Raw genomic sequence first — 57,671 nt, 5'->3', positions numbered from 1 at the left:
CCCGTGGCGACGGTGATGGATCCCCGCAACGGATGGGGCTGCCTGGCGCGGTTCAGCGTATCTCCGCACACTATGAGGCGACCCGGCCACAACGGAGCGACCCGTGAGGAAATGGATCTGGCTTGTCGCGGCACTGCTGCTGGCGCTCGTCGCCTACACCGCCGCGGGGCCATACCTGACCATCCGCGCCATCCAGCAGGCCGTGCAGGAGGACGATACCCGCGCCCTGGCGCGCCAAGTCGACTTTCCGGCGCTGCGCGGCAGCCTCAAGCTGCAGCTCGACGATGCCATGGTGCGGCGCGCAGGGCCCGAGGTCCAGGCCAGCGTGCTCGGCAGGATCGGCCTGCAGGTGGCCAGCGGCGTCACAGCCGGTCTGGTCGAGACCATGGTCACCCCGGTCGGGCTGGCCGCGCTGATGGAAGGGCGACGGGTCTGGCGCCGGGTCGACATCAGCGCTCCGCCACGGCCGAACGCCGGCGCGGATGGCCAAGGTAAACCTCTGCAGGATGCCGAGCACCGCTACGAATCGGCCTCCCGCTTCAGCGCCACCGTGCACGACGACGCGGGCCGCCCGGTCGTGTTCGTGCTCACCCGCAAGGGTCTGCGCTGGCGACTGTCCGATATCCGCCTGCCGCTGTAGAGCCGAGCTCGCTCGGCTGCGCGGGCTCCGGAGCCGGGAGCAGCGGAGCAAGCTCCGCTCTACGAACGGCGGGCCGGGCCGGCGGCGCGGACGCCCCGTAGAGCCGAGCTTGCTCGGCTGCGGGGGCTCCGGAACCGGGAGCAGCGGAGCAAGCTCCGCTCTACGGATTGGAGATGCCGTGCGGGACGTGGCCGGTCGCGACGTGCAGGCGCGCCGAGTCGATGTTGTGCTGGGAATCGTCGAAGAAGATGTCCGCGCCGAACGCTTCCAGGAACGGCCCCTTCGGGCGCCCGCCGAGGAACAGCGCCTCGTCCAGGCGCACCCCCCACTCGCGCAGCGTGCGGATCACCCGCTCGTGCGCCGGCGCCGAGCGCGCGGTGACCAGCGCGGTGCGGATCGGCGACGCTTCGCCCGGCGGATAGGCCGCCTGCAGGTCGTGCAACGCCGACAGGAACGCGCGGAACGGCCCCCCCGCCAGCGCCTCGCGCGCGCGCTCGCGCTCGTGGCGGTGGAAGGCGTCGATGCCGCCCTCGCGCGAGACCCGCTCGCCCTCGTCGCCGAAGATCACCGCGTCGCCGTCGAACGCGATCCGCAACTGGTCGTGGCGGTGCTGCGGCGCCTTGGCCGGCAGGATCGTCGCTGCAGCCACCCCGTTGGCCAGCGCGCTGCGGACCGACTCGGGATTCGCCGACAGGAACAGCTGCGCGCCGAAGGGCCGGATGTAGGGCCAGGTCGGCTCTCCGGAGGTGAACGTGGCGCGCGAGATCGCCAGGCCGTGGTGCTGGATCGAATTGAAGATCCGCAACCCGGTGTCGGCGGAATTGCGCGACAGCAGGATCACCTCCACCCGCGGCGCCTCGAGCGCTGCGCCGTCGTTGAGAGCCAGCAGCTTTCGCACTAGCGGAAAGGCGATGCCCGGCTCGAGCGCGTCGTCCTCGTGGCTGCGCTGGTGTTCGGCGTAGGCCTGGATACCGTCGCGCTCGAACACGGAATGACTGTCCTCGAGGTCGAACAGCGCCCGCGAAGAGATCGCGACGATCAGCGGCGGGGGCGTGGCGGCGGACATGGCGCGAGTATGCGCGATCGGCCCGCCCGGCGGCGAGTGGAGCGGACCCCGCCACGCGGCGCTGCGGTACGTGTCGTGACGATCGACACTGCGCGCGGCGGCTCACGGTTGCGACACTTGGCGCGAGCCCGCATACCCATGAACGGAGTCCTGCATGAGCCGCCTACTGCACGCACTGGTCCTCGCCAGCTGTTTCGCCGCGCTCGTCGCCGCGCCCGGCGCCCGCGCCGCCGGACCGGCGGCGCCACCGCAGGACGAAGGCCCCAACGCCGAGGCGAAACGGATCATCGGCGACCTGCAGCGCATCGTCACCCCCAACGGCGTGCAGGAGCTGCGTCGCGTCCGTCTCGGCGGCATCGACCAGTGGATCTCGGTGCGTGGCACCGACCGCGACAACCCCATCCTGCTGTACCTGCACGGCGGACCTGCTGCACCGGTGATGCCGGCAGCGTGGGCGTTCCAGCGGCCGTGGGAGGATTATTTCACCGTGGTGCAGTGGGACCAGCGCGCGGCCGGCAAGACCTACCTCGAGAACGATCCGGAGGCGGTGGCGCCGACGATCCGGATCCAGCGCTACGTCGACGACGCGATCGAGCTGATCGCCCACCTGCGCGAGACCTACGGCAAGGAGAAGGTCTTCGTGTTGGGCCACAGCTGGGGCACGATCGTCGGCATGCGCACGCTGGTCGAAAAGCCCGAGTGGCTGCATGCTTACATCGGCGTGGGCCAGATCATCCAGCCCGATCTCGGCGAGACGGTCGGCTATGAGCACGTGCTGGCGCGTGCCAGGGCGGAGGGCAACGAGGAAGCGGTGACCGAGCTGGAGGCGCTGGCGCCCTACCCCGGCGGCGACGTGCGCGGCGGTCGCATCGACCGCCAGCGCAAGTGGTTGCTCCATTACGGCGGACACAGCGCCTATCGCGACAACTCGGACTACTTTTTCGCCTCGCAGCGCCTGTCGCCCGACTACAGCGAAGCCGATCGCCGCGCCATCGGCCAGGGCAGCCGGCTGACCCTGGACCGGATCCTCGGCCAGTGGAACGTCATCGACTTCCGCGAAGTGCGCAAGGTCGAGGCGCCGGTGGTCATGTTCATGGGCCGCCACGACTACGCCACGCCGTCGCAGCCGGTGGCGGAGTGGCTGGAGCGGGTCGAGGCGCCGGCCCGGCATGCGGTGTGGTTCGAGCACTCGGCGCACCTCACGCCGCTCGAGGAGCCGGGTCGGACGCTGGTGGCGCTGGTCAACGAGGTGCTGCCGCTGGCCAAAGACGAGAACCGCGGTCGGGGCGCGCCTTCCGGCCGCGATCGGCGGGCCGGGAAAATCGGCGAAACTGCGCCCTGACCGGATCTCCGACTCCGGTGGGGGCGCTCAAACCACGAACTGCTCGCTGAGGATGCGCTCCTCGAGATTGTGCTCGGGATCGAACAGCAGCGTGACCACCCGATCGCGCGATTCCCGGATCGTCACGTCGACCACGTCGCGCACCTCGTGCGAGTCGGCGGTGGCGCTGACCGGCCGCTTGTAGGGATCGAGGACGCGGAAGCGCACCTCGGTCTGCGCCTTGAGCAGCGCGCCGCGCCAGCGCCGCGGCCGGAACGGCGCGATCGGCGTGAGCGCGACCACGCTGGCGCCCAGCGGCATGATCGGCCCGTGCGCGGAGAAGTTGTACGCGGTGCTGCCCGCGGGCGTGGACACCAGCACGCCGTCGCAGATCAGTTCCTCCAGGCGCAGCTTGCCGTTGAGCTCGATGCTCAGGTGCGCGGCCTGGCGGGTCTGCCGCAGCAGCGAGACCTCGTTGTAGGCCAGCGAACCCACGCTGGCCCCGGATTCGGTCTGCGCGACCATCTCCAGCGGTCGCAGCACCGAGGGCTCGGCCGCGCGCAGGCGCTCGAGCAGTCCCTGCCGCTGATACTGGTTCATGAGGAAGCCGACTCCGCCCAGCTTCATGCCGTAGACCGGCTTGCCGAGCGCGCCGTGGCGATGCAGGGTCTGCAGCATGAAGCCGTCGCCGCCCAGCGCGCAGAGCACGTCGGCTTCGTCAGGCTCGTGCTGGCCGTGCTCGGCCACCAGCGCCTGCAGCGCTTCCTGCGCGTCGGAACTGGCGCTGGCGAGAAAGGCGACCCGTGGCGTCTGCGCGGAGTTCATGGGCGCGAGGATAGCGCACCGGCGGTCGCGGCGAGCCCGAACCGGCACCTCGCCCGCCGGCGCGCACGGGCCCGCGGCCGGCTCAGCTGCCCGCGGCCAGCTGCGCCAGCCGGCTCACCGCCACCGAGGCGGTCGGATAGTCGATCGACTTCTGCGCGAACATCTCTTCCAGCATCGCCAGGGCGAAGCGCAGGGTCGGGTCGTCGCGCTCGATCCAGGCGCGCACCTTCGCATCGGGGTCGCGGCCCGCCATCGACAGCGCCTGGCCGGCGAGCAGGGTCTGCTGCGCGAGCAGGTCGTCGCGCAGCACCCCGCGCGCCACGGCGTGCCAGCGCCCCTGCACCTCCAGGGCGTCGATCTGCGCGAACAGCCACGGCAGGTGAAGCGCATCGCCGACGCGGAAGTGCACCCTGGCCACGTCCACCGGCTTCAGCCGGCGCGCCCGCGCCAGCTCGATGATGTCGAACACCGGGCCCAGGTACGGCAATTCGGCCAAGTCCTCGGCCAACTCCGGCGACATCCCGCGCTCCTGCCAGCCCTGCCGTGCGCTCTCGAACGCCGGGCGCTGGGAATCGGGAAGAATGGCGTCGGCGCCGCGGATCTCGTTGAAGGCCTCGGTGTAGCGTTCCACCGCGCGGGTGATGGCGGGAATCTCGCCCGGCCGGTTCAGCAGCCAGCGCACGAACGCCCGCTGCAGGTTCCAGATTTCCTGCAGCGCATCGATCTGCACCGCCTCGGGCAACTTGCCGTCCAGGCCGTCGATCTGCGCCCACAGCGCGCGGGCATTGAGCGTCTCGCGGCTGATGGTGTAGGCCTTGGCCACCTCGGCCGGGGTCCTGCCGGTGTCCTCCTGCATGCGCAGCAGGAAGGTCGCGCCCATGCGGTTGATGGTGGCGTTGGTCACCGCGGTGGCGATGATCTCGCGCTTCAGGCGGTGCTTCTCCATCGCCGCCGCGTACTTCTTCTGCAGTGGTGCCGGGAAGTAGCGCTGCAGCTCCTTGGACAGGTACGGGTCCTCGGGAATATCCGAATCGAGCATCTGCTGGTAGGCGACCAGCTTGGCGTAGGAGAGCAGCACCGCCAGCTCGGGCCGGGTCAGGCCCTGGCCGCGCGCCTTGCGCGCGGAGATCTCCGCATCCGACGGCAGGAACTCGATCTGCCGGTCCAGCAGGCCCTGCGCCTCGAGGGTGCGGATGAAGTGCTGCTTGGAGCCCAGCCTCGACACGCTCATCCGCTCCATCAGGCTCAGCGCCTGGTTCTGGCGGACGTTGTCGAACAGCACCAGCGACTCCACCTCGCCGGTCATGTCGGCCAACAGCTTGTTGCGCGCCGCCATGCTCAGCTTGCGGGCCTGCACCTGGGCGTTGAGCAGGATCTTGATGTTGACCTCGTGGTCCGAGGTGTCCACGCCGGCCGAGTTGTCGATGAAGTCGGTATTGAGCAGCACCCCGGCCTGGGCCGCCTCGATCCGGCCGCGCTGGGTCAGTCCCAGGTTGCCGCCCTCGCCCACCACCCGGCAGCGCAGTTCGCAGCCGTCGACGCGCAGCGTATTGTTGGCGCGGTCGCCGACCTCGGCGTGGCTCTCGCTGGACGCCTTGACGTAGGTACCGATGCCGCCGTTCCAGAGCAGGTCGACCGGCGCCTTCAGGATCGCCTTCATCAGCTCGGCCGGGCTCATCGAATCGACGTCCGCGTCGATGCCCAGCGCGTCGCGCGCCGCCTTCGACAGCGGGATCGACTTGGCGCTGCGCGGCCAGATCCCGCCGCCGGCGCTGATCAGCCCGCGATCGTAGTCCTCCCAGCTGGAGCGGGCCAGGCCGAACATGCGCTTGCGCTCGCGGTAGCTCGCCGCGGCGTCCGGCGCCGGATCGATGAAGATGTGGCGGTGATCGAACGCCGCCACCAGGCGGATGTGCCGCGACAGCAGCATGCCGTTGCCGAACACGTCGCCGGACATGTCGCCGATGCCGGCCACGGTGAAGTCCTCGCCCTGGCAGTCGTGCCCGAGGGCGCGGAAATGCCGCTTCACCGATTCCCAGGCGCCCTTGGCGGTGATGCCCATGCCCTTGTGGTCGTAGCCCACCGAGCCGCCGGAAGCGAAGGCGTCGCCCAGCCAGAAGCCGTGCTCGGCCGAGATCCCGTTGGCGATGTCGGAGAAGGTCGCCGTGCCCTTGTCGGCCGCCACCACCATGTAGGGATCCGCCTCGTCGTGGCGAACCACGTCCACCGGCGGCACGATCCCGCCGTCGACGATGTTGTCGGTGACGTCGAGCAGGCCGTGGATGAAGCGGCGGTAGCAGGCGATGCCCTCGGCCAGCACCGCGTCGCGGTCGCCGCCCGGCGGCGGCCGCTTGACGAAGAACCCGCCCTTGGCGCCGACCGGCACGATCACCGTGTTCTTCACCATCTGCGCCTTGACCAGGCCCAGCACCTCGGTGCGGAAGTCCTCGCGCCGGTCCGACCAGCGCAGGCCGCCGCGCGCCACCGGGCCGAAGCGCAGGTGCACGCCTTCCACGTGCGGGCCGTAGACGAAGATCTCGCGGTAGGGGCGCGGCCTGGGCAGGTCGGGCACCCGCGCGCTGTCGAGCTTGTAGGCCACGTAGTCCTTCCAGCCCGTCGCGGCGCGCTGGTAGAAGCTGGTACGCAGGGTGGCGTCGATCACGCCCATGAAGTTGCGCAGGATCCGGTCCTCGTCGAGGCTGGAAACCCGGTCGAGCAGGCTCTTGAGCGCCTCGCGGATGGCCTGGTAGCGGCGCTCGCGACCACCGCCGCGCGCCTGCACCATCGCCGCCAGCGTCGACGCGGCCGCGGCATCGTCGCCGGCCAGCGCCTGGAACTCTTCCGCCAGCCGCGAGGCATCCTCGTCCGCAGCCCGCGCGTCCCCGCCGTCGCCGATTGGGTTGAAGCGCGCCTCGAACAGCTCCACCAGCAGCCGCGCCAGCAGCGGGTAGCGGGCCAGCGTTTCCTCGACGTAGGCCTGCGAGAACGGCGCCTCGGTCTGCAGCAGGTACTTGCAGTAGGCGCGCAGCATCGAGACCTGGCGCCAGGTCAGGCCTGCGCCGAGAATCAGCCGGTTGAAGCCGTCGTTCTCGGCGCCGCCGCGCCACAGCTGGGCGAACGCCTCCTCGAAGTCGGCGCCGACGCGCTCGACGGCGATGTCGGCGCCGCCGCCCTCGACCTCGAAGTCCTGGATGTAGAGGGCCTGGCCGTCGACCTCGATCCGGTACGGATGCTCGGAGATCACCCGCAGGCCCATGTTCTCCATCATCGGCAGCACGTCGGACAGCGGGATATCGCGCTTCTGGCGGAACAGCTTCAGCCGCAGCGGACCCTCGCCGGCAGCGCTGTTCGGCGCGCAGTACAGGCACAGGCGCAGGTCCTCCGGACCTTCCAGCGCCGCCAGCTGGGCGACATCGGCGGCGGCAACAGCGGGCGTCGCCTGCTCGATGTAGTTGGCGGTCAGCGCGCGGCCGTAGCGGGTCGCCAGGCGCAGGCCGTCGGCCTCGCCGTGGCGCTCGACCAGCTCGTCGCGCAGGTCGTCCTGCCAGTTGCGCACGATTTCCGCCAGCGCGGCGCCCAGTTCGTCCTGGTCGATGTCGCCGGCCAGCCCCGAGCGCGGGCGCACGATCAGATGGAGCTGGGCCAGCGGAGATTCGCCCAGTTGCACGCTGGTGTCGACGCGATCGGCCTCCAGCGCCTCCTTGAGCATGCCCTCGATGCGCAGCCGTACCTCGGTATTGAAACGGTCGCGGGGAATGTAGGCCAGGATCGAATAGAAGCGTCCGTAGCGGTCGCGGCGCAGAAACAGGCGGCTGCGGCTGCGCTCCTGCAGCTGCAGGATGCCCGCGCCCAGCGCCTGCAGCTCCTCGGCGCTGGACTGGAACAGCTCGTCGCGCGGCAGCGTCTCCAGGATGTGCTTGAGCGCCTTGCCGCTGTGCCCGGTCTGGCGCAGGCCCGAGGCGCTCATCACGTGCTCGAAGCGGTCCCGTACCAGCGGGATCTCCCAGGGCCGACGGTTGTAGGCGCTCGAGGTGTAGAGGCCGATGAAGCGCTGCTCGGCCACCGGCCGGCCGTCGGCGTCGAAGCCGAGCACGCCGATGTAGTCCATGTAGCCGGGCCGGTGCACGGTGGCGCGCGAGTTGGTCTTGGTGAGGATCAGCGGATCGATCACGCCGCCCTGGCGCGCCGCCTGCGCGCCGAGGCTGCTCAGCGCCCGCGGCCTGCCGGAATCGCCGTGGCGCAGCAGGCCGAGGCCGGTACCGTCGATCGCGCACAGGACATCCTCGCCGCGCTGCTTCCTGACCTTGTACTCGCGATAGCCGAGGAAGGTGAAATGGTCGCTGGCCGCCCAGTGCAGGAACTCCTGCGCCTCGCGGCGCTCTCCGTCCGACACGGGCAGTTCGCGTTGGGCCAGGTCGGCGGCGGTCTGCAGCATCTTCTCGCGCATCGTCGACCAGTCGTCGACGATCGTGCGTACGTCGCGCAGCACCTGGACGATCCTGCGCTCGACGTCGGCCAGCCCCTCCGGCGCCTGGCGATCGATCTCCAGGTGCATCAGCGACTCGGCCTCGCCCTCGCCCACCGCCAGGGCATGGCCCTTGCGGTCGCGGCGGAAGGCGATGATCGGGTGGCCTAGCACGTGCACGCCGATGCCGAGCTCGGTCAGCGCCATGGTCACCGAATCCACCAGGAACGGCATGTCGTCGTTGACGATCTGCAGCACCGTGTGCGGCGAGTCCCAGCCGTGCTCGGCGGAATTGGGATTGAACAGCCTGACGCTGGCGGCGCCGGGCTTGCGGCGACGCGCGAAATCGAGGAAGCCGTGGGCCAGGGCGGCCCATGCCTCGGCGCTGTGCAGCGGTAGCTCGTCGGCGGTCATGCGCCGGTAGAACGCGGCGGCGAAGGCGTCGGCATCCGCCCGGCGTTCGTTACCCACGCGCTTGCGGATGGCGTCGAACACCGGCTCGAGCAGCGAGCTGCGACGCGCCGGCCGCGACTCGCCGGGCTTCCTGCCCGGGCCTTTCGCGGCCTTGACGGATGCGCCGGATTTGCGGGAACTGGAGGCGTTCTTACCGGATTTGCTCATGGCGGGTTTCGGATGGAATGAGGCCCGCGCTTGCGCACGGGCCGATGCGGGAGGATTGCCTGGACGGCTGCGGCGGCGGAGGCCTGGAACGGGCTGCGCGGGGCGCGGATCAGCGCAGCCCGGTTTCGTGGCGGGCGATCACCAGGCGCTGGATCTCGCTGGTGCCCTCGTAGATCTCGGTGATCTTGGCGTCGCGGAAATAGCGCTCGATCGGCATTTCCTTCGAGTAGCCCATGCCGGCGTGGATCTGCACCGCCTGGTGGGCGATCCACATCGCCGCCTCGGAGGCGGTGAGCTTGGCCACCGAAGCCTCGGTAGTGAAGCGCTTGCCCTGGCCCTTCAGCCAGGCCGCGCGCAGCGTCAGCAGCAGCGAGGCGTCGAGCTTGCACTTCATGTCGGCGATCTTGGCCTGGGTCATCTGGAACGCGCCGATCGGCTGGCCGAACGCCTTGCGCTCGCGCACGTAGGACAGCGTGGCCTCGTAGGCGGCGCGGGCGATGCCGATCGCCTGGCTGGCGATGCCGATGCGGCCGGCGTCGAGCACGCCCATGGCGATCTTGAAGCCATGGCCCTCGTCGCCGAGCACGTCCTCGGCGCGGGCGACGTAGTCCTGGAACTCGATCTCGCAGGTCGCCGAGGCGCGGATGCCGAGCTTGGGCTCGGTCTTGCCGCGATGGAAGCCGTCGCGGGCGGTATCGACCAGGAACGCGGTGATGCCGCGGGCGCCCTTGTCCGGCTCGGTCATCGCGAACAGGACGATGTACTTCGCCACCGGCCCGGAGGTGATCCAGCTCTTCTTGCCGTTGATCAGGAAGCTGCCGTCGGCCTGCTTCGCCGCGCGGCAGCGCATCGAAGTGGCGTCGGACCCCGACTGCGGCTCGGTCAGCGCGAAGGCGCCGATCTCGGCACCCTCGGCGATGGGGCGCACGTAGGCCTGCTTCTGCTCCTCGGTACCGTGGGTGAGGATGCCGTTGCAGAACAGCGAATTGTTGACCGACATGATCGTGGAATGCGCGGCGTCGGCGGCGGCGATCTCGACCATCGCCAGCACGTAGGCCACCGGGTCCATGCCCGCGCCGCCGTACTCGCCGGGCACCTCGATCCCCATCAGGCCGTTCTCGCCGAGCAGGCGGATGTTGTCCAGCGGGAACTCGCCGGAACGGTCGAAGCCCTCTGCGCTCGGTGCGATCTTCTCCTGGGCGATCCGGCGCGCCACCTCCTGGATCATCAGCTGCTCTTCGGTGTAGCCAAAATCCACGTCGGGCTCCGACTCGATTGAAAGCGCAATTGTAGCCTCGCCGTCGCGCGCGGTCAGGTGAATCCCCAGCCACCGGCGCGCGCGACCGCAGGCGGCCGCCATTGCGGTGCCGCGCAGCGGCGTCCCCGGCGCGCCCCTTGACCCGCCGCCGCATGGGCGTAACACTTCCATCCTTAGATCGCGATGGAAAGATATTGATGGATCTGGAGAGCTGGTCCACCCGCCTGAAGGTGCTGGCCGACGCCACCCGGGTGCGGCTGCTGGCGCTGCTCGAGCGCGAGGAACTGACCGTCGCCGAACTCTCCGCGGTCACCCGGCTGGCGCAGCCGCGGGTCTCCACCCACCTGGCACGGCTCAAGGAGGCCGGGCTGGTGCGCGACCGGCGCGCCGGCGTCTCCGCGTACTACCGTTTCGACGATGCGCCGCTCGATCCCGCCCTGCAGCAGCTCTGGCGCACCCTGCGCGACGGCAGCGACGATGCGCTGCTGCGCCAGGATGCCGAACGCCTTCCGGCAGTGCTGGCGACGCGCGCGTCCGATCGCAACTGGGCCGATTCGGTGGCCGGCGACATGGAGCGCCATTATTCCCCTGGGCGCACCTGGGAGGCGCTGGCGCGCTCGGCGCTGCCGCTGCTGGAAGCGGGCGACGTGCTCGATATCGCCTCCGGCGACGGCGTGCTGGCCGAACTGGTGGCGCCGCACGCCAGCCGCTACGTCTGCGTCGATACCAGCAGGCGGGTGGTCAACGCCGCCACCGAACGGCTGCGCCGCTACGACAACGTCGAGGTGCGCGAAGGCGACATGCACGCCCTGCCCTTCGCCGACGCCAGCTTCGACCTGGTGGTGCTGATGCACGCGCTCACCTATGCCGCCCGGCCGGCGCAGGCGGTGGCCGAAGCAGCGCGGGTGCTGCGTCCCGGCGGACGGTTGCTGTTGAGCAGCCTCGCCCGCCACGAGCACCAGGCCGTGGTCGCCGCCTACGACCACGTCAATCTCGGCTTCGGCGAGCGCGAGCTGCGGCGCTTCGTCGACAAGGCCGGCCTGCGGCTGCAGCACATCGACACCGTCACCCGCGAACGTCGGCCGCCGCATTTCGAGGTGGTCTCGCTGATCGCCGCCCGGCCCTGAGCCGTTCCTTCCGATCCCGCCTGGAGCCCGACCATGCACGCTCTGCCCTGGCACGACCCGCAACGCACCGCCGCCCTGCTCGATGCCCTCGACCGCCGCATCCTCGTGCTCGACGGCGCCATGGGCACGATGATCCAGCGCCACGACCTGCAGGAGGCCGACTATCGCGGCGAACGATTCGCCGGCGGATACGACAGTCTCGCCGGCGACGACGCCCCCAGGGAGGAGCATGACCAGAAGGGCAACAACGACCTGCTCAGCCTCACCCGGCCCGGGCTGATCCGCGACATCCACACCGCCTACCTGGAGGCGGGCGCGGACCTGGTCGAGACCAATACCTTCAACTCCACCGCCATTTCCCTGGCCGACTACCACCTGCAGCACCTGGTCGGCGAGCTCAATCGCGAGGGCGCCAGGCTGGCACGCGAGGCCTGCGCCGCGGTGCAGGCGCGCTCCCCCGACCGCCCGCGCTTCGCGGTCGGCGTGCTCGGCCCGACCAGCCGCACCGCCTCGATCAGCCCCGACGTCAACGATCCCGGTTTCCGGGCGGTCGACTTCGACACCCTGGTCGCGATCTATAGCCAGGCCGCCGAAGGGCTGATCGACGGCGGCGCCGACGCACTGATGGTGGAGACGGTTTTCGACACGCTCAACGCCAAGGCCGCGCTGGTGGCGCTGTCCGAGGTCTTCGCGGGGCGCGGCGCGCGCCTGCCGGTGATGATCTCCGGCACGATCACCGACGCTTCCGGGCGGACCCTCTCGGGGCAGACCGCCGAGGCGTTCTGGTACTCGCTGCAGCATGCGCGGCCGCTGTCGATCGGGCTGAACTGCGCGCTCGGCGCGCGCGAGCTGCGCCCGCACGTCGAGGCCCTCGCCAGCCTGGCCGACTGCCACATCAGCGCCCACCCCAATGCCGGCCTGCCCAACGCCTTCGGCGAATACGACGAAACTCCCGACGAGATGGCCGCCACCCTCCACGAGTTCGCACAGTCCGGCCTGCTCAACATCGTCGGCGGCTGCTGCGGCACCACCCCCGACCACATCCGCGCCATCGCCGGCGCGGTAGCCGGGGTCGCGCCGCGGCAGGCCGCAGGCGCCGCCCGCCTGGCGGCATGAGCGGCCTGAGCGGCGACCCTCCACGTCGCGGGTGCCATCGCGCCCCCGCGCCGCTGATCCCAACTTCCCTGGCAGTCGCATGACCGAACCCCGCCATACCCGACTCTCCGGCCTCGAGCCGCTGGTGATCACCCCGGACCTGCTGTTCGTCAACATCGGCGAGCGCACCAACGTCACCGGCAGCGCGCGTTTCCGCAAGCTGATCAAGGACGACCGCTACGACGAGGCGGTGGAAGTGGCGCGCCAGCAGGTCGAGAGCGGCGCGCAGATCCTCGACGTCAACATGGACGAGGGCATGATCGACTCGGAGCGGGCGATGACCCGCTTCCTCAACCTGATCGCCGCCGAGCCGGACATCGCCCGCATCCCCTTCATGGTGGACTCGTCGAAGTGGACGGTGATCGAGGCCGGGCTCAAGTGCCTGCAGGGCAAGGGCGTGGTCAACTCGATCTCGCTCAAGGAGGGCGAGGACACCTTCCTGGAGCAGGCGCGGCTGGTGCGGCGCTACGGCGCCGCGGTGGTGGTGATGGCGTTCGACGAGCAGGGCCAGGCCGATACCCGCGAGCGCAAGGTCGAGATCTGCACCCGCGCCTACCGGCTGCTCACCGAGCGCATCGGCTTTCCGCCCGAGGACATCATCTTCGACCCCAACGTGTTCGCGATCGCCACCGGCATCCCCGAGCACGACAACTACGCCGTCGACTTCATCGAGGCCACGCGCGAGATCCGCCGCACCCTGCCCCATTGCCACGTGTCCGGCGGCGTGTCCAACGTGTCGTTCTCGTTCCGCGGCAACGAAGTCGTGCGCCAGGCGATCCATGCCGTGTTCCTCTACCACGCCATCGCCGCCGGCATGGACATGGGCATCGTCAACGCCGGCGCGCTGCCGATCGTCGACGATCTCGACCCGGAACTGCGCGAGCGCGTCGAGGACGTGGTGCTCAACCGCCGCAGCGACGCCACCGAGCGCCTGCTGGAGCTGGCCGAGCGCTACCGCGGCCGCAAGGGCGAGGCGCGGGTCGAGGACCTGGCCTGGCGCGAGGCGCCCGTGGCCGACCGCCTGCGCCATGCGCTGGTGCACGGCATCGACCAGTACGTGGTCGCGGACACCGAGGAGGCCCGGCAGCAGTTCGACAAGCCGCTGGAGGTGATCGAAGGGCCGTTGATGGCCGGCATGGGCGTGGTCGGCGACCTGTTCGGCTCCGGCAAGATGTTCCTGCCGCAGGTGGTGAAGTCGGCGCGGGTGATGAAGAAGGCGGTGGCCCACCTGCTGCCCTACATCGAGGCCGAGAAGGAGCGCAGCGGCAACGCCGGCAAGCCCAACGGCCGGATCCTGCTGGCTACGGTGAAGGGCGACGTGCACGACATCGGCAAGAACATCGTCGGCGTGGTGCTGGCCTGCAACAACTTCGAGGTCACCGACCTCGGGGTGATGGTCCCGGCGCAGGCGATCCTCGACAAGGCCCGCGAGATCGGTGCCGACCTGATCGGCCTGTCGGGGCTGATCACGCCGTCGCTGGAGGAAATGGGCCACGTCGCCCGCGAGATGAAGCGCCAGGGCTTCGAGACCCCGCTGCTGATCGGCGGCGCCACCACCTCGCGCGCGCATACGGCGTTGAAGATCGCACCGCACTACCCCTCGCCCACGGTCTGGGTGAAGGACGCCTCGCGCGCGGTGGGGGTGGCGCAGTCGCTGGTCAGCGTCGATCTGCGCCAGAAGTTCGTGGCCGCCAACGATGCCGACTTCGCCGAGATCCGCGAGCGCCACCGCAATCGCGGCGACGCCAAGCGGCTGGTGTCGCTGACCAAGGCACGTGCGCAGCGTTTCGACGGCGGCTGGGCCGAGTACGCGCCGCCACGCCCCAACCGCACCGGCGTCACCGTGCTCGACGACTACCCGCTGCAGGATCTGCTGGAGATCATCGACTGGACCCCGTTCTTCCAGGCCTGGGAGCTGGCCGGGCGCTACCCGGCGATCCTCGACGACGCGGTGGTCGGCAGCCAGGCGCGCGAGCTGTTCGCGGACGCCAAGCGGATGCTGCGCCAGATCGTGGAGGAGAAGTGGCTGACGGCCCGCGCGGTGTTCGGGCTGTGGCCGGCGCGCGCGGTCGGCGACGACGTCGAGGTGACGACGGTGCCCGATGGGAACGGCGACGGCAAGACGCAAGACGATGCCACCGCCGACACGGTGGTGCTGCACTTCCTCCGCCAGCAGGTCGACAAGCCGCCCGAGCGGCCGGACTTCAGCCTGGCCGACTTCATCGCCCCCGCCGAATCCGGCCGCGAGGACTGGATCGGCGCGTTCGCGGTGACCGCCGGCATCGGCATCGACGAACACGTCGCCCGGTTCGAGGCCGACCACGACGACTACAACGCGATCCTGCTCAAGGCGCTGGCCGACCGCCTCGCCGAGGCGCTGGCCGAGCGCCTGCACCAGCGCGTGCGCACCGAGTACTGGGGCTACGCCGCGGACGAGGCGCTGGACAACGAGGCGCTGGTCGCCGAGAAGTATCGCGGCATCCGCCCCGCCCCGGGCTACCCCGCCTGCCCCGAGCACAGCGAGAAGGCGACCCTGTTCGCGATGCTGGACGTCGAGGCGCGCATCGGCATGCGCCTGACCGAGAACTTCGCGATGCTGCCCACCGCGGCGGTCTCCGGCTATTACTTCAGCCATCCGCGCAGCCAGTACTTCGTGGTCGGCCGGGTGTCGAAGGAGCAGGTGGACGACTACGCGAAACGCAAGGGCATCTCCCGCGCACGCGCCGAACGCCTGCTGGCTTCGAACCTGGACTACGACCCGGAATAGCGGTGCGCCGCCCCCGTAGGAGCGGCCGATGGCCGCGAAGGCCGCGGGGGGCTCCGGCCAGGCAGGCGGCTTGCGCGGGTGCAGTGGAGCGCGCCGGCTTTCGCGGGCATGGCCCGCTCCCGCGGCTTTTCACCGCCCACGGCGGCCATGGCATCCGCATGGCCCGCCACTCTCTTGCGGCCCGCAGCACGCCACGGGTCACCAGACCAGGTCGTCGGGCACCTGGTAACGCGGATCCGAATAGGGATCGTCGGCCGCGTCGGCGGCCGGATCGACCTTCAGCGCCACGGCCGGGGCGAACACCGCTTCCGTCTCGGCCAAGGTGGCGGCGTCGACCAGCAGGTAGCGACCGTTGAGCTGCACCACGCCGAGTTCGCCGGCGTTGAGCGCCGCCAGCTGCGCCGCGGTCACGTAGACGCGCTTGATCTTGCCGCCGTATTCGAAGTGCCGGGCGATGTCCGCCTCCTCGGCGTTCAGCCCCCGGCCCTGCAGCAGCGTCGCCAGCCTGGCGCGCGCTTCGCGTCGCTGGCGCGCCTCTTCCTGGCGCCTGCGCTCGGCCTCGATCCGCTCCTCCTTCTCCTTTTGGGCGCGGATCGCATAGGCCTTGGCGAGGTCGATCTCCTCGCGGCTGCGGCTACCGCGCCGCCCCCCTCCAGGCGCCTCGGCGCGCGCGGGCGGGCGCTTGCCGGCCGCACGGCGCTGCTCGGCGGAGCGCGGCGGCTTCGCGCCGGGCTGTCTGTCGCGCGGCGGCTTCTTCGGTTGTGAGGCCGGCGCCTTGAAGCCCAGGCCCAGCAGCTGGTCGCGCAGGGAATCGCTCATGTCGGCGTCAATAGTGCGGAGGTGGCGGCTCGTCGGCCGGATCGGCGAAGAAGCTGCCGCGCGACTGTTTCATCTCCTCCAGGCCGTGGCGGAACAGCTCGGCGCTGCGCGCGGTTTCCAGGCGCAGCGCAGCCATGGCCTCGCCGAGCTCGGCCAGGGCCTGTTCCTGGAACGCCAGGCGGGTCTCGAGTTCGACGACGCGTTGTTCGAGGGTTTCGTCCACGGGTCAACCTTGCAGGCGGCGACCGGCGCGGGGCCGGCACCATGTTAGCCGCGTCCGGTCGCGGGCGCGACCGGCCGGGCGGCGCGCGGCGACGGCCGCGGCCGCGGATGGCCGCCTACTCGGCGGCCGGCATCACCTCGAGCAACTCCACCTCGAAGGCGAGCGTTGCATTGGGGCCGATCGGGCCGTTCGGGGTGCCCTGCTCGCCATAGCCGAGCTCGCTGGGGATCCACAGCCGGTAGCGGCTGCCCGGCGACATCAGCTGCAGGCCCTCCTGCCAGCCCGGCACCACCTGGTCCAGCGAGAACATCGCCGGCTCGCCGCGCTCCAGGGTGCTGTCGAACGTGGTGCCGTCCAGCAGCTTGCCCTCGTAGTGCACGCTCACCCGGTCGCCCGGCTTCGGCGGGTCGCCCTCGCCTTCCTCCAGCACCTCGTACTGCAGCCCGGACTCGGTGGTCTGCACGTTCGGCTTGGCCGCGTTCTCGGTCAGGAACGCCCGGCCCTCGGCCGCGGCGTCCTCTGCGCGCGCGGCCTGGCGGGCCTGCATGCGTTCGCCGAGCCCCTGCATGACCTGCACCAGCTGTTCCTGGTTCAGCCGTGGCTCCTTGTCGTCCAGGGTGTCGCGCACGCCCATCAGCATGGCTTCCAGATCGACCTCGTCCTTCACGGGCACCAGGGTGGCGCCCAGTTCCAGGCCGATCGCATAGCCGACCTGCTGCTTCTCGTTCTCCAACCCGGGCACGTCGATCGCCGCCGCGGCATCGTCGCCCTGCGCGGCGCCGGCGTCCGCGGGCTTGCCGGTCTCCGTGTCGAGCGGCTTGCAGGCGGCCAGGGCGATCAGCAGTGCGATGGAGAGCAGCGCCGGGGCGGCGCGCGGGGAAATCGTCATCGGAAAACTCCTTCGGGGTTCGGGGGAAGGCCGGCCGGGCCGGCAAGCGCCCGCGGTGCGGGCGCAGAGGGGCAGGATGCCGTCAGAGGATGTCGAGCAGCTCGACGTCGAACACCAGGGTCGCGTTCGGGCCGATCTGACCGCCGTCGGTGCCGCTGGCGCCGTAGGCGAGCTCGCCGGGGATCCAGAACCGGTACTTGGCGCCGATCGGCATCAGCGCCACGCCCTCGGTCCAGCCGGGGATCACCTGGTCGAGGCCGAACTCGGCCGGCCGGCCGCGCTCGTAGGAACTGTCGAAGACCTCGCCGTCGAGCAGGGTGCCATGGTAGTTCACGCGCACGCGTTCGTTGGGCAGCGGACGGCGGCCGGAGCCCTGGCGGATCACCTGGTACTGCAGGCCGGACGACGTGGTGAACACGCCCTGCTTTTCCCTGTTGGCGGCGAGGAAGGCGGCGCCCTCGGCGCGGTTGCGCTCGCCGGCCTGCGCGGCCTCGGCCTGCATCTTCGACTCCACGCGCGCCGAGAACGCCGTGCGCAGCGCCTCCGCCTCGGCCTCGTCGATCAGCAGCTCGCCGCCCTCGATGCGGGCACGCAGGCCCTGAATCAGCATTGCCACCTCGATCTCGTCGCGGATCGGCATCAGCGAGCGCCCGACATCGGCGCCGACCAGCAGCCCGACGCTGGCGCTGTCCACCTCCGGCGGGGCCGAGCCCGGCGGGGTGCCGGGCAGGCTGGTGCCGTTGCGCGCGGCGATCCGCTGCATCAGCGCCTGACCGACCTCCTGGATCTGCTCCTCGCCGAGCAGCGGCTCGCCGCCGTCCAAGGCGTTGCGCAAGGCGCGCTCGAACGCCGCATAGTCGAGGTCCGGGCCGACCGGCGCGATCGACTGGCCCACGTCCATGCCGATCATGTAGCTGATCTTGTCGCGCTCCGAACCGGGCGCCTGCGCCAGCGCCGGCGACGCCGCCAGCCAGGCCGCGAACAGGCACAGCGCGGCCGCGCCGCGCATCGCAATCTTCATCTAACCAGTCTCCTGTTGGACGTCGCCGGGCGACGCATGACCGCCTATTGTCGCGGCGCCGGCGCGGTCGGGCAATCGTGCGCGTCCCGGGCGTTCATCGGGGTTCGCGCAGGGCGCGCTCGATCGCCGAGACCACCTCCGGGTCGTCCGGGACCGTGCGGCTGCCCCAATTCGCCAGGACCCGCCCGTCCCTGCCGATCAGGTACTTGTGGAAGTTCCACTGCGGCGCCGCGTCGGTGGCGGCGAGCAGATCGCGGTACAGGCCGGTCGCCTGGGGGCCGACCACCTGCACTTTCTCGAACATCGGGAAGCGCACCCCGTAGGTCAGCGTACAGAACTCGCGGATCGCCTCCTCGTCATCGAACTCCTGCTCCTTGAAGTCGCCGGACGGGAAACCGAGCACCGCGAAGCCCTGCTCGCGATAGCGGGCGTGCAGCGCCTCGAGCGCCTCGAACTGCGGCGTGAACCCGCACTTGCTGGCAGTGTTGACCACCAGCAGGACGTCGCCGCCATAGGTCGCCTGCAGGTCGACGGGTTCCTGCCCTGCCAATGGCCGGTAGCTGTGGGCCAGCAACGGCTCGGCTGCCCAGGCCGTCAGCGTGACGAACCACATCAAAAATACCGCGCAATACATTGAAATTTCGAACTTAACTGAGGATTTCATGGCGATTCCTCGGCGACCGTGACTTCAGTTGGGGGAAAATTGCGGAGCCACCGGTTGACATCACCTGTTCTGGTGTTATAGTTGCATACAACACCGGTTAACCAGGGCAGGAGGTTCGACATGAACCGTAGGCTCCACAACACGATACTGGCTTTCTCGATCAGCAGCGGGTTCCTGATGCTGGGACTGATGGCCGCGGCCCCGCTTCCTCCGCAGCAGTCCGCCCTCCAGGCGACGGCGCTGGCCCGGGCCGACGCGGCGCTGCCGGCGCGGATCGCCACGGAACGGTCGATCGAGGCCCGCACCCGCGACTACGAGACGCAGATGGCACGGGCGGCCTCCACAGGCGAGATGATCGCCCTGTCCTCCGACTTCCTGGCAGCGGTCGCGGCCGAGGCGGCGGTGGCGGCGATCCTGCAGGAGGCCGATGCCCCGGCATCGGAGCCGCGGGCCAGGGCCGCCACCGCCGAACGCCCGCGCGGCGACGGTCGCCGACGCAGAGCCCTGGCGATGCCCTATTTCTCATTCGCGCAGGGCCTGCGCGGCGGCGGGAGCTGACCCATGACCTCGATCCAGTGGAGCGACGGCGCTCCCATCTACCGGCAGCTGAAGGAGCGCGTCATCGCGATGATGCTCGACGGCGTGCTCAAGCCCGGCGACGCCCTGCCCTCGGTGCGGCAGGTCGCGGCTGAATACCAACTCAATCCGATCACCGTCTCGCGCGCCTACCAGGAGCTGGCGGACGAGGCGCTTGTCGAAAAACGCAGGGGACTAGGGATGTTCGTAACCGACGAGGCGTCGAAGAAACTGCTGGCCACCGAGCGCGAGCGCTTCCTCAACGAGGAATGGCCGCAGGTGCTCGAACGCATCCAGCGCCTGGGGTTGGCGATGGAAGACCTGCTCCGGCCGATCCGCAACGGAGGTGAGAAGTGAGCACCGAGCATCCCACCGACCTGGTCGTCAGCGCACGCGGCCTGCGCAAGGCCTACCGCAACACCCTGGCGCTCGACGACACACGTTTCGACATCCCGGCAGGCAGGATCGTCGGGCTGATCGGCCCCAACGGCGCCGGCAAGACCACCGCGCTCAAGGCGATGCTCGGGCTGATCCCGTTCGAGGGCGAGCTGAAGGTGCTGGGCCGCGATCCGCGCAGCGAACGCGACGCGCTGATGAACGATGTCTGCTTCATCGCCGACGTCGCGGTGCTGCCGCGCTGGATCCGGGTGCGCGAGGCGATCGAGTTCGTAGCCGGGGTCCATCCGCGCTTCGACCGGGCGCGCTGCGAGCGCTTCCTGGCCAATACCCAGCTCAAGCCCAATTCCAGGGTTCGCGAGCTCTCCAAGGGCATGATCGTGCAGCTGCACCTGGCCCTGGTGATGGCGATCGACGCGCGCCTGCTGGTGCTCGACGAACCGACCCTGGGCCTGGACATCCTCTACCGCAAGCAGTTCTACCAGCGCCTGCTGGAGGACTACTTCGACGAGCAGAAGACCATCGTCATCACCACCCACCAGGTCGAGGAGATCGAGCACATCCTCACCGACGTGCTGTTCATCCGCAGCGGCAGAATCGTGCTCGACGCCACCATGGACGAACTCGGCGGGCGTTTCACCGAGGTGCTGGTGAACGCCGACCAGGCCGACGCGGCGCGCGCCCTGGGGCCGATCGACGAGCGCGGTCTACCCTTCGGAAAGACGGTGATGCTGTTCGACGGGGTCTCGGCCACCGCACTGTCGTCCTTCGGCGAGACCCGCAACCCGGGACTGGCCGACCTGTTCGTCGCCACGATGAAAGGAACCTACGCATGAACGCCACCACCGACACCATGACCGGCGCCGCCGGCGCGGCGCCGCCGGCAGGCTACAAACCGCACCCCGTGCACCGCTTCACGCTGCTGCTCAGGCGCGAGCTGTGGGAGCACAAGGGCGGGTTCTTCTGGGCCCCGGTGGTCACCGGCGCGATCATCGCGGTGCTCAGCCTGCTCGGCACGATCACCAGCTCGGTGCTGTTCCAGCGCGCCAAGGCCGCCGGCGCCATCGAGTGGGACGGCATGGAGATCAACGGCGCCCACGGCATCGAGGCGGCGCGAGAGGTCTTCGGCTTCGCCGGCGACGTGACCCTGCTCACGGGCGTCGGCCTGACCTCGGCGGTACTCGTCTTCGTGGTGTTCTTCTACGCCCTGGGCTCGCTGTACGACGAGCGCAAGGACCGCAGCGTGCTGTTCTGGAAGTCGCTGCCGGTCTCGGACGCGCAGACGGTGCTGTCCAAGGCGATGTGGGCACTGCTGCTGGCGCCGGCGATCGCGATCGGCGTGGGCCTGGCGATCGGCTTCGTGATGTGGCTGATCTCGGCCGCGGCGATGGTGGCCAACGGCATCCCCGGCGGCAGCGCGATCTTCACCGAGTCGCATCCGTTCCGGGTGCTGGCCAACGTGCTGCTGGCGCTGCCGGTCTACGTGTTCTGGGCGCTGCCGACCGTCGGCTGGCTGATGTTCTGCTCGGCCTGGGCGCGCAGCAAGCCGTTCCTGTGGGCGGTGCTGGTGCCGGTGCTGGGCTGCACCCTGATCAGCTGGCTGGGCTCGCTTCCCGGCGTGACGATCGTCCACGACAAGGTCTGGTATGCCATCGCGTTCCGCGGCCTGCTCAGCATCGTCCCCGGCAGCTGGTATCTCAACGGCAACGTCTCGCCGGACAATGCCTCGCAGATCGACGGACCCGAGGATCTGGCGCTGGCGATCGACTTCACCAGCAGCTGGCAGGCCTTCGCCACGCTCGACCTCTGGATCGGCGCGGCGCTGGGCGCGGCGCTGATCTTCGGTGCGATCCAGCTGCGCCGGCGCCGCGAGCTCACCGACTGACCCCCCTTGACCGGCGCGCGACGTCGTCCGCGCCCCGCATCCGCGAGGAACGCACCATGAAACCGATCGCCATCGCCCTGCTGCTGCTCGTCCTGCCGGCCGCGGCGGACGCCCAGGACCGGCGCTGCCGGGAATCCGCACCGCAAGAGCTGCAGCTCGACCTGTCCGGCGTGAAGACCGTGATGTTCGACATCGGCCACAACAAGCTCAGGCTGGAAGCGCTGTCCGGCGCCGACGGCCGGCTCTCGGGCCGCGCCTGCGCCTCCAGCGCCGCCCGGCTGGACGAGCTGCGGCTGACCCAGGAACGCGAGGGCGACCGCCTGCTGGTGCGCGCCGGGCGCGAAGGCGGCGGCGTCTTCTCGTTCGGCAACGCGTATGCCTATCTCGACTTGTCCGGCCAGGTGCCCGACGACGTGCTGGTGCAGCTGAAGGTAGGGTCGGGCGACGCCTGGCTGACCGGCGCCGCGGCGATGAGCGCGGACGTCGGCTCCGGCGACGTGGAGGCCAAGCGCATCCGCGGCCTGGTCACTGCCAAGGTCGGCTCGGGGGACATCGTGCTGGACGACATCGGCGCGCTGAAGGTGCTGTCGATCGGCTCGGGCGACATCAAGGCCCGCAGCGTGCGCGGCGACGTCGAGGTCGGCAGCATCGGCTCCGGCGACTTCGAGCTCCGAGGCGCGGGCGGCGACGTGGAGATCGGCTCGATCGGCTCGGGCGACGCCGAACTTGACGACGTCGCCGGCAGCGTCGCGGTCGGCTCGATCGGCTCCGGCGACCTCGAGATCGCCAACGTCCGCGGCGACCTCACCGTGCGTTCGAAGGGCAGCGGCTCGGTCGACCATTCCGGCGTCGCCGGCGCGGTCGACGTGCCGCGCCGGCGCTGACCGGGAGCGGCCCATGCCGACCTTCCTGCGTCGTCTCTCCGCGGCCGCCTGCATCGCCCTGGCGGTCGCGGCCTGCACCCCGCCCACCACCATCAACGTCGAGGGCGCCAGTGTCAGCGTGAAGCAAGACGGCACCGTGCAACTGCGCGCTCGCGACGGCGGCCGCGCGGTGATCGCCGCCGACGGCGCCCTGACCATCGACGGCGAACCGGTGGAGCTGACAGCGCAGCAGCAGGCCCTGCTGCGCGACTACCACGGCGACCTGATCCGCATCCGCCAGGGCGCGCTGGACATCGCCGGCCAAGGCGTTGCGCTCGGCGGCAAGGCCGTGACCGAGGCGCTGAAGGGCGTGCTGAGCGGCAATCCCGGGGACATCGAACAGAAGATCGACAGCGAGGCGGCGAAGATCGAGGCCGAGGCGGAGAAGCTCGAAGCGCATGCCGAGGCGCTGAAGGCGCGCCAGCGCGAGATCGCCCGCCAGTTGCCGCGGCTGCGGCCCTACCTGATCGAGGACGCCGCCGAGTTGGCCGAGGCGCTGACCGACGGAGAATCCGCCTGACCCACGCTCACTCCCGGCCGCCGGGGATCCCGCCGCGCGTCAGTGCGGCGGCGTCGAGCAGGCTCCTGAGCTCGGTCTCGGACAGCCCGCTGTCCTCCAGCGCGACCTCCAGCACCGGCCGGTTCTCGGCGTAGGCGCGCTTGGCGATCGCCGCGCCCTTTTCGTAGCCGATCACCGGATTGAGTGCAGTGACCAGGATAGGGTTGCGATCCAGCGCCGCGGCCACGTTGTCCGTGCGTACCTGCAACCCGGCGATCGCGCTGTCGGCGAGCAGGCGCGATACGCTGCCCAGCAGGTGAATCGAGTCGAGCAGGTTGGCGGCGATCAGCGGCAGCATCACGTTGAGCTGGAAGTTGCCGCTCTGCCCGGCCACGGTGATCGCGGTGTGGTGGCCCATCACCTGCGCGCAGGCCATGCAGGTCGCCTCCGGAATCACCGGGTTCACCTTGCCGGGCATGATCGAACTGCCCGGCTGCAGCGCCGGCAGCTCGATTTCGCCCAGCCCCGCCAGCGGGCCGGAATTCATCCAGCGCAGGTCGTTGGCGATCTTCATCAGCGCCACCGCCAGCACGCTGAGCTGGCCGGACAGCTCCACCGCGTCGTCCTGCGAGGCGATCCCCTCGAAGCGATCGGCGGCGCTCTCGAACCTGGTCCCGGTGGCTTTGGACAGCAGCGTCGCGACGCGCTTGCCGAAGCGCGGATCGGCATTGATCCCGGTACCGATGGCGGTGCCGCCCAGCGGCAGCCGCCGCAGCCGCTTCAGGCTGTCCTCGATGCGCGCCTGCGCGGAGTCCAGCTGCGCCGACCACGCGCCGAACTCCTGCGCGAAGGTCAGCGGCATCGCGTCCATCAGGTGGGTGCGCCCGGTCTTGACCACATTGCGCAACCGGCGGGCGCGGCGGTCGATGGTGCGGCGCAGGTGCTTGAGGGCCGGCAGCAACCGCTCGACCGCAGCCAGCTGCGCGGAGACCCGGATCGCGGTCGGGATCACGTCGTTGGAGCTCTGGCCGAGGTTGACGTGGTCGTTCGGGTGCACTGCCCGCCCCGCGCGCGACGCCAGGCTGGCGATCACCTCGTTGGCGTTCATGTTCGACGAGGTGCCCGAACCGGTCTGGTAGACGTCGATCGGGAAGTGCGCATCGTGGTCGCCGTCGGCGACCTCGCGCGCCGCCTTCGCCACCGCTTGCGCGATCCCCTTCGGCAGCAGCCCGAGGCCGGCGTTGGCCTCGGCCGCGGCCGCCTTGACCAGGCCCAGCGCGCGGATGAATCCGCGCGGCATGGCCTGGCCCGAGACCGGGAAATTCTGCAGCGCGCGCTGGGTCTGCGCGCCCCACAGCGCATCGGCTGGCACCTGCAGCTCGCCCATGCTGTCGTGCTCGGTGCGGTGGCGCGGGGCGGATGGCTTGGACATGGAGGTCTCCGTGACGGGCCGTGCGCCAGTCTATCCGCCCGGCCGTGGCCGCGATGTGCGCGGCGGCGTAGACTCCGCGCCTTGGTCATCACCCGAGTCCCTCTCCATGCCCGGTGCTCCCACGCCAGCCGCGGCCACGCCGGCCGAATCCCGCCTGCTCGCCCTCTCCCCGCTCGACGGCCGCTACGCCGGCAAGGTCGACGCGCTGCGTCCGGTGTTCTCCGAGTACGGGCTGATCCGCGCGCGCGTGCGGGTGGAGATCGAATGGCTGCTGGCGCTGGCGGCGCACCCGGACATCGCCGAACTGCCGGAATTCGACGCCGGCCAACGCGCCAGGCTGCGCGGCCTGGCCGACGGCTTCTCGGTCGGCGACGCCGCCCGGGTCAAGGAGATCGAGCGCACCACCAACCACGACGTCAAGGCGGTGGAGTACTTCATCAAGGAGCGTCTGCAGGGCGAATCCGACCTCCTCCGGGCGCTGGAGTTCGTCCATTTCGCCTGCACCAGCGAGGACATCAACAACCTCTCCTACGCGCTGATGCTCGACGACGCGCGCCAGCACGTGCTGCTGCCCGGCCTCGACGCGCTGATCGAGAAGCTGCGCGCCATGGCGCACGAGCACGCCGGCCTGCCGATGCTCTCGCGCACCCACGGCCAGACGGCCTCGCCGACCACCCTGGGCAAGGAGCTGGCGAACGTGGTGGCGCGGCTGCAGCGCCAGGGCGAAACCCTGGCCGCGGCGCGCATGCCCGGCAAGATCAACGGCGCGGTCGGCAATTACAACGCCCACCTGGCCGCCTATCCCGAGGTCGACTGGCACGGCTTCGCCGAGCGCTTCGTGCACTCGCTGGGACTGGACTGGCAGCCCTACACCACCCAGATCGAACCCCACGACGGCATCGCCGAGCTGTGCGACGCGCAGCGCCGCATCGATACCGTGTGCATCGACCTGTGCCGCGACGTCTGGGGCTACGTCTCGCTGGGCTACTTCCGCCAGGCGCTGAAGGAAGGCGAGGTCGGCAGCTCGACCATGCCGCACAAGGTCAACCCGATCGATTTCGAGAACGCCGAGGGCAACTTCGGCGTCGCCAACGCGCTGTTCGAGCACTTCTCGGCCAAGCTGCCGGTGAGCCGCTGGCAGCGCGACCTCACCGACTCCACCGTGCTGCGGGGCCTGGGGTCCGCGTTCGGCCATGCCCTGGTCGGGATCGACGCGCTGCTGCGCGGGCTCGGCAAGCTCAGCGTCGATCCGCAGCGGTTGCAGGCCGATCTCGACGGCGCCTGGGAGGTGCTGGCCGAAGCGGTGCAGACGGTGATGCGCCGGCACGGCCTGCCCAACCCCTACGAGCAGCTCAAGGCGCTGACCCGCGGCCAGGGCATCGATGCCGCCGCGATGCGCGGCTTCATCGAGTCGCTGGCGCTTCCCGAGGCCGAGAAGCGGCGGCTGCTGGCGCTGACCCCGGGCGCCTACACCGGCCTGGCGGAACGCCTCGCGCGCGAGGTCTGAGCGGATGAACGTTCCGGCCGTCCGAGGACCGGACGCTGGGCACCTGCAGCCGCGTAGATGAACGCGAAGCCCGTACGACCGCTCCCCGAGCGACCGCGACCCGACACCTAGGGTCGCCCCCGGATGGCTGCGCCGCGCCGGACGCGCTATGACTGGCGCGGATCCCACCGCGGAGCGCCGCCATGGCCCTCGATATCGGCAACATCATCGGCAGCGTCCGCGAGGCGGCCGCCAGGGTGGTCGAGCAGGTCCGCCAGCCGCCGCCGCCGATGGGTCCCGAGCAGATCGCCGCGCGCGCCAATGCCGCCACCGCCGACCCGCAGCAGCGCGAGCTGCTGGTCGCCGGCTACACCCGCGCCCAGGAGCAGGGCGACGGCGCACTGTGGCGGCAGACCGATGGCCTCGCCACGCTGTACCGCGACCGCGAGGTGCTGGCGCTCAGCCGCGCGATCGCGCCCGGCGACACGGTTCCGGACGGCTGGACCCGCGCGACGCCCGCGCAACTCGCCCAATACGGCATCCGCGACGCCGACCTGCGCCCCACCGGCGACGACAGCGGCTTCCGTGCCGAACTCTTCATCCCCGACCCCGAGGTGTACGGCGCCGACGCGCGCCCGGTGCTGCAGTTCGAGGGCACCAACTTCGGCGACCTCGCCGACGTCAACGCCGACGTCGCCCAGGCGATGGGCAACGAGGAGGCCTTCTACAACCAGGCGCTGGACATCGCCACCCGCGTCAACCAGGCCAGCGGCGGCAACGTGATCTTCAGCGGCCATTCGCTGGGCGGCGGCCTGGCGACCGCGGCCGGGCTGGTCACCGGCGCCGACACCATCGTCTCCAATCCGGCCGGCGTGCATCCCGACACCGTCGCCGAAGCGCTGGCCGATCGCGGCCTGGCGTTCGAGGACGCAGACGGCAACGTCACCACCTATGCGGTGGACGGCGACGTGCTGACCGAACTGCAGGACGCGACCGCCGGGCTGAACACCCAGAACGCCGATTCGCTCGCGGCGATCCTGAACGGGCTCGGGCACGGTCTGAACGCCTGGCAGGACGATGTCCGCTTCCCGACCGACGTCACCGGCACCCAGGTGCGCGAACTGCCCGATGCCGTCGGCGACGTGGTGACCCTCGACGCACGCAACGAGGACGGCAGCGGGCGCGAGCGCGTCATCGCCCTGGACGACATCGTCGAGGACATCAACGGGCGCGTGGAATCGATGCCGCTGAGCGACTTCGGCGAACTGGTGGACGGCGGCACGAACTGGGTCGACGGGGCGACCGGGCTGGTGCGGGATGTCGCCAATACGGCCGGCGACGGCCTGGGCTGGCTGAGCGACCGGCTGCCCGACGGCGGCCTGCTCGGTGGCCTGGGCGACGTGGTGTCCGGCGGCGGCGACGCGGTCGGCACCGTGGGCGACTGGGTCGAGGCGGGTGGCGACTTCACCCGCGATGCGCTGGAGGGCGTCGAAACGGTCGCCTCGGTGGCGGTCAGCGCCGCCGACGGCGAGGTGCGCGACAGCATGCTCGAGATGGTGGAGCGGCACAGCTTCGGCGTGTTCGACGACTCGCTGGGGGCGGAGATCGGCGACCGCGAGCAGGCGCTGCGCGACCGGATCGGCTGACCCCGGCATTCATGCGGCGATGACGGGCGCGCCGCCAAGCTGTCGCGCATGAACCCGCGCCACAGGGTCGCGCCTGCCATACTGGCCTCGGCCATGCTTGCGGTGCTGCCCGCCTGCCAGGGCCAGGCCACCGCGGACGCGCCAGCCGGCCCGACCCGTCAGACAGGAGCGGACATGCGCGAGCTGCCCGACATCGGTGCCCACTTCAATGGCGATGCCCTCGCCCTGGCCCGCGCCAGCGCGGGCGACGGCGGCGAGGTCGCGGCGCTGATCGCCGCCGGAGCCGATCCCAACGCGGTCTCGCCGGGCGGACTGCCGCTTGCGGCCTGGCCGGTGCTCACCGACAGTCCCGCCGGCGCCGCGGCGCTACTCGAGGCCGGCGCCGACCCCAACCGCGCGGTTCCGGGGGCAGGCAGCGTGATGGTGTGGGCGGCACGTGCCGGGTCGCCCGAGGTCCTGGCGGCCTTCCTCGACCACGGCGGCGACCCGGACACCCGCGACCCGGACGGGATTCCCCTGCTCAAGCTTGCGGCGCTCGCCGGCCGCTGGGCGAATGTGCAGCTGCTGGTCGAGCGCGGTGCCGATGTCGATGCCCATCCGCCGGGCGTTCCCGGCGACACCGTGCTGGGCTACTACAGCGCCGGCCAGTTCGACAAGGCGCACTGGCTGCTCGAGCACGGCGCCGATCCCGGCCAGCGGATCGAGGACGCGCCGGTGGCCGCGCGCATCGGTGCGCAGCCGGTGGTCGAGAACGTGTACTGGTGGCCGGTGCAGGCGGGCAGGTTTCCGGAACTGGCGCGCTGGCAGCAGCGCTGCCAGGCGCTGTTGGCGGCGCGCGGCCTGTCCGCCCCCGCGGAGCCGGAGCACCTGCGCCGGCTACGCGCCTCGGCGGAACCGGGCACGCGCGAACCGGCCCGCACGTTGGACCGCGAGATCGAGGCCGCCGAGAGCGAACTCGGGCGCAGACTCGGCGAACCCTGAGCGCGGCGCGCTCGCCCGGGCGCCGTGCAGGCGTTAGGCTTTCGTGCATGAGTTCTCCCCCGATCGAGATCGACGCCTCCGCACTGCCGCCGCTGGGCATGGCGCCGGAGGCGTTCCTGCGCGACTACTGGCAGAAGCGTCCGCTGCTGCTCCGCAACGCCTTCCCCGGCTTCGAGTCCCCGATCGCGCCCGAGGATCTGGCCGGCCTGGCCTGCGAGGACGGCGTGCTGGCGCGCCTGGTCGCGCACGAGCGCGCCGCGTCGCCGCAGGGCCGCGACCGCTGGCTGCTGCGCACCGGCCCGTTCCCGGAATCGCTGTTCCCCACCCTGCCCGACCGCGACTGGACACTGCTGGTGCAGGACGTCGACAAATGGGACGCCGACGTCGCTGCCCTGCTGCCGGCGTTCGACTTCCTGCCGCGCTGGCGGGTCGACGACATCATGGTCAGCTTCGCCGCGCCCGGTGGCTCGGTGGGCGCGCACGTCGACCAGTACGACGTGTTCCTGCTGCAGGCCCAGGGCCGCCGCCGCTGGCAGATCGACGACGGTCCGGATCCGCCGCTGCACTTCCGCCCCGATACCGAACTCAAACTGCTGCAGCGTTTCGCCCCGACCCACGACTGGGTGCTGGGCCCGGGCGACATGCTGTACCTGCCCCCGGGAGTGCCGCACCACGGCGTCGCCGAGGACGCCTGCCTGACCTTCTCGATCGGAATGCGGGCGCCCTCGGCCGCCGAACTGATGGGCGACTGGGTGGACACGATGATCGCCGACGCCGACGAGGGCCTGCGCTACCGCGACCCCGACCTGCAGCCGGCCGCGGATCCATACGAGATCGACGCCGCGGCGATGGCGCGCGTGGTCGAGGCGCTGAACCTGCTGCGGATGAACGACCCGGACCGCCTTGGCGACTGGTTCGGGCGCTTCATCACCCTCTACCGCGCCGGCGGCGAGGCTGCGGCAGGCGCCGATCCTCGCTCGCGCATCGAGGTGGAGTGGGACCTGCAGCAGGGCGGCGCCCTGCATCGGCATCCGTTCACGCGGATGGCCTGGCGCCGCGCTCGCCGCAGCGCACGCCTGTACGTGGCCGGGCAGGAGCATGCCCTGCCCGCGCGCGATGCCAGCCGCGTCGCCGCCGCCGCCAGCATCGACGCGCGGCTCTACGGGGCCCTCGGCGACGACGCCCGCGACCTGGTCTTCGCGCTGCTCGGCCAGGGCCACTACCGGCTGCTGACGGCGGACGCTGCAGGCGCGGATGGTGTCGACGGCGATGACTGAAGGCGCGCCCGCCGAGCCGTTCCGGGTGGAGCCGGCGGACTACGGCGCCGCATACGCGGACCTGCGCGCGGTCCGCGAAGCGGTGTTCGTGCGCGAGCAGCGGGTGCCGCGCGAACTCGAGCTCGACGCCGCCGACGCCGCCTGCGCGCACGTGCTCGCGCGCGATGCCGGCGGCCGGCCCATCGGCACAGGCCGGATGCGTCCGGACGGCCGCATCGGCCGCATGGCGGTGCTGCCGGAGTGGCGCGGCCGCGGCGTCGGCACGGCGCTGCTGCAGGCGCTGCTGCGGGTCGCCCGCGAGCGCGGCCAGCGCGAAGTGGCGCTCGATGCCCAGGTCGGCGCGATCGACTTCTACCTGCGCCATGGCTTCGTGCCCCATGGCGAGCGCTTCCGCGAGGCGGGGATCGAGCACCAGGCGATGCGCCTGGCGTTCGCGCGGCCGCAGGCCATCGAGCGCCGCGAGGACGCCCTGGCGGCCACCGTGGACCTGGTTGAACGGGCCCGGCGGCGGCTGTGGATCTACAGCCGCGAACTGGACCCGGGCCTGCTCGACGCCCCCGAGGTCCTGGAGGCGCTGCGCGCGTTCGCGGTCCGCCACAGCGGCAGCGAGGCCCGCCTGCTCCTTCACGACGCCGGTGCCGCGCAGCGCGCCCACGCACCCCTGCTGGGGCTGGCGCAGCGCCTGCCCAGCAGCTTCCGGTTCCGCGAGGTGGTCGATCCGGTCGATCGCGGCTACGCCCCGGCCTTCGTCGCCAACGACGACGGCGGCTACTACTTCCGCAGCCTGGGCAACCGCTTCGACGGCGACTACGAGCGTCACGGCGCCGGGCGCGCCCGCCAGCTCGCCGAGGCGTTCAGGCCGGTGTGGGAGCGCTCGCGGCCGTGCACCGAGCTGCGCGCGCTGGGGCTCTGATGCCTGTCCATGCGACCGGGGCATGCCGCGCCGGGCGCACGGGCTCGCGGGGCAAGGAAGGGCGAAGGCACGCAGGTGGAGCCGCCGGGCCGCGGCGTTCGACGCCGCGGCAGGTCGCTTCGCACGCGGGGCTGCGGCTATAATCACGGGCTTCGTGCGCCCGATTCGCACCGCCTCCGCGCTCCATGCCGGAGGCGGCGCCCACCTCCTCAAAACGAGCCCCAGCAGCCCGACGTGGACAGTCTCCTGAAGCAGTTTGCGCAGTCTTCCCAGCTCGGCGCCAACGCCGCCTACATCGAGGAGCTGTACGAGCGGTACCTGGTCGATCCCGACAGCGTCGATGCGAAGTGGAAATCCTGGTTCGACGGCTTCGCCGGCCGCGAGGCGGGAGACGTCCCGCATTCCGCGGTGAGGGAGGCGGTGGCCGCCGCCGGGCGGCGCGCGGCGCGCGGCCATGGCTCCGGCGCCGCCGACGAGCGCGAGCGCCACGTCGGCCGCCTGATCACCGCCTACCGCTCGCGCGGGCACCTGGGCGCCAGGCTCGACCCGCTCGGGCTGGCGCCGCCGCTCGACCCGCCCGACCTCGGCCTGCCCTTCCACAATCTCTCCGAGGCCGACCTGGACGGCGAGTTCAGCACCGGCGGGGTGGGCGGCCGCGAGCGCATGCGCCTGCGCGACCTGCTGGCGCTGCTGAAGGCGACCTACACCGGACCGATCGGCGCCGAGTTCATGCACATCACCGACGCCGAACAGCGCCGCTGGCTGTACGAACGCCTCGAGCGCGCCGGCGGCAGCTTCGATCCCGGCCCGGATCGTCGCCGGCGCATCCTCGAACGGCTCACCGCCGCCGAGGGTCTGGAGCGCTACCTGCACACCAAGTACGTCGGCCAGAAGCGCTTCTCGCTGGAGGGCGGCGACGCCCTGATTCCGCTGCTGGACACCCTGATCCACCGCGCCGGCGGCGACGGCGTGAAGGACATCGTCATCGGCATGGCCCACCGCGGCCGCCTCAACGTATTGGTCAACACCCTGGGCAAGCCGCCGCGGCGCCTGTTCGACGAGTTCGAGGGCAAGTTCGACCACAAGCCCAGCGACGATCCGGCGCACACCGGCGACGTCAAGTACCACATGGGCTTTTCCGCCGACGTGCAGACGCCGTCGGGGCCCGTGCACCTCGCCCTCGCCTTCAATCCCTCGCACCTGGAGATCGTCGATCCGGTGGTGGTCGGCAGCGTGCGCTCGCGCCAGCACCGCCGCGGCGACAAGGCGCGCAAGGTCGTGCTGCCGGTGCTGCTGCACGGCGACGCCGCCTTCGCCGGCCAGGGCGTGGTGATGGAGCTGTTCCAGATGTCGCAGGCGCGCGGGTTCGCGGTCGGCGGCACGATCCACGTGGTGATCAACAACCAGGTCGGCTTCACCACCAGCGACAGCCAGGACGCCCGCTCCACCCTGTATTGCACCGACGTGGCCAAGATGGTCGGCGCGCCGGTGCTGCACGTGAACGCCGACGACCCCGAAGCGGTGGTGTTCTGCATCGAGCTGGCCTATGCGTTCCGCCAGCAGTTCGGCAAGGACGTGGTGATCGACCTGGTCTGCTACCGCCGCCACGGCCACAACGAGTCCGACGAGCCTGCCGCGACCCAGCCGCTGATGTACCGGACGATCCGCAAGCACAAGACCCCGCGCGACCTGTACGCCGCGCGGCTGGTCGAGGCCGGCGCACTCGCGGAGGAGGAGGCGAAGCGGCTGGTCGACGATTTCCGCGACAAGCTCGACGCCGGCGCGGTCACCACCGAGCTCGCGGACGCCAACCCGGACGACTACGACCTCACCATCGACTGGGGTCCGTACCTGTCCGGCAGGATCGACGACCCGGTCGACACCAGCGTCGACCCCAAGCGCCTGAAGGCGCTGGCCGAGGCGATCAACACCATCCCGGACGAAGTCCAGCTGCATGCGCGCGTGGCCAAGATCTACGACGACCGCCGCCGCATGGCCGCCGGCGAGATCCCCGGCGACTGGGGCTTCGCCGAGAACCTCGCCTACGCCACCCTGCTCGACGCGGGCCACAAGCTGCGCCTGGTCGGCCAGGACAGCGGCCGCGGCACCTTCTTCCACCGCCACGCGGTGCTGCACGACCAGAACAGCGGCCAGGACTACGTGCCCCTGCAGCAGCTGGTGAAGAACCCCGAGGACGCCACCATCATCGACTCGCTGCTCAGCGAGGAGGCGGTGATGGCCTTCGAGTACGGGTACTCCACCTCCGAGCCGGGCACGCTCGACATCTGGGAGGCGCAGTTCGGCGATTTCGCCAACGGCGCCCAGGTGGTGATCGACCAGTTCGTCACCTCCGGCGAGGCCAAGTGGCAGCGCCTGTCGGGCCTGACGCTGTTCCTGCCGCACGGCTACGAAGGCCAGGGCCCCGAGCACAGTTCCGCGCGCCTGGAGCGCTTCCTGCAGCTGTGCGCGCTGGAGAACATGTTCGTCTGCGTACCGACCACCTCGGCGCAGGCCTTCCACATGATCCGCCGCCAGTTGTGCATGAGGACCCGCAAGCCGCTGGTGGTGATGACCCCCAAGTCGCTGCTGCGCCACAAGCTGGCGGCGTCCCCGCTGGAGGATCTGTCCGATGGCGCGTTCCGCCACCTGATCGCCGACCAGGCCGACGCGAAGCAGGTCAAGCGCGTGGTGGCCTGCTCCGGCAAGGTCTACTACGACCTGCTCGAGGAGCAGCGCAAGCAGTCGCTCGAACAGGTGGCGCTGATCCGCGTCGAACAGCTGTATCCGTTCCCGCGCGAGGATCTCGCAGCCGAGATGCGCCGCTACGGCAAGGGCGTGGACCTGGTCTGGTGCCAGGAGGAGCCGCAGAACCAGGGCGCCTGGTACCAGATCAGACACCACCTCGACGCCTGCCTGGGTCCCGGGCAGAAGCTGCACTACGCCGGGCGCACGCGCTCGCCCTCGCCCGCGGTCGGCCACTTCAACGACCACGTCGAGGAACAGAAGCAGCTGATCGCCGACGCCCTGGTCAACAAGCTCAAGGGCAAGGTCGCCGCCGAATGATTCCCACCCCACACCGCTTTCCCAGGAAGCCGCCCCATGGCCACTGAAATCAAGGTCCCCGTCCTGCCCGAGTCGGTCTCCGACGCCACCATCGCCACCTGGCACAAGAAGGCCGGCGATTCGGTCGCCCGCGACGAGAACATCGTCGACCTGGAGACCGACAAGGTCGTGCTCGAGGTGCCCTCGACCGTCGACGGCGTGATCAAGGAACTGAAGTTCGCCGAGGGCGATACCGTCACCAGCTCGCAGGTGATCGCGATCATCGAGGAAGGCGCCAGCGCGCCGGCCGACAAGGGAGCGGGCAAGGAGGAGAAGGGCGACAAGGCCGCCGCCAGCGGCAAGTCCGAGTCCAGCGCCGCCACCAAGGACGAGACCTCGCAGACCGAGGCCGCGCGCCAGGAAGGGCCGCAGATGGCGAAGCGGGAGAACGACAAGGGCGCCGCGCCGTCAGCCGCACTGCCGCCGGGCGCCCGCTTCACCGCGCAGAAGGAGGGCATCGACGCCTCGCAGGTACAGGGCACCGGCCGCCGCGGCGCGGTGACCAAGGAGGACCTGGTCAACTACGCGGCCGGGCGCACCGGCGGCGTCGGCGGCGGAGCGCGCCCCGAGGAGCGCGTGGCGATGACCCGCATCCGCAAGCGCATCGCCCAGCGACTGATGCAGTCGAAGGAATCGATCGCCATGCTGACCTCGTTCAACGAGGTCAACCTGGGCAAGGTGATGGCGCTGCGCAAGGAACTCGGCGAGCAGTTCCAGAAGGAGCACGGCATCAAGCTCGGCTTCATGAGCTTCTTCGCCAAGGCCGCCGCCAACGCGCTGCAGCGCCATCCGGTGGTCAACGCCTCGGTCGACGGCGACGACATCATCTACCACGGCTACGCCGATATTTCGGTGGCCATCTCCACCGACCGCGGCCTGGTCACGCCGGTGCTGCGCAACGTCGAGCGGATGGGCTTCGCCGAGGTCGAGCAGGGCATCGCCGACTTCGCCACCGCCGCGCGCGAGGGCGGACTGAAGCTGGAGGATCTGCAGGGCGGCACCTTCACCATCACCAACGGCGGCACCTTCGGGTCCCTGATGTCCACCCCGATCGTCAACCCGCCGCAGTCGGCGATCCTCGGCATGCACGCGATCAAGGAGCGCGCGATCGTCGAGAACGGCCAGGTGGTGGCGGCGCCGATGATGTACATCGCGCTCAGCTACGACCATCGCATCATCGACGGCAAGGACGCGGTGCTGTTCCTGGTCGATATCAAGAACCAGCTGGAGAATCCGCACCGCATGTTGCTCGGCATGTGATGCCGAGCAGCATCGGGAATGGAGAATCGGGAATCGGGAATCGGAGAAGCAGTTTCCGGGCCCGCCTTGCCGCTCCTGCCATTCCCCATTCCCCATTCCCCATTCCCGTTGTGAGCGAAGCATGAGCGAACAATTCGACGTCATCGTCATCGGCGCCGGCCCAGCCGGCTACCACGCCGCCATCCGCGCCGCGCAGCTGGGCATGAAAGTGGCCTGCGTGGACGCCGCGCTGGGCAAGGACGGCAAGCCGGCGCTGGGGGGCACCTGCCTGCGGGTGGGCTGCATTCCCTCCAAGGCGCTGCTCGACTCGTCGCGCCAGTACTGGAACATGGGTCATCTGTTCGGCGACCACGGCATCAGCTTCAAGGACGCGAAGATCGACGTCGGTGCGATGGTCGGGCGCAAGGACAAGATCGTGAAGCAGTTCACCGGCGGCATCGCGATGCTGTTCAAGGCCAACAAGGTTGCGCCCTACTACGGCTTCGCCACGCTGCATCCGGACCGCGTGGTCAAGGTGAAGCAACACGATGACAGCGAAGTCGAGCTGAAGGCCACCAACGTGATCCTCGCCGCGGGCTCCGACTCGATCGAGCTGCCGTTCGCGAAGTTCGACGGCGAGACCGTCGTCGACAACGTCGGCGCGCTGGACTTCGCGGAGGTGCCGAAGCGCCTGTGCGTGATCGGCGCCGGCGTGATCGGCCTGGAACTGGGCAGCGTCTGGCGACGCCTGGGAGCCGAGGTCACCGTGCTGGAGGCGCTGCCGGAGTTCCTCGCCGCCGCCGACGCGGAGATGGCCAAGGTCGCCGCCAAGGAGTTCAGGAAGCAGGGGCTCGACATCCGGCTCGGCGCCAAGGTCGGCAAGACCGAGGTGAGGAAGAAGGGCAAGAAGGCCGAGGTCGAGGTCACCTACGAGGACAAGGACGGCGAGCAGACCGCGACGTTCGACAGGCTGCTGGTCGCGGTGGGCCGCAAGCCCGCCAGCAAGGGCCTGCTCGCCGACGGTACCGGAGTGAAGCTGGACGACCGCGGCCGCATCGAGGTGGACGAGCACTGCCATACCGGCGTCGACGGCGTCTGGGCGATCGGCGACTGCGTGCGCGGGCCGATGCTGGCGCACAAGGGCTTCGAGGAAGGCATCGCCGTGGCCGAACTGATCGCGGGACTGCCCGGCCACGTCAACCTCGACACCGTCCCCTGGGTGATCTACACCGAGCCGGAGATCGCCTGGGTCGGCCGGACCGAAAGGCAGCTGAAGGAAGACGAGGTGCCCTACAAGGTGGGCACCTTCCCGTTCGCCGCGCTCGGCCGCGCGGTGGCGATGGGCGAGCCGGCCGGCATGGTCAAGGTGATCGCGCACGCCGAGACCGACCGCGTGCTCGGCCTCCACCTGGTCGGCGCCAACGTCTCCGAGCTGGTGCACGAGGGCGTGCTGACCATGGAATTCAACGGCTCCGCCGACGACCTGGCGCGCATCTGCCACGCCCATCCGACCATGTCCGAAGCGATCCACGACGCGGCCATGGCGTTGGACAAGCGGGCGATCCACAAGACGAACTGATCTAGGGCCGGGAATCGGGAATCGGGAATCGCAAGAGCCGAGCCGCCTGTTGGCGCCACCATGCCGAATTGAGACCGGCCGTACCGCTTCCCTGCTCTTGCTTCAGCTTTGACGATTCCCGATTCCCGATTCCCGAATCCCGATTCCCGCCCATGAAAAGCCTCTGCGTCTACTGCGGCTCCAATTCCGGTCTCGACCCGGCGCATGCCGGGCGTGCGGCCGCCCTGGGGCAACGGCTGGCGAGGGACGGCATCCGCCTGGTCTATGGCGGCGGCAACATCGGCCTGATGGGCATCGTGGCCGATGCGGTGCTCGAGGCCGGCGGCGAGGTGACCGGCGTGATCCCGCAACAGCTCGTCGACCTGGAGGTCGCCCACCGCGGCGTGACCAGCCTGGAGATCGTCGGCTCGATGCACGAGCGCAAACTGCGCATGTTCGATCTGGCCGACGGCTTCGTCGCCCTCCCCGGCGGCTTCGGCACGCTCGAGGAGATCGTCGAAATGCTGACCTGGCGCCAGCTCGGCATCGGCAGCAAACCCTGCGCCTTCCTCGACAGCGACGGATTCTGGTCGCCGCTCGTGGCGATGTTCGACCGCATGGTCGCCGAGCAGTTCCTGCACCCGGACCAGCGCCAGGACCTGTGGATCGGCAACGACGTCGACGCCCTGCTCGCGTGGATGCGCGCGTACGAGCCGGCGCAGGCGTCGAAATGGCTGGACGAGAAACGCCGCAGGGAGTTGCGCTGAGCAGGTCTCCCGCAGCTGCGAGCGGCCACCGGAACAGGAACATGACCACGATCCCCGCCAAATTCCGCGCCTTCCGCATCCATGACGACGACGACGGCTACCGCAGCGGCCTCGAGGAGGTCTCGCTGGACGACCTCGCGCCCGGCGAGATCGTCCTCCGCACCGCATACTCCTCGGTGAACTACAAGGACGCTCTCGCCGGCACCGGCCAGGGCAGGATCCTGCGGCGTTTTCCGTTGGTCGGCGGCATCGACGTCGCCGGCCACGTCGTCGCCTCGACCGACAAGGCCTTCCGGGAAGGCGACGCCGTCCTGGTCACCGGCTGCGGCCTGAGCGAGACCCGCGACGGCGGCTACTCGGAATACGCGCGCATCGAATCGCGCTGGGCGATCCCCCTGCCCGCCGGCCTCGACCTGCGCGAAAGCATGATCCTGGGCACGGCCGGTTTCACCGCCGCGCTGGCGCTGCTGCGGATGACCGAGAACCGGCAGACGCCGGACCTCGGCCCCCTGGCGGTCACCGGCGCCACCGGCGGCGTGGGTTCGCTGGCGGTCGACATCTTCAGCAGCGCCGGCTACGAGGTGCACGCGATCAGCGGCAAGCCGGAACATGCCGGATACCTGCGCGCCATCGGCGCGGCGGAGGTGTTGGGCCGCGATGCGCTGGCGACCACGCGGCCGATGGAATCGATGCGGTTCGGCGGCGGCCTGGACAACGTCGGCGGCGCGATGCTGGCCAGCCTGCTGGCGCAGACCGCACCCTACGGCAATGTCGCCAGCGCCGGCCTGGCCGCCAGCCATGAGCTGCCGGCCACGGTCATGCCCTTCATCATCCGCGGCGTCTCGCTGCTCGGCGTGGCCTCGGCGGGTACCGCACGCGACATCCGCGACGCGCTGTGGCGACGCCTGGCGGGCGAGTGGAAGCCGCGCAATCTCGAACGCATCCTGACGCGCGAGGTGACCCTGGACGCGCTTCCGGAGGTGTTTCCCGCGATGCTCGCCGGCGCCTCCCGCGGACGGACCCTGGTCGCCATCGCATAGGACCGGCCCGCTCTGCACCGCTGGCTTCAATTCCGTGACGCAGGCAATTGATTCGCATGGGCGCAGGCCCCAGGGTACCCAGGAAACCCAGTGCAACCGCGGCGCGGCGCCTTGCGGACACCGGCACCGCAGTTACAATTCCACGCACACCCCCGGGGAACGACATGGCGCGCATCCTGATCGTCGACGATTCGCCTTCGCAGCTTGCCGGCATCCGCCGCATCGTGGAGAAGCTCGGCCACGAGCCGCTGTCCGCCGAGGACGGCCAGGCGGGCGTGGAAGCCGCGAAGCGCGAGCTTCCGGACCTGATCCTGATGGACGTGGTGATGCCCAACCTCAACGGCTTCCAGGCGACCCGCGCGATCAGCCGCGACCCGGGCACCCGCCATATCCCGGTGGTGCTGGTGACCACCAAGGACCAGGAAACCGACCGCATCTGGGGCATGCGCCAGGGTGCGCGCGGCTATCTCACCAAACCCTTCAGCGACAGCGAGCTGTCCGACGTGATCGCCAGCATCCTCGGCGCCGGCAACGCGGCCGCGGAATCGCAGACGCCGGCGACGGGCTGACCGCAGCCGCAGCACCGTCCGCCCGCCGCAACCGGGCGATCACCGTCGATCGATCCGGATCGCTCGATCCGCGGCAGCCCCGGCCGGATCAGCCCCGGCGCCAGTCCTCGCCGAACGCCTGCTGCAGGCCGCGATAGGCGGCGCGCTGCGCGTCGCTGTCCGCGCGCGGCGCCAGCACCTCCAGTTCGACGATCTGGTCTCCGGCGGCGCCCCCGCGCACGCCCGGCAGCCCGCGCCCGCGCAGGCGCAGCTTGCGTCCCGCTTCGGACCCGGCCGGGATCTTCAGCTCCACCGCCCCGCCCAGGGTCGGCACGCTGACGGTGGCCCCGAGCGCGGCCTCCCACGGCGCCACCGGCAGCACGTGGACGATATTGCCGCCGTCGACCTCGAACTGCGGATGGGCGGCGTACTCCACCTCGAGCAGCAGATCGCCCTGGCCGCCGGCGCCCTGGCCCTTGAGGCGAATCAGCTGGCCGGGCCGCACCCCCTTGGGGATGCGCACCTCGAGCGCCTTGCCGGCGACGCTGATGCGCAGCGCACGGCCCTCGTGCACCGCCTCGAGCGGTACCGCGAGCCGTGCCCGGGTGTCGCCACGCGGCGGCGCGCCGCGGCCGGGCTGCGCTCCGGCGCCCTGGCGGCGACCGAACAGCTCCTCGAAGAAATCGCTGAATCCGCCGCCGGCGCCGCCGCCGGCGAAGATCTCGTCGAAATCGACCCCACCGGGGCCGCCCTGGCCGAAGCCGCCGTGCGGCGGCTGCACCTCGTCCCCGGGGCGGTAGCCGCGCGCGCGCAACTGGTCGTAGGCGGCGCGCTTGGCGGGATCGCGCAGGGCCTCGTAGGCCTCGTTGATCGCCTTGAAGCGCTCCTCGGCGCCGGCCTCCTTGCTGACGTCGGGATGGTACTTGCGCGCCAGCCTGCGGTAGGCGGTCTTGAGTTCGGCGTCGCCCGCGCCCGGTTCGACGCCCAGGGTGTCGTAGTAGTCCTTGAACTGCATGGGAAGCCTTGCGCTTGGAATGGGCCGCTGGAGCGTGCCGATGGCGGATCGCCCTCGGCCCCCGAGGATCCCACAAACGTCACGGCCTGCAAGCGCGCCTGCAGGCCGTGACCGGGTATCGCTCCCGGGGCTCGCCGGCGATGCCGGCGCCGCCGTCACTGGGTAGCGGTGCCGCCGGGGCCAACCTGGATGCGGCGCGGGGTGGTCTCGGGCCGCTTCGGGATGCTGATCTCCAGCACGCCGTTGCTGCCGCTGGCGGTGATGCCCTCGGGATCGGCGCTGTCGGGCAGCGCGAAGCGGCGGTGGAAGCTGCCGCTGCGGCGCTCGATGCGAGAATAGCGCGCCTCCTCGCTGGCCGCGGAGCGGCGCTCGCCGCGGATGCTGAGGATGCCCTTGTCCATCAGCACCTCCACTTCCTGCGGATCGACCCCGGGCAGGTCGGCGTGGATCACGAAGCGGTTGCCCTCCTCCATGATGTCCACCCGCGGCACCCACTGGCTGGTGACCACGGAGGACTCGTCCTGCTCGTTGTCGTTGTCGAAGAACTGCTTGAAGACCTGGCGGATCTCGTCCTGCATCGCGGACTGGACCGGCCACTGCTGCGGATAGCGGACCACGTGTCTCATCGGATCTCTCCATCGTCGGTTGCACGGCCGTCGCGGCCGGATGCCCACCAACTGGGTGCGTGCCGGAGCCGTTTCAAGGACTTGGCGCGACCGTAACGCAGGCCCGCTAGACTGCATTCAGTCGACCTCCACAGGACCCTCCCGCAATGCCCATCAAGCCCGGCGACACCATCCCCGAAGTGGTGCTCAAGCACATCGACGGCGGCATCCAGGCCATCGACACACCGACCCTGTTCAACGACAAGAAGGTGGTGTTGTTCGCGGTGCCGGGAGCGTTCACGCCCACCTGCTCCGAGCGCCATCTGCCCGGCTTCGTCGAGCGCTTCGACGAGTTCCGGGCGCGCGGGATCGAGGTCGCCTGCCTGGCGGTCAACGACCCGTTCGTGATGAAGGCCTGGGGCGACAGCCTGCACGTGCCCGAGGGCCTGCGGATGCTGTCCGACGGCAACGGCGACCTGGCGCGGGCCCTCGGGCTGGAGATGGATGCCAGCGCCTACGGCATGGGCACCCGCGCCAAGCGCTTCGCCCTGTACGCCGAGGACGGCGTGGTCAGGAAGCTGTTCGTGGAGGCCCCGGGCGAGTTCAAGGTCTCCAGCGCCGAACACGTGCTGGCCAACCTGGACTGAACCGCGCACGGCGGTCGTGCCGGCCGGGCCGTCCGCCTCCTCAGCGCAGCACCCGGAAGCGCAGCCGCGCCCAGGCCCCGCTGTCGGCCAGCGCGGTCAGGGTGTGGGGCCCGGGATCGCCGAACTCGCGCAGCAGCGGCCGGGCGCCGCGGGTTTCGGCGATCCAACGGCCGTCGAGCAGCCACTGCACGCGCCCGTCGCTGCCCAGCGCACGCAGCGATAGCCTGGCGCCATGGGGACTGCCGGGCGCCCGCGCGAGCGTCGCACCGTCTTCGAGCCCGTCGATGCGCAGCGAGGCGAGCGCGTCGCGGCCGTCCGGTGCGCAGCCCGGCGCCAGCGCCGGCAGCGTCGAGGCGCGGCGCGCCGCGGCGGGCAACCAGGGCGACACCAGCGCCGGCCAGCGTGCGATCTCGGCTTCGCGGGCCTCGTGGCGCCCGCTGCAGGACGCCGAGAGCCGCAGTCCGGTGCCAGCGTCCACCATGAAGCGCTCGCGGCCGGCGCTCCACAGCCGCGCGTCCCGCTCGGCGAAGGTGGGCGGCACCGCGCCGTTGAGCGTCCAGGCCTGCAGGCGACGCTGGCACAGCACCGCGGACTGCGCCTCGGCCGCGGTCCCGAGCGGCCAGCAGACGTCGCGGCGCGCGACGCCGGCCGGCGGGGGCACCGGCGCGCCGCGCGCGCGCGGCAGGGTGTCGAAGACCTCGAACAGCAGCGGCAGTGCGGTGATCGCCCCGTACTGTCCCGGCAGCGGCGTACCGTCGGGACGGCCCACCCAGACGCCTACGGTGTGCTCGGCGGTGGCGCCCAGCGCCCAGGCGTCGCGGAAGCCGTAACTGGTGCCGGTCTTCCAGGCCACGCGCGGGCGGCCCCGGGCATCGAAGGTGTCGCCGCGCTCGCCGGGACGCGGATTGGCGGCGAGCACGCCGGCGACGATCCAGGCCGCGCCCGGCGAGACCAGCCGCCGCTCCAGCGGCGCCGCGTCCTCGCGGTAGCGCACGCGGCCGGCGATCCCGCCGCGTTGCAGCGCCGCGTGGGCGCCGACCAGGTCCTCGAGGGTGGCGCCGGTGCCGCCGAGGATCAGCGACAGGTTGGGCCTGGCGCCGCGCGGGAAGCGCAGGCCGATGCCGGCATTCTCCAGGCGCGCCGCGAACCGCGCCGGTCCGACCCGGTCGAGCAGATCCACCGCCGGCACGTTGAGCGACAGGCGCAGCGCGGTCGCCGCCGACACCGGACCGTTGAACGCGGCATCGAAGTTGCCGGGACGATAATCGCCGAACGCCTGCGGCGCATCCACCAGCAGGCTTTCCGAGTGGATCAGGCCGTCGTCCAGCGCCATCGCGTAGAGGAACGGCTTGAGCGTGGACCCTGGCGAGCGCCAGGCGCGGACCATGTCGACATGGCCGAGCCGGGCGCGATCGCCGAACGCCACCGAGCCGACGTAGGCACGCGCCTGCAGCGTGGCGTTGTCGACCACCAGCAGCGCCGCCGAAGTGCGCGGCGGCAGGCCGGAGAAGTATGCCGCCACGCGCTCCTCGAGCGCGCGCTGCAGGCCGGCGTCGACGGTGCTGACGATGCGCTCGCTGCGGGGCCGCTCGTCGCGCAGCCGCTGCGCCAGCAGCGCCGCGTGCATCGGCTGCTGCAGGCTGCGCGAGACCACCGGCTCGACGCGGGCATCGGCGACCGCGTCGTCCGACCATGCCCCGTGCGCGGCCATCCGCGCCAGCAGCTTGTCGCGGGCGGCGCGCGCGGCCTCCGGGTGGCGGTCCGGCCGCAGCCGGCTCGGCGCCTGCGGCAGCACCGCCAGCAGCGCCGCCTCGGCGCGCGACAGCCGCGATGCCGGCTTGCCCAGGTAGGCCCAGCTGGCGGTCTCGACGCCCTCGATGGTGCCGCCGAACGGCGCGCGCTCGAGGTACAGGGTGAGGATCTCGTGCTTGGACAGGCGCGCCTCCAACTGCAGCGCGCGCAGCATCTGCCGGAGCTTGGCGGACGGCGTGCGGGTACGGCCGTCCGCCGGAGGATCGAGGATCCGCGCCACCTGCATGGTCAGGGTCGAGCCGCCGGACACGATCCGCCCGCCGCGCGCCCACTGCATCGCCGCCCGCCCCAGGGCGACCGGATTGACGCCGGGGTGCAGCCGGAACCAGCGGTCTTCGTAGGTCAGAAGCGCCTCGAGGTACAGCGGCGAGACGCTGTCCGGGTCGGCGGGATGGCGCCAGACGCCCTCGGCGTCGGCGAAGGCGCGCAGCGGTGTACCGTCGCGCGCCACCACCAGGGTACTGGTGTCGCGCGCCCGCGGCAGCGGCGGGGGAAAGGCCAGGTCGAGCGCCAGCAACGCCAGCAGCGCGCAGGCAGTGCCCCAGCGCACCCAGGGCTGCAGGCGGCGCCACGCGCGCCGCCGTTCGGGGGCCGCCGCGACCGCGGACGGCCCAACGTCGCCCGCAGGTGCGCCCCTGCCGGGCTCGTGGCGCTGGCCGGAACGCAACGGCGGTCTCCCTCCTCCGCTACGGCTGCACCACGGTGAGCGTCTCCGGCACCGCGCGCCCGACCCCGCGCAACTGCGGGCGGTACATGTCCTCGACCAGCGGCGGCGGCACCGCGTAGGTGCCCGGCGTCACCGCCCGGACCAGGTAGAACACGCGCGCGGTGCGTCCCGAGTCGAGCTTGAGCGCGGCGACGTAGCGATCGTCGCGGTATTCCTCGTGGCGGATCTCCGCCGCCCCCGCGCGCTCCGACAGTTCCACCCCCTGCACCGTCACGCCCGACCACTGCGCGGCGTCGCCGAGGTTGAAGTTCTCGATCTCCAGACCAGAGGGCAGCAGGTCGGTGAGCAGCGCGTCGGGCATGGCGCGGTCGGCGGTGACGGCCACCGCGACGATCAGCGCCTCGCCCTCCTGCAACGGACCGGGGGTCCACGGCTTGCCGTCGGTGCGGTAGAGGCTGCGCTCGACCTTGAGGGAGCTGAAGTCCGGCTCCGGGGCGCGCCGCGGCACGCCCGCCACTTCCAGGCTGGCGTACATCGGCGGCTCGCCGCGCGGCTCGAAGCGCACACCGCGCGAGAGCGCGGCGAAGTCGAAGCCGCGGCCGAACACCCGGGTTGCGGCCACCGCCTCTTCGCTGTCGCCGGTCCGCAGCAGCCCCGACACCTGCCGCTGCTGATCGCTGGCCAGGGCCCGGCCCAGGCGCGCCAGGGCGATCTGCTCCTGGGTGCTCAGGTACATCCAGCGCTGGTTGCGGCGCGCATCGAGCTCGCGGCCGACGTCGACCGCACGCGCCACGTAGGCGGGACGGGCGGCGTCGCGCTCGGCGACCAGGGCGATCATCAACGCCGAATCGCGCAGCGCGCTGCCGTAGTCGGCCAGGTAGCGCGGCCGGCCGTCGTCCATGGCGAAGCCCTGGGCGATGGCGCGGTCGCCGCGCGCGATGTCGCCCTGCAGGCGCAGCGCCAGGCCCAGGTGCACCAGCGGCAGCGCGCTCAGGGTCCTGCCGCGGTCGTTGTCGTACAGCGCGCGCAGCGTGCCCAGCGGCGCCCGGCCCAGCCGCGCCAGCACGTAGCCGGCGTGCGCCTGGTAGGCGAACTTGAGGTGCTGGCGGTGATCCTGACCGTAGAACTCCTGGCCGCCGGCCAGCAGGTCCTCGTTGAGCCGCTCGAGCGCCTTCTGCAGCACCGTCTCCGGCACCGCGAAGCCGGCCTCGCGCGCCTCCAGCAGGAACTCGGCGATGTACGGGGTCAGCCCGGGGGCCACGCCGCCCTCGCCGCCCCACATCGAGAAGTGCCCGTTCGCGGCCTGCAGCGAGGCCAGGCGCCCGAACGCGCCCTCCACGAAGCGGCGGCGCTGCTCGGCATCGACGTCGCGGATGCCGAGCATCCGCACCGTCGCCGGGTCCAGCATCAGCGCGGCGTAACCGCGGCTGGTGGTCTGCTCGGCGCAGCCGTAGGGATAGTGCAGCGCGCCCTGCAGGGCGCTGGCGTAAGGGATCGGCGGCAGCGCGCTGACGGTCATCCGCGCCTGCACCGAGCCCGGCATCAGGCCTTCGGCCAGCGAAGCGTCCATCGTCACCGGGCCCAGGGGATCGAGGGCCCGCGTCTGCGCCCTGAGCACCGCCGGCCAGCCTGCGCGTACCGGCAGCTCGTAGCGGCGGTCCACCCGCTCGCCGTTGCCCTCCACGCGTACTCGCACCCGCGCCACCGCATAGTCGTTGCCGGCGGCCAGCGGGAAGCTCAGCGAGGCCTTGCCTTCCGCTGCCAGCTTGGCGGTGCGCGTTCCCTCGCCGATGCTCACCGGGCCCTCGCCGTCGACGCGCACGGAGAAGTCGCCGGCCTTGCCCGTGTAGTTGGTCAGGTCCAGCGTCACCGTGCTGCGGTCGCCTGGCGCCAGCACCCGCGGCATGCTCGCCTCGGCGACGATGGGCGCGCGCACCACCGTCTCCCGGTCGCGGCTGCCGTAGGCCCGCTCCGAGTACACCAGGGCCGAGACCCGCAGCGTGCCGTTGAAGTCGGGCACGTCGAGATCCACCCTGGCATTGCCGTCGGCGTCCAGCTTCACCGGTCCGGCGAACAGGTCCACGGTCTGCACCCGGGCGGTCGGGCGCCGCGCCTGCGGCAGCGCGTCGAGCGGCATGTCGCCGCCGAAGCGCAGGCGCGCGATGCCGCCCTCGTAGCTCTCGATCACCCGCCCGTAGACGTCATAGGCGTCGACCCCGAAGCGCCGCTGGGCGAAGAAATGCGCCAACGCGTCCGGCACCGGGAAGCGGGTGATGTTGAGGATGCCGACGTCCACCGCCGAGATCGTGGCCCAGGCCTCCTTCCCGGCGAGCTGCGGCGCACTCACGCTGACCCGCAGCGGCCGCTCCGGGCGCACCAGCTCCCGGACCGACAGGCCCACCGCCACGCGCCGGTCGCTGCGGTCGACCGGCACATGGGCGATACCCACCGCCCGCGCCGGCGTCACCTTGCTGGCGGCGCTTCCGCCGCGGAACACCAGCGCGGTCACGTAGACGTCGTGCCGCTCCCAGTCCTCGGTCACCGGGATCTCGAACTCGCTGCCCGGCTCGGCGTCGATGGCCTGCACGTACAGCAGCCTGTCGCTCTCGACCAGCAGCAGGCCCTTGCCGGGATGCGGCGGCGTCACCGTCACCTTCAGCGTGTCCCCGGCGCGGTAGCCGGTGCGGTCCAGTCCCAGCTTGACCTTGTCCGGGCGCGCATCGAGGCCGCGGTTCTGGTCGCCCCAGCTCCAGCCGGCGCGGAACGGGTAGCGCGTGGTCAGCTCGGTGCCGGGGTCGCGCACGTCGACGCGGTACTCGCCCCACTCCACCGGGAAGTCGATCCGCACCGCGGTGGCGCCGGCGTCGACGGTTCGGGTCTCGATCTTCTCGAAGCGGCGGGTGAAATCGTAGTCCCAGCCGCCGTCGGCGTCGTGGCGCCAATGGTAGTCGCGGTGCTCGCGCACCAGGGTGACCTCGAGGCCCTTCGCAGGGCGCGGCTCCCCAGAGGCGTCCACGCGCACCAGCTCGAAGCCGGCGCGGGCGTTGGCATCGGCGCCCTCGGCGTCGTCGAACAGCGGCCGCACCCCGACCAGCGCCTCGGCCGGCCACAGCACCCGCTTGAGGCTGCGGTTCACGCTGCGCCCGCCGCTCTCGTACAGGCTGCCGGTGACCAGCGCGGCGATCGGCGTGCTGGGCTTCGCCTCCTCGGGCAGGGCGATGTCGGTTTCCAGCACGCCGCCGGCGTCGAGTTCGGCGTCCACCACTTCCTTCGGCTCGCGCGGCAGCTGCACGGTCGGATCGCCGAAGAAGTGGTCCGGCAGCGATTCCACCGGATGCTGCTCCACCGCCACCGCCAGGGTGGCGGTGAAGCGGTTGCCCGACGCCGGCGCGCCGTAGAGGTAGGCGCCGGTGGCGCGCAGCCGCAGCGGCCGGCCGGGCGCCAGTCGCGGCTCGGCGGCGTCGAGGTCGAGCTTCATCCGCTCCGGCAGGAACTCCTCGATCCGCAGGGTCATGCCCTGCACGGCTTCGCGGCTGCCGGGATCGGTGCGGAACTCCACCTGCCAGCGGCCGGTGGGCGCGTCCACCGGGATCTCGCGTTCGAGCCGGTAATAGCCCTGCGGGCCGGCCTCGAGCCGGGTTTCGAACAGGGTCTTGCCGTCCGGCTGCTTCAGCCGTGCGAACAGCGGCTGCCCCTCGCCCTCCTTCGCCGGGACCGGCACGCCGTCGTGGTCGCGCAGCAGCGCCGAGATCCGCACCGTCTCGCCGGGGCGGTAGAGGTCGCGCCCGGACCAGGCGAAGACGTCGAACCAGGCCTGGCCGCGGCCGGCGACCGCGAATTCGGACAGGTCCAGCGCCGGCTGGTTGAACGGCAGCACGGAGACGTCGCTGCCGCGGCCGGCCACCAGCACGTGCGCCGCATCGAGGGCGTAGTCGAGCAGCGCGTTGCCGTTGCGGTCGGTCTCGCCGCGCAATACCGTCTCGCCGGCCTTGTCCAGCACCCGCAGCTCCACGCCGCCGACGGCGCCGCCGTTCTCGAGCGACGCGGTGTGCACGAACAGGCGGTCCTCGTACGCCCGCGCGTGCAGGCCGATGTCGCTGACGCTGAAGAATGCGGTCTCGAACTCGCCCTCGAACGATCCGGTGCGCTTCATCACCGCGAAGTACAGGCCCGGCTGCTGCAGTTCCTCGATGCCCTGCAGCGGCAGGTAGGTGAGCACGCGCTCGTTGCGCTCGCCGCCTAGGATGAAGCGATTGACGTACACGGGCTCGGCCAGCTGCGCCAGCGGGCGCTTGTCGCGGTAGTCGTTCTCCAGCTCCCAGCTGCCACGGCGCCCGCCGCGCTGGTACTGGGCGAAGAACGCGGGCAGCGCGCTGTCCCGGACGCGCAGGAACTCGACGTCCACCTCCGGCACGTTCAGCGACACCACCGGCAGGCCGCGGCTCTCGCGCGCCGGCAGCACGCTGCCCTGCGATGCGAAGCCGACCGCCGGCTCCAGGTCGCCGGTGTGGACGCGGCGCTCGAGGTCCTCGCCCAGCCGGGTGCCGTCGGCCGCGGTCAGCTCCGCGGAGATCCGCACGGTGTAGTCGCGATTGGCCTCGACGAACGGGAAGCGCAAGGTGCGGCCGTCCTCGTCCAGGCTCCAGCCGCTGTCGCCGTCCACCTTCTCGGCGAAAGTCACGAGGCTGTCGAAGTCCTGGGTGCCGACCAGCGGCTGCGAGAACTCCAGCGCGATCGCCAGACCGTCGCGGCGCTGGTCCGGCCACGCCCGCGCCAGCCCGAAGCCCTCGATCGTCTCGCGCTCGGCCCGGATCGCCTCGCCGCTCAGCGACGGCAGCTGGCCCGTCTCGTCGCGTCCGCAGCCGGCGAATGCCAGCACCGCGAGCAGCAGCAGGATCGACGCCCGGCAACGCCGCACCGTGTACGCAAGCCTGTGGATCATCGGGACGCCCCCTCCTGGAGTGGGACGAGTATAAACGCGCGTCGTGGCGCACACGGCAGCAAAGGCCGCGGGTGCGTCTGTGGGATCGGCGGTGATCCCCGGTTCCGGCCGACCTACGGCAGTAAGCGACTCCGGTTGCATCGACACCCACCGGCCATCCGACGGATGCTCTCCCGGAGTGACGGCGTGCCGTCAGAGCGCCTGCCGGGCACTCCGGTCACCAAGCGAGTATCGGGGAGCGACTGACCGGAGTGCCCGGTAGGCGCTCCCCCGCGACCGTGCGGAGAGAGTCACCAGAGACTCAGGCTTCCGGCCGCTGCTCCGGACCCGGCTGCTCCACGACGATCTCGGCCTCGTCGTCGAGCGAAGCGTCCACCCGCTCCACCGCCTGCAGATTCTCGTCGGCGGCCAGGCGCATCAAGGTCACGCCCTGGGTGTTCCGCCCCACCTGCGAGATCTCCGACGCGCGGGTCCGCACCAGCGTGCCGCCGTCGGAAATCAGCAGCACCTCGTGATGGTCGCTGAGCTGGATCGCACCGACCAGATGGCCGTTGCGCTCGCTGGTCTTGATGGCCAGCACGCCCTGGGTGCCGCGCCCCTTCTTCGGGTACTCCGCGACCGGCGTACGCTTGCCGAAGCCGCGTGCGCTGGCGGTGAGGATGTCGCCCTCGCCCTCGACCACGATCAGGCTGCAGACGCACTCGCCTTCGGCCAGGCGGATCCCGCGCACCCCGGCCGCGGTGCGGCCCATCGAACGCACCGACGCCTCGTCGAACCGCACCGCCTTGCCGTTCGAGGCGAACAGCATCACGTCGCGGCTGCCGTCGGTGATCGCCACGTCGACGAGCGCATCGCCCTCGTCCAGACGAATCGCGATCTTGCCGCGCTGAAGGCGATAGGCGAACTCGGTGAGCGGCGTCTTCTTCACCGTGCCGTTGCGCGTGGCGAAGAACACGAACCTGTCCTCGGCGTACTCGCGCACCGGCACCACCGCCTGCACCTGCTCGCCCTCCTCCAGCGCGATCCAGTTGACGATCGGCCGCCCGCGCGCGTTCGGACCGGCGTCGGGCAGCTGGTGCACCGGCAGCCAGAACACCCGCCCGGCGCTGGTGAAGGTCAACAGGGTGTCGTGGGTGTTGACCAGCCACAGCCGGTCGATGAAGTCCTCTTCCTTGGCGACCGCGGCCGAGCGGCCGCGGCCGCCGCGCTTCTGCGCGCGATAGGCGGTCACCGGCTGGCGCTTGGCGTAGCCTGCATGCGACAGCGTCACCACCACGTCCTCGGGCGCGATCAGGTCGAGGATGTCGAGGTCCTCCTCGCTGGCGCGGATCTCGCTGCGGCGCGCGTCGCCGAACTCCTCTTTGAGGTTGCGCAGCTCGGTGCGGATCACCTCCATCAGCACGTCGGGATCCTCGAGGATCTCGATCAGCCCGCGGATCGCCTCGAGCAGCTGCCGGTATTCCTCGGTCAGCTTCTCCTGCTCCAGGCCGGTCAGGCGGTGCAGACGCATCTCCAGGATCTGCTGCGCCTGGACCTCGGTGAGCTGGTAGCCGTCGTCCAGCAGGCCGACCCCGGCCGGCAGGTCCTCGGGCCGCGAGGCTTCGGCCCCCGCCGCTTCCAGCAGCGCGCCGACCAGCCCCGGCTGCCAGGTCCGGGCGAGCATCCGCTCCTTGGCGACCTGCGGATTCTCCGAGGTCTTGATCAGCTCGATCATCTCGTCGATATTGGCCAGCGCGACGGTCAGGCCCTCGAGGATGTGCGCGCGGTTGCGCGCCTTGCGCAGCTCGAAGATGGTCCTGCGCGTGACCACCTCGCGGCGGTGGCGCACGAACGCCTCGAGGATCTGCTTCAGGTTCAGCAGCTGCGGGCGGCCGTCGACCAGCGCCACCATGTTGATGCCGAACACCGATTCCAGCTGGGTCTGCTGGTAGAGATTGTTGAGCACCACCTCGGCCGAATCGCCGCGGCGGATCTCGATGTAGATGCGCATCCCGTCCTTGTCGGACTCGTCGCGTAGCTCGCTGATGCCCTCGAGCTTCTTTTCCTTCACCAGCTCGGCGATCTTCTCGATCAGCCGCGCCTTGTTGACCTGGTAGGGGATCTCGGTGACGGCGATCGCCTCGCGGCCGTTGTCGGCCACCTCGATCTCGGCGCGCGCGCGCATCCTCACCCGGCCGCGCCCCGTGCGATAGGCCAGGTGGATGCCGCCGACGCCGTTGATGATGCCCGCGGTCGGGAAATCCGGCCCGGGGATATGCTCCATCAGCCCCTCGATATCGATCTCGGGATCGTCGATAAGGGCGATGGTGGCGTCGACGACTTCCGACAGGTTGTGGGGCGGAACGTTGGTCGCCATGCCCACCGCGATGCCGGCCGAGCCGTTGACCAGCAGGTTGGGCACCCGCGCCGGCAGCACCGACGGCTCCTGCTCCTTCTCGTCGTAGTTGGGCTGGAAATCGACCGTCTCCTTGTCGATGTCCGCCATCAGCTCGTGCGACAGCCGCGACATCCGCGCCTCGGTGTAGCGCATCGCCGCGGCCGAATCGCCGTCGACCGAACCGAAGTTGCCCTGTCCGTCGATCAGCATGTAGCGCAGCGAGAACGGTTGCGCCATCCGCACCAGGGTGTCGTAGACCGCCGAGTCGCCGTGCGGATGGTATTTGCCGATCACGTCGCCGACGATACGCGCCGACTTGTAGTACGGCTTGTTGCTGTGCGCGCCGAGCTCGTTCATCGCGAACAGCACCCGACGGTGCACCGGCTTGAGGCCGTCGCGCACGTCCGGAAGCGCGCGGCCCACGATCACGCTCATGGCGTAATCGAGGTAGCTGCGGCGCATTTCGTCTTCGAGGTTGACGGGGATGATTTCTTTCGCGGAATCGACCATCTAGGGTGATTGCATCCTGGTTGGGCGGGGCCCGGCCACCGCCGCTCCGGCGGTCCCGAAGCGCGTGCCGCACTGCCCGCCGGCAACACGTTGAAAAAGACGTGAAATCATAGCACGAACGCGCCCTGCGCCCCAATCTTTTTGGACGCTAAAACAATGGGTTACGTGCGCCCCGCGCGAAATCCGGCGGTCTTTCGGGAAACCTCCGCCGCGCCCGTGGATCCCGCCTCGGGTGGACGCCGTCGCCGCGACCGCGAGGCGGGCCGGCGGGCCAGGATCGACGGCGCCGAGCCCCCTCCGGTCAGGCCCCGAACAGCGCCCGCATCGACGCCGCGTCCGGGCGCTCGACCACGCCTTTTTCGGTGACGATCGCGTCGATCAGCGCCGCGGGGGTGACGTCGAAGACCGGGTTCCAGGCCTGCACGCCCTCGGCCACGGTACGGCTGCCCGCCATGCCCAGCAGCTCGGCGGGGTCGCGCTCCTCGATCTCGATGGCCTCGCCCGACGGCGTGGCCATGTCCACGGTCGAGGACGGCGCCACCACCATCATCTGCTTGCCGTGGAAGCGCGCCGAGATCGCCAACTGGTAGGTGCCGATCTTGTTGGCGACGTCGCCGTTGGCGCAGATCCGGTCGGCGCCGACCACCACCCATTGCACCTGGCCGTTGCGCAGCAGGTGCGAGGCGGCGGCATCGGCGATGAGGGTCGCGTCGATACCGTCCTGCTGCAGCTCCCACACCGTCAGCCGCGAGCCCTGCATCCACGGCCGGGTCTCGTCGGCGAAGACCTTGCCGATCCGGCCCTGGGCCACGCCCGCACGGATCACCCCCAGCGCGGTGCCGAACCCGGCGGTGGCCAGCGACCCGGTGTTGCAATGGGTCAGCACCCCGGAGCCGGGCGCGATCAGCGCCGCGCCCAGCTCGCCCATGCGCCGGTTGGCCGCCAGGTCCTCGGTCTCGATGGCGCGCGCCTCGCGCTCGAGCGCCCCGCGCCAGTCGTCGCCGGCAAGCAGCAGGACCGCACGCATGCGCGCCAGCGCCCAGGCCAGATTGACCGCGGTGGGCCGCGCGGCATTGAGGCGCTGCAGCGCCGGCTCGAGCAGCGGCGCGGCGCCCGCGCCGTCCTTCGCCTCCACCGCCCGCGCGGCCAGCACCATGCCCCAGGCCGCGGCGATGCCGATGGCGGGCGCGCCGCGCACCACCAGATCGCGGATCGCGCCCGCCACGGCGTCGCTGTCCTCGCAGACGAGATAGTCCTGGGCGAACGGCAACCGGCGCTGGTCGAGCAGTTCCAGCGCCTGGCCCGTCCAGCGGATCGGGCGGATGCGGTCGTAGCGGGCGTAATCGATGGTCGCGGTCATCGCGCCAGTGTACCGGCGCACTGCTCAGCGCACCTCGAACTCCGCCGCGCAGCCGCCGTCCACCCAGACCCCGCCACGGTCCCAGCCCCAGTTCTGGCGCTGCACGCAGCGGGTACGCGAGAGCTGTCGCAGAAGCTTCACTTCGCTTCTCACGACGGCATTGCAGCGCCGGTGCCGGTTGCCCGCGGACTCGCAGCGCACCAGCGTCGGCGGTTGCGCGCCGGCGCCCGCCGCAGTGCCCGGGCCGAGCAGGAACTCGCCACGGCAGCCACGCGCCACCCAGACCCCGTGACCGTCGTAGCCCCAGGTGCTGCCCTGAACGCAGTCGACCGTCGACAGCTGCTGCGCCAGGCGCACGCCGCGGCTGGTGTCCGCCTGGCAGTAGTACCTTCGGTTGTCGCGTGATGCGCAGCGCAGCACGGTCGGCGCCTCGTTCGCCGCCCCGGCGGGCGGATCGGCCCCACCCGGCCAGATCGCGCAACCGCCGCAACCCAGCGCTACCGTCAGTACCGCCGCCGCTCGCAGGCCCTGCCTCATCGCCCCTCCCACGCAGTCCACTGCCGACAATCTACCCGGTCGTGGTGAAGGCCGGTCATGGCGAAGGAGCCGCGGCTGCGCCCGGCGGGACTCAGGCGCGCGCGAAGGCGAACGCCAGCACATCGGCGATCCGCGGGGTGCCGAGCATGGCCATCAGCAGCCGGTCGACGCCCAGCGCCACCCCGGCGCAGTCCGGCAGCCCGTGCTGCAATGCAGCAAGCAACCGCGCATCGAGCGCCGGCAGGGCGAGTCCGCGCGCCGCGCGCGCCTGCAGCTCGCGGCCGAAGCGCGCGCGCTGCTCGGCGGCGTCGGCCAGCTCGTAGTAGCCGTTGGCCAGTTCCAGGGGGCCGAGATACAGCTCGAAGCGCTCGGCGACCGGCATCGGATCGGCATCGCCATCGTCCGCGCGCACGCGCGCCAGCATGCACTGCGAAACGGGATAGTCGCGGACCACCAGGATGTCGTCCGGCGCGAGCCGCGGCTGGATGCGGTGGGTCATCAGCAGGTCGAGCCAGTCGTCGCGCCCCAGCCCCGCCGGGTCGATGGCGACATCGCCCAGCGCCGCCCGCAGTTCGTCGCTTCCGGCGCGCAACGGATCGATGCCCAGGCGTTCGCGATAGAGTTCGCGGTAGGTGCATCGCCGCACCGCGGCCTGGCGCCCCACCAGCGCCAGCGCGGCCTGCACCAAGGCCACCGTCTCGTCGATCAGGCGCAGATGGTCCCAGCCGGTGCGGTACCACTCGAGCATGGTGAACTCGGGGTTGTGGCGACCGCCCGCCTCGCCGTCGCGGAACACCCGGCCGAGCTCGTAGCAGTCGCCGACGCCTGCCGCGAGCAGGCGCTTGAGCGGATGCTCGGGCGAGGTCCGCAGCCAGCGCCGCGCCGCGCCGGCGTCCCGGTGGCCGCCGAAATCCAGCGCGAAGGACGCGATGTTCGGCTCGGTATTGCCGGCCTGGGAAAGCACCGGCGTTTCCACTTCCAGCACGCCGCGTCCTGCGAAGAACGCGCGGATCGCCGCGTTGACGCGGGCGCGCAGGCGCAGGACCTCCACCGCCGCGGAGGGCCGCCAATCGCCGGGGGCGGTCGTCCCGCTCACGAGAACGGCCGGTCAACCATGCCGATGCAGGAATTCCAACAGCCGCGCCTCGTCCCAGATCTCGACGCCGAGCTCTTCGGCCTTCGCCAGCTTCGAACCCGCCGACTCGCCGGCCACCACGAAGCTGGTCTTCTTCGACACGCTGCCCGCCGCCTTGGCGCCGAGCGCCTCCAGCCTGTCCTTCGCCTCGTCGCGGGCCATCGCCTGCAGCGTACCGGTGAGCACCACGGTCTTCCCGTCGAGCGGCCCGGCGCTGGCCGCACCGCCGGCCGGCATGCGCTCGAGCAGCGTGCGCTGCATCCGCGCCGAGGCCAGCAGGAGCCCGGCGTTGCCCTCCTGCGCGAGCCAGGCCACGAACGAATCCGCCGCCTCGCCGGGCAATCCGGCGGCCACCAGCTTGTGCGCCGGCGCCTTGCGCAGCGCCGCGGCGTCGGCAAACGCCCCCGCAAGCTGGCCGGCGCGCACCGCGGTGATCCTCGGAATCTCCAGGTCGACGAGCAGCATGGCCAGGTCCAGGCCATCGCGCAGCTTCGGCGAGGGCGAATGGACGTCGCCGATGCGAACCCCGCGCTCCAGCAGACCGTCGATCACCTGCTGGTTGCCGGGCTGGTCGAGGAAATGCCCGAGCGCGCGCGCCACCTCGCCGCCGATGTCGGGCACGCGCTTGAACAGCGGCCAGGGCGTGCGCCGGATCGTTTCCAGATCGCCGAACCAGGCGGCGAGCGCCTTCGCCGTGCTCTCGCCGACGTGCTGGATGCCGAGCGCGAACAGAAACCTCGCCAGGGTCGTCTCGCGGCTGCGGGCGATGGCCTCGACCAGGTTCTCCGCCCACTTCGTCGCCACCTTGCCGGCCTTCACCGTTTCCGGCGTGGTCCCATCCCGCTCGTCGGCGCGACGCTTCATTTCCAGCAGATCGTCGAGCCCGATGCGATACAGGTCGGCGACCGACTCCAGATAGCCGAAATCGACCAGGTCCTCGATGTAGCGCTCGCCCAGCCCGTCGATGTCCATCGCCCGCCGCGAGGCGAAGTGGCGGATCGCCTCCTTGCGCTGCGCCGGGCAGCTGAGCTCGCCGGAGCAGCGCCACACCGCCCCGCCCTCCTCGCGCACGATTTCCGCGCCGCAGACCGGACAGGCCGTCGGCATCTTCCAGGGCGGCGCCGAGGGCGGCCGGTGCTCGGGGATCACCGAGACCACCTCGGGAATGACGTCGCCGGCGCGGCGGACGATCACGGTGTCGCCCACGCGCACGTCCAGGCGCTCGATCTGGTCGGCGTTGTGCAGGGTGGCGTTGGTGACGTTGACCCCGGCCACCTGCACCTCGCGCAACCGCGCCACCGGCGTGGCGGCGCCGGTGCGGCCGATCTGGACGTCGATCGCCTCGACCACCGTCGACTGTTCCTGCGCCGGATACTTGTGCGCCAGCGCCCAGCGCGGCGCGCGCGAGACGAAGCCCATCTCCCGCTGGCCGCGCACGTCGTCGAGCTTGTACACCACTCCGTCGATGTCGAAGGGCAGCGCATCGCGTCGCGCACCGATGCGGTGGTAGTAGTCGAGCAAGCCGTCGGCGCCCGCGACCACCTCGGTCAGCGCACTGACCGGGAAACCCCATTCGCGCAGGCGCTCGAGCACCCCGGAATGGGTCTCCGGCAGTTCCCTGCCCTCCACCAGCCCGGCGCCGTAGGCGAACAGACTCAGCGGGCGCTGCGCGGTGACGCGCGAATCGAGCTGGCGCAGCGAGCCGGCGGCGCCGTTTCGCGGATTGGCAAGTACCTTGCCGCCGGACTCGCGGGCACGGGCGTTGTACGCCTCGAAGTCGGCGCGCGGCATGTAGACCTCGCCCCGGACCTCGAGCACGCGCGGCCAGCCCTTGCCGCGCAGCTTCAGCGGGATCGCCTTCACCGTGCGCAGGTTGGCGGTCACGTCCTCGCCGGTGGCGCCGTCGCCGCGGGTGGCGCCCTGGACGAAGGCGCCGTCCTCGTAGCGCAGGCTGATCGCCAGGCCGTCGAGTTTCGGTTCGGCCGAGAACACCGGCGCATCGCGCTCCAGGCGCTCGGCGATGCGACGCACGAAATCGCGCACCTCCTGCTCCTCGAAGGCGTTGCCCAGCGACAGCATCGGCACGGCGTGGCGCACCTCGGCGAACTTCGCCGAGGGTGCGGCACCGACCCTGTGCGTGGGCGAGTCGTCGCTGGCGAGCTCCGGATGTTCCGCCTCGAGCGCTTCGAGTTCGCGCATCAGCGCGTCGTACTCGGCGTCGGGAATGCGCGGCTCGTCGAGCACGTGATAGCGGTAGTTGGCGTCGTCGATCAGGCGGCGCAGTTCGGCGACGCGGGCGGCGGGCTTGCTGGGCATCGGCGGATTCTAACCGCCCGGCTACATGGTGCGACGTGGGCCCGTGAGGACTGCGATTCGCGGGCTTCGGAGCCAGCGGCGCCCGGGCCGGGGAATGCTCCGCGGCTCGGTCGGGCCATCCATGGCCCGACTCGCCGTCGCAGGCCATCCATGGCCTGCTCTCCGCATTTCCCCGGCCCGGGCGCCGCACCGGTCATTTCCTTTTGGATGCTCGGTAGCGAGTCCCTCCGAAGCCCAACAAACGTTCAAGCGGGAGACGCGCCGGGGGTGCTGCGGAGAGCAGACCATGGATGGTCTGCGGCCCTGAGTCCGGCCATGGATGGCCGGACCGAAGGGCGGAGCAACACCCCCGGCGCGGCTCACGCCCCGCACAGTCGACCGAAGGCGCTCTTCTTCTGCCAAAAGCGGCTATTCACTAGCGCCGCCCCGTGGCGACGGTGAAACATCCCCGCAACGAATGGAACTGCCTGGCGCGGCCGGACCGAAGGGCGGAGCAACACCCCCGGCGCGGCTCCCGCCCCGCGCAGTCGACCGAAGGCGCTCTTCTTCTGCCAAAAGCGGCTATTCACTAGCGCCGCCCCGTGGCGACGGTGAAACATCCCCGCAACGAATGGAACTG

The 57,671-nt window shown here is 71.0% G+C and carries 41 protein-coding genes and 1 pseudogene; 23 read left to right on the top strand and 19 right to left on the bottom strand.

Annotated features, from left to right (window positions below):
- Positions 1-103: 103 nt before the first annotated feature.
- On the top strand, positions 104-640 hold the full coding sequence (locus H0E84_RS06180; protein ID WP_180677764.1) for a DUF2939 domain-containing protein: 537 nt from the start codon (positions 104-106) through the stop codon (positions 638-640).
- Positions 641-800: 160 nt separating this feature from the next.
- Here the strand turns inward: H0E84_RS06180 and H0E84_RS06175 are convergent, their stop codons facing one another.
- Positions 801-1,706 (bottom strand): 5'-nucleotidase, encoded by a 906-nt coding sequence (locus H0E84_RS06175; RefSeq protein ID WP_180677763.1) that lies wholly within the window; start codon positions 1,704-1,706, stop codon positions 801-803.
- Positions 1,707-1,860: 154 nt separating this feature from the next.
- Between H0E84_RS06175 and H0E84_RS06170 the strand changes: the two genes are divergently transcribed.
- Complete coding sequence (locus H0E84_RS06170) at positions 1,861-3,048, top strand: alpha/beta fold hydrolase (protein WP_180677762.1); 1,188 nt, start codon at positions 1,861-1,863, stop codon at positions 3,046-3,048.
- A gap of 27 nt (positions 3,049-3,075) precedes the next feature.
- On the opposite strand, the gene H0E84_RS06165 is transcribed toward H0E84_RS06170, so the two are convergent.
- The 3 genes from H0E84_RS06165 to H0E84_RS06155 all read right to left on the bottom strand — a co-directional run bounded on the left by H0E84_RS06165 (position 3,076) and on the right by H0E84_RS06155 (position 10,298).
- Positions 3,076-3,852 (bottom strand): NAD kinase, encoded by a 777-nt coding sequence (locus tag H0E84_RS06165; protein WP_180677761.1) that lies wholly within the window; start codon positions 3,850-3,852, stop codon positions 3,076-3,078.
- 82 nt (positions 3,853-3,934) lie between these two features.
- A complete protein-coding gene (locus tag H0E84_RS06160) occupies positions 3,935-8,938 on the bottom strand; it encodes an NAD-glutamate dehydrogenase (RefSeq protein ID WP_180677760.1) in 5,004 nt (1,667 codons plus the stop codon).
- Between the two features lie 109 nt (positions 8,939-9,047).
- Complete coding sequence (locus tag H0E84_RS06155; RefSeq protein WP_219339617.1) at positions 9,048-10,298, bottom strand: acyl-CoA dehydrogenase family protein; 1,251 nt, start codon at positions 10,296-10,298, stop codon at positions 9,048-9,050.
- Positions 10,299-10,393: 95 nt separating this feature from the next.
- On the opposite strand from H0E84_RS06155, the gene H0E84_RS06150 reads away from it, so the two are divergent.
- The 3 genes from H0E84_RS06150 (at position 10,394) to metH (ending at position 15,245) form a co-directional block, all read left to right on the top strand.
- Positions 10,394-11,323, top strand: a complete 930-nt coding sequence (locus H0E84_RS06150; RefSeq protein ID WP_180677758.1) for an ArsR/SmtB family transcription factor — start codon at positions 10,394-10,396, stop codon at positions 11,321-11,323.
- Positions 11,324-11,356: 33 nt separating this feature from the next.
- Positions 11,357-12,439 (top strand): homocysteine S-methyltransferase family protein, encoded by a 1,083-nt coding sequence (locus H0E84_RS06145; RefSeq protein ID WP_180677757.1) that lies wholly within the window; start codon positions 11,357-11,359, stop codon positions 12,437-12,439.
- A gap of 79 nt (positions 12,440-12,518) precedes the next feature.
- Positions 12,519-15,245, top strand: a complete 2,727-nt coding sequence (gene metH / locus H0E84_RS06140) for a methionine synthase (RefSeq protein ID WP_180677756.1) — start codon at positions 12,519-12,521, stop codon at positions 15,243-15,245.
- 198 nt (positions 15,246-15,443) lie between these two features.
- Here metH and H0E84_RS06135 read toward each other — a convergent pair whose 3' ends face one another.
- From H0E84_RS06135 to H0E84_RS06115, 5 genes are all read right to left on the bottom strand, one after another.
- The gene (locus H0E84_RS06135) at positions 15,444-16,064 is read right to left on the bottom strand and encodes a DUF2058 family protein (protein ID WP_180677755.1); all 621 of its coding nucleotides are present in this window, start codon (positions 16,062-16,064) and stop codon (positions 15,444-15,446) included.
- Between the two features lie 7 nt (positions 16,065-16,071).
- A complete protein-coding gene (locus H0E84_RS06130; protein ID WP_180677754.1) occupies positions 16,072-16,287 on the bottom strand; it encodes a SlyX family protein in 216 nt (71 codons plus the stop codon).
- Positions 16,288-16,402: 115 nt separating this feature from the next.
- Positions 16,403-17,176, bottom strand: a complete 774-nt coding sequence (locus tag H0E84_RS06125) for an FKBP-type peptidyl-prolyl cis-trans isomerase (RefSeq protein WP_180677753.1) — start codon at positions 17,174-17,176, stop codon at positions 16,403-16,405.
- An 82-nt stretch (positions 17,177-17,258) separates the two neighbouring features.
- Entirely contained in the window at positions 17,259-18,197 is a 939-nt protein-coding gene (locus H0E84_RS06120) for an FKBP-type peptidyl-prolyl cis-trans isomerase N-terminal domain-containing protein (protein WP_180677752.1), read from the bottom strand.
- A gap of 94 nt (positions 18,198-18,291) precedes the next feature.
- Complete coding sequence (locus tag H0E84_RS06115) at positions 18,292-18,831, bottom strand: glutathione peroxidase (RefSeq protein ID WP_180677766.1); 540 nt, start codon at positions 18,829-18,831, stop codon at positions 18,292-18,294.
- 150 nt (positions 18,832-18,981) lie between these two features.
- Here H0E84_RS06115 and H0E84_RS06110 point away from each other — a divergent pair, with 150 nt between their 5' ends.
- Genes H0E84_RS06110 through H0E84_RS06085 form a run of 6 tightly spaced genes read left to right on the top strand, consistent with a single transcriptional unit; the run spans position 18,982 to position 23,161 of the window.
- Positions 18,982-19,419 carry a hypothetical protein gene (locus H0E84_RS06110; protein ID WP_180677751.1) on the top strand — a complete coding sequence of 146 codons (438 nt, stop codon included), beginning with the start codon at positions 18,982-18,984 and terminating at the stop codon, positions 19,417-19,419.
- A 3-nt stretch (positions 19,420-19,422) separates the two neighbouring features.
- On the top strand, positions 19,423-19,794 hold the full coding sequence (locus tag H0E84_RS06105) for a GntR family transcriptional regulator (protein WP_180677750.1): 372 nt from the start codon (positions 19,423-19,425) through the stop codon (positions 19,792-19,794).
- On the top strand, positions 19,791-20,669 hold the full coding sequence (locus tag H0E84_RS06100) for an ATP-binding cassette domain-containing protein (RefSeq protein WP_180677749.1): 879 nt from the start codon (positions 19,791-19,793) through the stop codon (positions 20,667-20,669). The genes H0E84_RS06105 and H0E84_RS06100 overlap by 4 nt, the downstream gene beginning before the upstream one ends.
- Positions 20,670-20,686: 17 nt before the next feature.
- Complete coding sequence (locus H0E84_RS06095) at positions 20,687-21,718, top strand: ABC transporter permease (RefSeq protein WP_180677765.1); 1,032 nt, start codon at positions 20,687-20,689, stop codon at positions 21,716-21,718.
- 56 nt (positions 21,719-21,774) lie between these two features.
- Positions 21,775-22,602, top strand: a complete 828-nt coding sequence (locus tag H0E84_RS06090) for a GIN domain-containing protein (RefSeq protein WP_180677748.1) — start codon at positions 21,775-21,777, stop codon at positions 22,600-22,602.
- A 13-nt stretch (positions 22,603-22,615) separates the two neighbouring features.
- Positions 22,616-23,161 carry a DUF2884 family protein gene (locus H0E84_RS06085; RefSeq protein WP_180677747.1) on the top strand — a complete coding sequence of 182 codons (546 nt, stop codon included), beginning with the start codon at positions 22,616-22,618 and terminating at the stop codon, positions 23,159-23,161.
- 7 nt (positions 23,162-23,168) lie between these two features.
- Here the strand turns inward: H0E84_RS06085 and H0E84_RS06080 are convergent, their stop codons facing one another.
- Positions 23,169-24,572: a class II fumarate hydratase gene (locus tag H0E84_RS06080; protein ID WP_180677746.1), complete on the bottom strand. Its 1,404-nt coding sequence runs from the start codon at positions 24,570-24,572 to the stop codon at positions 23,169-23,171.
- A gap of 106 nt (positions 24,573-24,678) precedes the next feature.
- On the opposite strand from H0E84_RS06080, the gene purB reads away from it, so the two are divergent.
- The 11 genes and pseudogenes from purB to H0E84_RS06025 all read left to right on the top strand — a co-directional run bounded on the left by purB (position 24,679) and on the right by H0E84_RS06025 (position 39,150).
- A complete protein-coding gene (purB, locus tag H0E84_RS06075; RefSeq protein WP_180677745.1) occupies positions 24,679-26,079 on the top strand; it encodes an adenylosuccinate lyase in 1,401 nt (466 codons plus the stop codon).
- 182 nt (positions 26,080-26,261) lie between these two features.
- The gene (locus H0E84_RS06070; RefSeq protein WP_180677744.1) at positions 26,262-27,704 is read left to right on the top strand and encodes a Tle-like phospholipase domain-containing protein; all 1,443 of its coding nucleotides are present in this window, start codon (positions 26,262-26,264) and stop codon (positions 27,702-27,704) included.
- A gap of 174 nt (positions 27,705-27,878) precedes the next feature.
- Entirely contained in the window at positions 27,879-28,685 is an 807-nt protein-coding gene (locus H0E84_RS06065; protein WP_180677743.1) for an ankyrin repeat domain-containing protein, read from the top strand.
- A gap of 47 nt (positions 28,686-28,732) precedes the next feature.
- Positions 28,733-29,956: pseudogene (locus tag H0E84_RS06060) on the top strand (JmjC domain-containing protein); the annotation flags it as partial.
- On the top strand, positions 29,955-30,875 hold the full coding sequence (locus H0E84_RS06055; RefSeq protein WP_180677741.1) for a GNAT family N-acetyltransferase: 921 nt from the start codon (positions 29,955-29,957) through the stop codon (positions 30,873-30,875). The pseudogene H0E84_RS06060 and the gene H0E84_RS06055, both read left to right, overlap by 2 nt.
- Positions 30,876-31,109: 234 nt before the next feature.
- Positions 31,110-33,938 carry a 2-oxoglutarate dehydrogenase E1 component gene (locus H0E84_RS06050; RefSeq protein WP_345776279.1) on the top strand — a complete coding sequence of 943 codons (2,829 nt, stop codon included), beginning with the start codon at positions 31,110-31,112 and terminating at the stop codon, positions 33,936-33,938.
- 36 nt (positions 33,939-33,974) lie between these two features.
- The gene (gene sucB, locus H0E84_RS06045) at positions 33,975-35,237 is read left to right on the top strand and encodes a dihydrolipoyllysine-residue succinyltransferase (protein WP_180677739.1); all 1,263 of its coding nucleotides are present in this window, start codon (positions 33,975-33,977) and stop codon (positions 35,235-35,237) included.
- 121 nt (positions 35,238-35,358) lie between these two features.
- Complete coding sequence (gene lpdA, locus H0E84_RS06040; protein ID WP_180677738.1) at positions 35,359-36,795, top strand: dihydrolipoyl dehydrogenase; 1,437 nt, start codon at positions 35,359-35,361, stop codon at positions 36,793-36,795.
- Positions 36,796-36,947: 152 nt separating this feature from the next.
- Complete coding sequence (locus tag H0E84_RS06035; RefSeq protein ID WP_180677737.1) at positions 36,948-37,541, top strand: LOG family protein; 594 nt, start codon at positions 36,948-36,950, stop codon at positions 37,539-37,541.
- 41 nt (positions 37,542-37,582) lie between these two features.
- Positions 37,583-38,581: a YhdH/YhfP family quinone oxidoreductase gene (locus H0E84_RS06030; RefSeq protein WP_180677736.1), complete on the top strand. Its 999-nt coding sequence runs from the start codon at positions 37,583-37,585 to the stop codon at positions 38,579-38,581.
- A gap of 164 nt (positions 38,582-38,745) precedes the next feature.
- Complete coding sequence (locus H0E84_RS06025) at positions 38,746-39,150, top strand: response regulator (protein ID WP_180677735.1); 405 nt, start codon at positions 38,746-38,748, stop codon at positions 39,148-39,150.
- A gap of 88 nt (positions 39,151-39,238) precedes the next feature.
- Here H0E84_RS06025 and H0E84_RS06020 read toward each other — a convergent pair whose 3' ends face one another.
- Both H0E84_RS06020 and H0E84_RS06015 read right to left on the bottom strand, forming a co-directional pair.
- The gene (locus H0E84_RS06020; protein WP_180677734.1) at positions 39,239-40,144 is read right to left on the bottom strand and encodes a DnaJ C-terminal domain-containing protein; all 906 of its coding nucleotides are present in this window, start codon (positions 40,142-40,144) and stop codon (positions 39,239-39,241) included.
- Between the two features lie 155 nt (positions 40,145-40,299).
- The gene (locus H0E84_RS06015) at positions 40,300-40,770 is read right to left on the bottom strand and encodes an Hsp20/alpha crystallin family protein (RefSeq protein WP_180677733.1); all 471 of its coding nucleotides are present in this window, start codon (positions 40,768-40,770) and stop codon (positions 40,300-40,302) included.
- Between the two features lie 146 nt (positions 40,771-40,916).
- On the opposite strand from H0E84_RS06015, the gene H0E84_RS06010 reads away from it, so the two are divergent.
- Positions 40,917-41,396, top strand: coding sequence for a peroxiredoxin (locus H0E84_RS06010; protein ID WP_180677732.1), 480 nt, complete (start codon positions 40,917-40,919; stop codon positions 41,394-41,396).
- A 40-nt stretch (positions 41,397-41,436) separates the two neighbouring features.
- Here the strand turns inward: H0E84_RS06010 and pbpC are convergent, their stop codons facing one another.
- From pbpC to ligA, 7 genes are all read right to left on the bottom strand, one after another.
- The gene (pbpC, locus tag H0E84_RS06005; protein ID WP_257644098.1) at positions 41,437-43,770 is read right to left on the bottom strand and encodes a penicillin-binding protein 1C; all 2,334 of its coding nucleotides are present in this window, start codon (positions 43,768-43,770) and stop codon (positions 41,437-41,439) included.
- A gap of 124 nt (positions 43,771-43,894) precedes the next feature.
- Entirely contained in the window at positions 43,895-48,817 is a 4,923-nt protein-coding gene (locus H0E84_RS06000; protein WP_180677730.1) for an alpha-2-macroglobulin family protein, read from the bottom strand.
- A 301-nt stretch (positions 48,818-49,118) separates the two neighbouring features.
- Complete coding sequence (gyrA, locus tag H0E84_RS05995) at positions 49,119-51,704, bottom strand: DNA gyrase subunit A (protein ID WP_180677729.1); 2,586 nt, start codon at positions 51,702-51,704, stop codon at positions 49,119-49,121.
- A gap of 301 nt (positions 51,705-52,005) precedes the next feature.
- On the bottom strand, positions 52,006-53,064 hold the full coding sequence (gene mtnA, locus H0E84_RS05990; protein WP_180677728.1) for an S-methyl-5-thioribose-1-phosphate isomerase: 1,059 nt from the start codon (positions 53,062-53,064) through the stop codon (positions 52,006-52,008).
- Between the two features lie 24 nt (positions 53,065-53,088).
- Positions 53,089-53,601, bottom strand: coding sequence for a DUF3011 domain-containing protein (locus H0E84_RS05985; RefSeq protein WP_180677727.1), 513 nt, complete (start codon positions 53,599-53,601; stop codon positions 53,089-53,091).
- 91 nt (positions 53,602-53,692) lie between these two features.
- On the bottom strand, positions 53,693-54,697 hold the full coding sequence (epmA, locus tag H0E84_RS05980) for an EF-P lysine aminoacylase EpmA (RefSeq protein ID WP_180677726.1): 1,005 nt from the start codon (positions 54,695-54,697) through the stop codon (positions 53,693-53,695).
- Between the two features lie 12 nt (positions 54,698-54,709).
- Positions 54,710-57,052: an NAD-dependent DNA ligase LigA gene (gene ligA / locus H0E84_RS05975; protein ID WP_180677725.1), complete on the bottom strand. Its 2,343-nt coding sequence runs from the start codon at positions 57,050-57,052 to the stop codon at positions 54,710-54,712.
- Between the last annotated feature and the right edge of the window lie 619 nt (positions 57,053-57,671).

This window comes from Luteimonas salinisoli (assembly GCF_013425525.1).
Taxonomy (GTDB): Bacteria; Pseudomonadota; Gammaproteobacteria; order Xanthomonadales; family Xanthomonadaceae; genus Luteimonas; species Luteimonas salinisoli.
The sequence above is the reverse complement of the archived record's forward strand: the minus strand, read 5'-3'. Positions and strand labels throughout refer to the sequence as shown.

Coding starts and splice junctions, on each gene's coding strand:
- H0E84_RS06095 (WP_180677765.1), top strand. CDS start 20,687: ATGACCGGCGCCGCCGGCGCGGCGCCGCCGGCAGGCTACAAACCGCAC.
- H0E84_RS06170 (WP_180677762.1), top strand. CDS start 1,861: ATGAGCCGCCTACTGCACGCACTGGTCCTCGCCAGCTGTTTCGCCGCG.
- H0E84_RS06020 (WP_180677734.1), bottom strand. CDS start 40,144: ATGCAGTTCAAGGACTACTACGACACCCTGGGCGTCGAACCGGGCGCG.
- H0E84_RS06110 (WP_180677751.1), top strand. CDS start 18,982: ATGAACCGTAGGCTCCACAACACGATACTGGCTTTCTCGATCAGCAGC.
- H0E84_RS06165 (WP_180677761.1), bottom strand. CDS start 3,852: ATGAACTCCGCGCAGACGCCACGGGTCGCCTTTCTCGCCAGCGCCAGT.
- H0E84_RS06015 (WP_180677733.1), bottom strand. CDS start 40,770: ATGAGACACGTGGTCCGCTATCCGCAGCAGTGGCCGGTCCAGTCCGCG.
- H0E84_RS06010 (WP_180677732.1), top strand. CDS start 40,917: ATGCCCATCAAGCCCGGCGACACCATCCCCGAAGTGGTGCTCAAGCAC.
- H0E84_RS06115 (WP_180677766.1), bottom strand. CDS start 18,831: ATGTATTGCGCGGTATTTTTGATGTGGTTCGTCACGCTGACGGCCTGG.
- H0E84_RS06090 (WP_180677748.1), top strand. CDS start 21,775: ATGAAACCGATCGCCATCGCCCTGCTGCTGCTCGTCCTGCCGGCCGCG.
- H0E84_RS06155 (WP_219339617.1), bottom strand. CDS start 10,298: ATGGCGGCCGCCTGCGGTCGCGCGCGCCGGTGGCTGGGGATTCACCTG.
- H0E84_RS06025 (WP_180677735.1), top strand. CDS start 38,746: ATGGCGCGCATCCTGATCGTCGACGATTCGCCTTCGCAGCTTGCCGGC.
- H0E84_RS06125 (WP_180677753.1), bottom strand. CDS start 17,176: ATGACGATTTCCCCGCGCGCCGCCCCGGCGCTGCTCTCCATCGCACTG.
- H0E84_RS06175 (WP_180677763.1), bottom strand. CDS start 1,706: ATGTCCGCCGCCACGCCCCCGCCGCTGATCGTCGCGATCTCTTCGCGG.
- H0E84_RS06145 (WP_180677757.1), top strand. CDS start 11,357: ATGCACGCTCTGCCCTGGCACGACCCGCAACGCACCGCCGCCCTGCTC.
- H0E84_RS06150 (WP_180677758.1), top strand. CDS start 10,394: ATGGATCTGGAGAGCTGGTCCACCCGCCTGAAGGTGCTGGCCGACGCC.
- mtnA (WP_180677728.1), bottom strand. CDS start 53,064: ATGACCGCGACCATCGATTACGCCCGCTACGACCGCATCCGCCCGATC.
- H0E84_RS06070 (WP_180677744.1), top strand. CDS start 26,262: ATGGCCCTCGATATCGGCAACATCATCGGCAGCGTCCGCGAGGCGGCC.
- H0E84_RS06160 (WP_180677760.1), bottom strand. CDS start 8,938: ATGAGCAAATCCGGTAAGAACGCCTCCAGTTCCCGCAAATCCGGCGCA.
- H0E84_RS06085 (WP_180677747.1), top strand. CDS start 22,616: ATGCCGACCTTCCTGCGTCGTCTCTCCGCGGCCGCCTGCATCGCCCTG.
- H0E84_RS06030 (WP_180677736.1), top strand. CDS start 37,583: ATGACCACGATCCCCGCCAAATTCCGCGCCTTCCGCATCCATGACGAC.
- H0E84_RS06120 (WP_180677752.1), bottom strand. CDS start 18,197: ATGAAGATTGCGATGCGCGGCGCGGCCGCGCTGTGCCTGTTCGCGGCC.
- H0E84_RS06065 (WP_180677743.1), top strand. CDS start 27,879: ATGCGCGAGCTGCCCGACATCGGTGCCCACTTCAATGGCGATGCCCTC.
- H0E84_RS06105 (WP_180677750.1), top strand. CDS start 19,423: ATGACCTCGATCCAGTGGAGCGACGGCGCTCCCATCTACCGGCAGCTG.
- ligA (WP_180677725.1), bottom strand. CDS start 57,052: ATGCCCAGCAAGCCCGCCGCCCGCGTCGCCGAACTGCGCCGCCTGATC.
- H0E84_RS06055 (WP_180677741.1), top strand. CDS start 29,955: ATGACTGAAGGCGCGCCCGCCGAGCCGTTCCGGGTGGAGCCGGCGGAC.
- H0E84_RS05985 (WP_180677727.1), bottom strand. CDS start 53,601: ATGAGGCAGGGCCTGCGAGCGGCGGCGGTACTGACGGTAGCGCTGGGT.
- H0E84_RS06135 (WP_180677755.1), bottom strand. CDS start 16,064: ATGAGCGATTCCCTGCGCGACCAGCTGCTGGGCCTGGGCTTCAAGGCG.
- gyrA (WP_180677729.1), bottom strand. CDS start 51,704: ATGGTCGATTCCGCGAAAGAAATCATCCCCGTCAACCTCGAAGACGAA.
- H0E84_RS06035 (WP_180677737.1), top strand. CDS start 36,948: ATGAAAAGCCTCTGCGTCTACTGCGGCTCCAATTCCGGTCTCGACCCG.
- H0E84_RS06080 (WP_180677746.1), bottom strand. CDS start 24,572: ATGTCCAAGCCATCCGCCCCGCGCCACCGCACCGAGCACGACAGCATG.
- purB (WP_180677745.1), top strand. CDS start 24,679: ATGCCCGGTGCTCCCACGCCAGCCGCGGCCACGCCGGCCGAATCCCGC.
- sucB (WP_180677739.1), top strand. CDS start 33,975: ATGGCCACTGAAATCAAGGTCCCCGTCCTGCCCGAGTCGGTCTCCGAC.
- lpdA (WP_180677738.1), top strand. CDS start 35,359: ATGAGCGAACAATTCGACGTCATCGTCATCGGCGCCGGCCCAGCCGGC.
- H0E84_RS06000 (WP_180677730.1), bottom strand. CDS start 48,817: ATGATCCACAGGCTTGCGTACACGGTGCGGCGTTGCCGGGCGTCGATC.
- metH (WP_180677756.1), top strand. CDS start 12,519: ATGACCGAACCCCGCCATACCCGACTCTCCGGCCTCGAGCCGCTGGTG.